We start from the raw sequence: 57,671 nt of genomic DNA on the forward strand, positions 1-57,671 counted from the left end.
TAATGTGAAAAAGTCGATATATCTAATTTCATATTCATTTTGTGTTAGCTCAAGACGCAGTTTTGTTCCAGTAAGAAAGCTAACCAATTCATCAGACAATTTATATTTTCTCAGCTCAAACTTCTTATTCTCGATATCATGAAATTCAGCCGGCTCTAACGATTTCAAAAAGTCAGCCAAAGCTGTATTCTTATTGCTCACAGCAATGGTGTAAGGGCGATCGCCATCTTTTTCCGCCAAGGTAACGTCTGCGCCACGTTCAATCAAATATTGTACCATCGCTTGATTACCCATTCTTGTGGCAACCGTTAACGGAGTGGCTTGATAAGGATAGACCATATCGGAATTGTTGTAATTAATGTCCACCCCATGATCCAATAAATAAGCAACGGTCTTAAGGTCGTGATCTGACACCGCTTTGCGTAATACAGCCCCACCATGCTGCTTAATATCTAATCCTAGCTCATGTATGAGCGGGATATTGTTTTTGTTGCCATAGTAGGCCTGCGAATATGCACCTGACTTGACCTGATTAAGCTTGTCCAGTTTGGCCCCTTGTGCTGCAATATAGCGGACGATATCTTCTTTGCAATAGCGAACCGCGAGCAAAAAAGCCGGATTATTCTTCACATTCAGATTTACCCCGTGCTGTACCAGCAGCTTTATGACATCCATTCTCTCTGATATAAGCGCCAAATCTAACGGGGTTAACGTGGTATATTTGCTAAGGACGATGCCCTCTTCAATATCCCAGCCTGCTCTAATGGCAGCCTCTAATTCCGGAATATTTCCTTTGTAAATATGCATGGCCATTTGCGGCAGTTCCTCGAACTTCCCTATATCCTTCAGACGGATCATCTATTATCCACTCCTACTTCAAGTATTATGAAGAGTATAGAGAACCGTATAGTAAAAAACAATCCAAACTAAGGATGTTGTTCCAACAAGGAGGATTTATAATGTTCAGATCGGCAAGATTATTACTTCTATTTTTTATAATAAAAAGAAGCTCCGTAAATTCACGAAGCTCCTGTTTACGCAAATAATACTCTTTTACGTTCAATTCCCAATTACAAACACAGAAAGACGGTCTCAATTCCCTACAATATAGGACGAAAACCGCCTCCCGCGATCTCTGCAACATAAATTAGAAAAATGCTACTGCCTTTCCTGATCCACCAATTGCTGCTGTGCGAGACGAATCATTTCGCGGACCATCGATCCACCAATTTTACCGCCGATCTGGCCCACCGATTCTGTGCTCAAATGACCATTTTGACCGCGCTCCAAAGGGACACCCAGTTCTTTTGCAACTTCGTATTTCACATCATCAGGCCGCTCTGGATCTACATCATACCCCTCGCGCCGCATCACTTCCGCTTTAAAAATTTGCATTCCGCGGCTGGCTCCCGGCACTGCATATTTCCTGTTCCTTCTAGACATCCTTATCCCCTCCCAAACCTGTTTTAAATAACATGCCCGGAAAGCGGAACCTCCACCCTTATTGACTTGCCCCGATTATTTCCAAGCAGGGCGCCGTTGCAACGCGGCATTCGTAGCACGCAAGGTTAAAGCCCAAAATAAAATAGCCACAGCACTAACAGAAGCCCCGAGCCAACATACCCCGTTCCAGCCATAGTGAGAATATATTTGAGTGGAAGCAATCGATCCGGTAGCACTTCCAATGGAGTAAAAAACCATATACCCTGCGGTGAGCCGACTACGTGCCTCCATGCGCAAGGTAAGTATTATACTTTGATTGGTGACATGCACCGCCTGCACTGCCAAATCAAGCAGAACAATACCAATGACCAATGCCAACAGCGACTGCTCCGTAAAACTGATAAACCACCATGAAATCAACAATAGAAGTAAAGCTATGCCTGTCGTTCTCTGTCCATGACCCTGATCCGCTAGCTTTCCCGCCCGTGCAGCAGCTAATGCTCCCACAATTCCCGCCAGACCCAATGCCCCAATTGCAGTATGTGAAAGTGATAACGGCGGAGCACTAAGAGGCAAGACCACAGAAGTCCACAGAATACTGAAAGCAGTAAAAATCAGCAAAGCCAGAATAGCGCGGATACGCAATACTCTCTCTTGTACAAACAACATAAACACTGAGCTAAGCAGCTGAGCGTATGACAGTGTTTTTACCTCACGTTTCACATTTGGCAACACCCTAAATAATGTACACACCATACAAAGCATTAAAGCAGCAGAAAAAAGGTATACGGAACGCCAACCTGCAAGATCTGTAAGTATTCCTGAAATGGATCGCGCAAGAAGTATTCCAATCACAATTCCACTTGTGACCATGCCTACGACTCGCCCGCGTTCGGCAGGGGCAGCCATTGTCGCCGCGAACGCAACAAGCGTCTGCGTTACAACAGCGAGTAGTCCCACTGAGGCCATACCTACGAATAGTACCGTGCTGGAAGAGGCAGTACCCACGATAATCAAAGCCACCACAGATAATAACATCTGGCCGATAATCAGGCGGCGCTGATTCAGTAAATCTCCTAGTGGCACGAGTAGTAACAGCCCCACTGCATAAAAAATCTGCGTGATAGTAATAAGAATACCAATGGTTGAATAATCAATACCAAATTCTTTCGACAAATGATCAAGCAACGGTTGAGCAAAGTAGATGTTTGCAACCGACATCCCGCAGACAACGGCAAACAAAAGTGTCATATACCGAGGCATCGAGGAAGCATGAATAGAATCAGATGGCGTATGCGTCTCTTGTGACGAAAGCTTCTCTTTAGTCCCCTGCATTTTGGAAACACCCTTTCTCTGTTAAATTTAAATCGCAAACAAATTTCATACTGATCAGTATGTTATTATGCTCAGTAAATTTATCTTACAAAATGGTGTGTGTCAACATAAATATTTGATGCTACCGACTTTGATTTGACAATATAGACGACTAGTTCTAGTATTATAAAATACTGTTCGGTAATAAATCATTGAAATCAAATAAAACGAGGGGTGTTAATAATGGCTCGAACCCGCGAATTTGACGAGGATAAAGCATTAGAATCAGCTATGGAGCTATTTTGGGAGAAGGGATATGAGGCTACTTCATTAAGCGATTTAACTTTCAGAATGGGCATTCAACGCCCCAGTATATACTCAGCTTTTGGAGACAAAAAAGAATTATTCGAAGCTGCGCTACGTAAATACACGATGTCCCATGCTTCCCGTGTCCGAGCCCAACTTCAAAGCAATCCATCCGCGAAAAAAGCCTTTCGTAGTTTTTTTGAAGATGTGGTGGCGGAGGAGTATGCAGGCAGTGTGAACCGAGGATGTTTTTGCATCAATACAATGGTCGAGCTGGCACCTCATGATGAGAAGTTCGAGATTCTTACAAGAGAACACCAAATGTATCTATCGGTTATATTTCAAGAAACTATTGAACGCGGTATACAATCAGGTGAGCTTAAGGGTGGTGTAAATGCGAAGGCCTTGGCACAAGCACTAATCGTATCGCTAATAGGGCTTACTGTACTCTTGAAATCCCGCCCGGAGCGATCCTTTGTTGATAACGCAATAACAGTGATACTTACTTCGCTTGATTAAATTCAGAGTCTTGATTTAAGTCAATGCCCGACATAGTACTCCTAATTACAATGAAATAAAAGTCCTTTAGGAGGCTATCTTATGGCTATCTCAGAAAAAGACCTAACGAATCAGCGTAAGTCCGCTTTAACAGCTGGAATATCACTGATCGTCATGACCCTCGCCTCATTTTTTTCATATGGCTTTGTCCATGGGACTCTTGTTGTGCAAGGCGATGCCAGTGCCACATTTATTAACATCGTATCTTCCAACAACCTTTTCAAAGGGGAAATCTTGGGCTGGATCATCATTATGATTACTGACATTCTGGTCGCCTGGGCGTTTTATGTGTTTCTAGAACCCGTCAACCAAAATCTTTCATTACTCGGCGCATGGCTCCGTCTAACCTATTCCGCTATATTGGCAATCTCTATATTAACCTTGATATTTGTGCTGCTGCTCACGGGAAACACAAATGGCTTTTCCTCATTAACAATCGAACAAACTCAAGCATTTATGATGTTATTTCTGGATGCATTTCAATTCATTTGGTCTATGGGGCTGGTCGTTTTTGGCGCGCATTTGTTAATAGTGGGCTATGTGGCTTTAAAATCCGATGTCATTCCTGAAGTAATCAGCATCTTGCTGCTGCTTGCTTCAATAGGCTATATTATCATTCATCTAAGCAAAATGTTTCTCCCACAATATGAGGCGGTCATTACAACACTTAATTTTATTTTTACTATTCCTATGATTGTAGGAGAACTAGGCTTTGGGATATGGCTACTGCTTAGAGGTGGAAAAATCCCCAAAAGTGTATAACGATTTTGCTATTCATCACCGGAATGAACCCGCTTCTTAATTCTACTTAATGACTCTGGCGTAATCCCCAAATAACTGGCTAATTGATGTTGGGGGACACGGGTAAGTAAATGAGGTCTTTTTTGTAACAAGGCTTTGTAACGTTCTTCAGGATTGGAAGCAATAAAGAAAGTCAACTCATCCTGAACCTCACCCAAGTTTTCCTCTACCATTTTGCGTATCATGGTTTCCAGCTGAGCGTGTTTATGGAGCATATCCTGTTCCGCAATAAGATCACCAACCACCAATATGCTGTCTTCTAGGCAGGTTAAGGTGTACGCTGAGGGTCTACTCTCCTGATGCCGATTAAAAATCGAAACCGCTTGCTCTTCCGTATAAAAATTAGATGTGACTTCTTTGCCCGATTCATCTATCGAGGACTGCCTCACACATCCCTTTAACACAAAAAAAACATTTTGAGGGAACGTCTCCTTGTCTAAGGAGTACCGTTCCCTTCTTGTATTCCTCAATAGGAATACCTTCAACAATATCCTGCTGTTCCACTTCGTTAAGAGATGTAAATTTACTCATAAACTTATACAATATGCTTCTCATTTATCTCTCCAATCTCATTGCACAACCTCATATAAAGATACCTCTAACGGCTGAATAAAGTGTGACCACTCACCTGTTGTGTACAGCAGAAGCCGATGCATCGCACGCGTACAGGCTGTATAAAAAAGCTTGCGTTCGCTTTCCCGATCATACGTCTGTGTGGAAGCATCATAAATCAGTACGGCGTCGAATTCAACCCCTTTTGCGAGATAAGCGGGAATTACTAAAATGCCCTTCTCAAAAGTGAGCGTCTCCTTCGTAATGAGCCGCAGAGCTTCGCATCCTTGTGACTTTAATTCTTCATAGGCCGCACGGCTTTCAACTGCAGTCTTGGTAATCACGGCAATAGAGTCAAGCCCTTCAGCCATCAGCGCCGCGAGATCTTCTTTAATTCTTTTCGCCCGCTCTACATCGCTACTAGCGTTCACTAGGAACGGCTTCTTACCCTCTCTTTCAAAAGGTACGATCTCCTCATTAGGCAGCAACGCCTTCGTAAACTCCACAATCTGACGAGTTGAACGATAACTTCGAATTAGACGGATCAGGCTCGTTTCATCTTCACCATAAAGCCGGATCAAAGGTGAATCCACCTCGTGCAAATTCGTTGCTTGAGGGAAAATCGCTTGGCCGAAATCGCCGAGCACAGTCATGCGCGCGCGGGGAAACAGCTGTTTGAGAAACGCGTATTGAAACGGCGAATAATCCTGGCCTTCATCGATAAACAGATGCCGAACTTCTGTGTTCATACGAGTACCCTCGACAAGTTCTTTTAAATACAGGAATGGAGTGGCATCCTCGCAAAAGAGTTCATCGCGGCTCAGCTTTTCCTTCGTATGCTTACAGATTTCCTGCCACTGAGCAGGCACCTCAGTCTCGTTCGCCATTTGCCGATAACTGGCATCGGCACTAAACAACTGATCGTATAACCCAATCGTATCTATGAACTTAAACCGTTTGACATCGCGTCTCAGCGGTGTAAAGTGCTCCTTCACAATCATGCGGCGCAGCAGTTCTTCTTCCTGCAGACCAAAGTCAAAAACATTCTCTTCCCCTTGATCCTGATTAGGAAAATCCCCATAGTTCTCAAGATACTGAGTCGTAAAATCAAAGACGGCTTCCTCCCGCCGATACTTCTTAAGTATCTCACTGTAGGCTTCGGCATACTGATCGGTATCGAGGTAATCGAGTTCATCTTGAACCCAGAATGCCTCCTGTTCCTGACGCTCCAGCGAAGCCAACTGACGCAGTAGCCATTCACGCAATAAAACGATGCGGTTAGCCAAACGGATGGAGCTATCATAGCTGTAAAATTGCGATTTCATCTGCTCCGCAGTAATCAACTCGCGGTCCCGAAAACGGATACTATGAAACAACATCCCTTCCTTCCCTAACCACAACGCATAGTTTTGCAAAGCATGCAGAAATGCTTCTGAAGCTTTATACTGCATTCCAGTTAGCCGTGCTTCATACTCTGGAGAAGCTTTGGACGTCAGTACATATTCAATCTGCTCGAACGGGTCCTCTAGACGAAGCGTAGATCCAAGCCAATAATCAATATACTCCTGAAAGGTTGTTTGCTGCATATTCTCCTCGCCAAGCTCGGGAAGCACCGTAGATACATAACTATTAAACATCGGATTAGGCGAAAAAAGAACAATCTGATCCGCTTTGAGCCTATCGCGGTGTTTATATAGCAAATAGGCTACCCGTTGCAGCGCTGCGGATGTTTTTCCGCTGCCCGCCGCCCCCTGCACAATGAGCATACGGCTACTATCGTTGCGGATAATAGCGTTCTGTTCCTTCTGAATAGTCGCCACGATGCTCTTCATTTGTGAATCCGCACCCTTACCAAGCACCTGCTGAAGTAATTCATCACCGATCGTTAAGCTCGTATCGAACACGTTCTGAAGCTGACCCTGACGGATCTGGTATTGCCGCTTCAGCATCATCGTTCCTGAGATTTGTCCTCCCGGTGTATCGTAAGTGGCGGGGCCTGGCGAATGGTCATAATACATACTTGCAATAGGTGTCCGCCAGTCATATACCAGAAAGTTTACACCTTCTGCATCGATGAAAGACGCCACCCCGATATAGATTTGCTCACTGGAGTTCAACCCATCTTCTTGAAAGTCCATTCGTCCAAAATAGGGTGACGGCAGCAGCCGTTTCATGTTTTTATAACGCAGCAGCCGTTGGCGGTGGCTACGTTCCCGTTCAGACAACAACGCTTCTTGCTGTTTTATACTGTAAAAGGTCTCCTCGAAATCCTCATGTGTGCTCGTATTGACCGTAACTTCCTCCCAAAACTGCTTGCGGATGTCCGTCACCTGTTCACGTAATCCTGTCACTTCCGGTTCCAGCTCGCCAATCTTTGATTGCAATTCTTCCATGACCGAATCTAGCCGTTTCTGTTCTCCCTGCCAATCTTTTTCGTTTAACATTTTTACTAACACGCTCCTTTTCAAGGTTGTTATCAAGAAGCAAAAATACAAATTTGACAAACTGCCAATCCGCGTGGTATTATTAATGTATAAATAAGATGTAATAAATCTGTCTGAAATACGCAGATTAACAGTGGTCTTCTCATAATATCACGTTATTTCATTGCGCGCAAATTATATATTAAGAAGAACCGGCAGCTCATGCCGGTTCTTCTTTTTTATTCCTTTCTGCAAAGAGTAGCCGTTCTCCCTAAGTATCCATTTCCCTAGCAAAAGGGTTGCTGCCTTTTGTTTCTGGTCTGCCTAACGGACCGAGGTGACTTTATTTACTGATTTTCAGCCTTTAAAGCAGACTTTCGGACTCCAGTGCAGCTATTCTTTATCCTGAGCCTCATTCTAGGCGTGTTTTAGGCTAATAGCGACTGTGGAGTCCGTTAGTATTCCAAAAGTGCGATAAAGCTGCCATTAGGGTCAACTGTGTCCGATAGCGGGTTCAACCGCGGATGACCAATTAAACAGGGAGACCTAACAGCCATTTGATGACTGTTAGGTCTCCCTTATTCCGTAGCTTATTTGTTTGCCAAGAAAGCATCGATTTGAGTTTGCAGTTCGGTTTGGATTTTATCAATGCCCGCGGATTTCAGTTGCTTGTTCAGATCTTCAAGACCTTTGTCGATATCTTTGATTACGCCGTATTCGAGCGGAATCGCATAACGGAGCATTACGTTACCAACGTTGGCAATTTCCGTTTTCACTTTGCTGTTATCGAATACGAAGGTTTCAAGCGCGTAGTGATAGACATTTGCTTCCCAGCCTTTAGCCAGATCGTTTGCTTCTTGCGGGAATGCTTCATTGTCACGGTTAAGTGGCGAGTTGAAGTTCCAGTTAGAGAAGCCAGTATAGTTCGGATTCTTTTCAAGGGCTTTATATTTGTCATCGCCAACCGCTTCGTAATGTACACCGCTAAGGCCGTACATCATCAGGTCGTGCAGTTCTTTATCATTTTGCATCAGATCGAGGAACATCAAGGAACGTTCCACATTTCTGGAAGTAGCGTGGATCGAAGTACCGTTTTGTGTGGAAATCGCCACTGATTTCTTCTTGCCTTGGTTGATGTCAGCCAATGCTACTTCATAAGGGGAATTCTCTTGGCGCATCAAAGCCATAAGTGCTCCAAGTGTTCCGTTGTTGTGCGTAATCGATGCTGTTTTGCCTGCTTTAAAATCGGCCTGATGATCATTTTTACTGTTTAGAACGTTTTTCGACCATGCATTGTTATCAGCGAGATCTTTGTAATATACGAGTAGATCTTTAAACTCTTGCGTTTCATATACGTTAAATACTTGCCCTTTTTCATCCGTCAATTTGAAAGCAAACGGAAGGTCGAGATCAAACATATTCCATTCGTTTTGTTGCTTCAGCAATACACGGTCCAAATTATGATATTTCCAGTCTCCTGTTTCCGGGGTGAACGGTGTAATTCCTTTTTCGTTTTGTGCTATGGTTTTCAAGTAAGTGGCATACGCTTCTGGGCTGTTGATCTCCGGAAGATTGTATTTCTTACGCAAATCCTCGCGGTACAAAATCAGTTTTTCAACGGATTCCCCTCTGTTTTGCGGAACCATATACAGTTTGCCGTTTACCTTAGCTTGATCCCAGCTCACATCAGACATAGCTGCTAAAGTCTGCGGCATATATTGGGTAAGCAGCTCATCGGTCAATTCCAGGAATCCGCCTTTCAGCGCCTGGTCATTGTAACCAGCCCAGTTTGCCGAATAGATGAGGTCAAAATCCTCATTAGCTGCCAGCTTCAGCGGATATTTTTGCGCCCAGTCCGACCAATCCAGGAACTCGCCCTCTACAGTAGCATTGATTTTTTCTTTCAGCTTTTTATTAATCTCAGCAAAAACGCTATCATAGTCTATCGGTTTAGGGCCAACAAAAATCATTTTCAGCTTCACTTCTTTAGAGGTATCAAGGGTGTCTGAGGTAGTTGCAGGTTCTGAGGTGTTCGTAGTGTCGCTTCCTCCCTCTGACGCATTATTTGTAGCCTGTGCAGACGTATTAGCATTGTTATTGCCACCACCACATGCACTTAGAATCATTACGAAGGTTAAAACGAGCGCTAGCATCATCAATCTATTTCTCTTCAGCATCTCAAGCCTTCCCCCTTGTGTTTAATTATATTGATAAACCGAGTTTCCCCGGGTTCATCCTTTCACAGCACCAATCGTCAAACCTTGGACAAAATACCTCTGCACGAATGGATAAGCCAGCAAAATCGGGCCAGTGGCCACAACTGTCATCGCCATTTTCAAGCTCTCGGTTGGGATCGATGTCGTTACGACTGCCCCTGCACCCATCATCGCTTTGCGCATGCCATCCATATTGCCTAGCATTTTATACAAATAATATTGGAGCGGCATCAAGTTTTCATTCGATACAAACAGCAATGCATTGTACCAGTCATTCCAGTAGGCCAGCGCTAGAAACAAGCCAATGGTAGCTAACGCCGGCTTGGACAGCGGCAGGATTAGACGAGCATAGATCTTAAAGTCTCCTGCGCCGTCAATTTTTGCTGATTCTACAATCGCTTCCGGAATGCTGCCCATAAAAGACTTCATAACAATGATATAAAAGACATTGAGCATCATCGGAACCACTAAGGCCATCAGCGTATCCTTCATATGAAGGTAGTTGACCATAAGCAGATACCACGGAACCAAACCGCCGCTAAACAAAGTCGTAAAGAAAAAGAAAAATGAAAATTTATTGCGCCACTTAAAATCTTTTCGGGATAGCGCATAAGCAGTCATCGAAGTCAGAAACAAGCCAAGCACCGTGCCGAGTATAGTAACTCCTATTGTCACTATATAGGCTTGAATCATCTGTTCGGGATACTTAAACAAAATGCTGTAGGCCTCAGTTGAGAAGGCAGTCGGTATAAATTGATAACCATCCGTTAGGATTTTGGATTCTTCCGTAAAGGATGAAGATACGACAAGTATAAAAGGAAAAATACATAAAACTGAGAGAAAAATCAGGGATACATAACCAATACCTGAAAATATTTTACGATCAAGCTGCTTCATATCGTTACCTCCATTATGAAAGACTTAACTCCTGATACGATTAGAACAGAGCGCGGTCTTTGTCGTATTTACGGACAGCATAGTTCACTGACATGATCGTCGCGAAGCCAAGAACGGACTGGAAAACACCAGCTGCAGCTGACATGCCGATATCATTCGAAGTAATCAGTGACCTAAATACGAAAGTGTCGATAACGTCTGTCGAGGAGAACAACAAGCCGTTGTTGCCGATCATGTTATAGAACATCCCGAAATCACCACGGAAAATGTTCCCTACTGCCAGCAGCACCAGAATAATAATCGTTGGATACAAATTCGGAATGGTTACTTTCATAATTCGCTGAAAAATATTAGCCCCATCGATTTCGGCTGCTTCATACATTTCTGTATCTATCCCCGTAATCGCGGCCAAGTACATCACCGTTCCGTATCCAAGACTTTTCCAGGCAGAAACGAGAACCAGAATATACGGCCAATAGGAAGGTGTATTATAAATATCGACAGGCTGGAGTCCGATACCTCTGAGCAAAGCATTCACGGTGCCAATATCATAATTGAGCAGGTTATAAGCAATCGCTCCGACAACGACCCATGAGATAAAGTAAGGCAGGAACAACGCCGATTGTGTGATTTTGCGGAACCATTTACCACCGACCTCAAACAACATAATCGCTGCAAAAATTTGCAAACTGTTATTGACGACGATAAACGCAATGTTATATAGTGCTGTATTTCGTGTTACCCGCCAAGCATCACCTGATTCAAAGAAAAAGCGGAAGTTGTCGAGCCCGTTCCAGGCACTTCCAAAAATACCGCCCGCATAATCGTAATGCTTGAAGGCAATAATAATGCCCGCCATCGGGACATAGGCAAACAGAAGGAAAAAAGCAACCGCCGGAGCCAGCATCAGCAAGAGAACCCTATAATTCTTTAAATCGCTCCAAAATGTATGCCCTTTCATCTTTGCACCCCTCTCTTCTCTATATCTCTTATTATAAAAGGGCGAAGGCGCTTAGATAATTCAGCGAAACAACTAAACATAATACTAATTCAACGATTCGACAAAAAAAGGTTAGCCGGCAGACCAAAAACACCCGGCAGCGATTCTCCAATAAACGAAAAATCATCGCCGGGTTTTCATTTTCACCGCTTTTTTGTTAGATTTTATTTTTCTTCCGGTACTCTCCGGGCGACATGCCCATGCATTGCTTGAACTGTCTGTTGAAATAAATAATATTTTTATATCCGGCTTGTTCCGCAATCTCATACACTTTCTTAGTCGGATCTTCGAGCAGCTCACATACCCGTTTCATCCGTAATTCACTTAAAAAATCGCTGAATAAACTGTTGGTTTCAACCTTGAATAAATGACCGAGATAGTTAGGCGTAAAATCGAAATGGGCGGCCACTTCGTTCAGCGTTATTTTTTGATCTAATCTTTCTTTCACATATTCCGTGATTTCATCAATTAACTTCCGCTTTTGCCTTTGCCGTTTCAAATAAAGCAGCTCCGACAACTCAAAAAATCTTCTTCTCAGCCAAGAGAGAATATCATGCACCGTTTCAAACTGAAACAACACAAAGGGATGATGTGAATCCCAATTCAAAATCTCGTATAGATGCTCGTTCATTTGCTGCAGATCGGCATGAAGCTTGGAGGTAATTCGAATAATGATATCGTAGATGTCATTTTTCTGGGAGAGCGGACTGTCCCCGGCAAACAGCTGCAGCAAACAATCATCAATGGTGGTAAGGTCGTAATCAAGCATCGCTTTAAGCATCCGGTCCACTATAACCTCTAAATCTGAGGCGATCTTTTCCTTCGGGCTCCATTCCGAGGCATCTTGGATGATTCTATTTTTCCCAACAATCCATTTAATACTTAAAGCAGCCTGAGCCTGCCGATAGGAATCATGCAGCTTACCCAGTTCTGTTGTGTACATCCCTCTTCCAATCGTAATTGAACAGGAAAACTCCTGATAGAATGACCGAATGAGCTCTTCCATCAAAGCGGTAAAATATTGTTCCTGAACCGCAGCAAGGATCACAAAATGATAGTCATAGGTTGTGATGACCATGCCTAAATTTTGATCTTGCGCGAACTTCCGGATAAAATGATTGGCTGTGCTGCTCCATAAACTCCGCTCTTCTTCCGTCCAAGTTTGGATTTTCCGTGCCATATCGTCAATCTCGACGATGGCAACCGCCGACGCGCCTTGTAAGTAAGACGTAAGAACGTTGTGAATATGCGTCTCCACCTGCCCCGGGGCAGTCTCATTAAACCAGCGCAGCAGCAGCTCCTGATTCACAAGCGTCAGTGTTTCCGATAAGGAAATATGCTGCTTCCTCTCCTTCTCAATCTTGGCGCAGAGTTCAGTCAGTGTCTTATTTAACTCTTCATCATCGACGGGTTTAAGCAAATAACCGGAGGCATTTAATTGAATGGCCTCTTTGGCATAGTTGAAATCCTGATGTCCGCTAATAAAAAGCAGATGGACCTCAGGGTTAATCTCCTTCGCTTTCCGGGCAAATTCCACGCCCGACATAATCGGCATGCGGATATCGGAGAGAATGATGTCAATGCGGTGCTGCTCCATCATTTTTAAAGCGGAAAAACCGCTAGTTGCCGTTCTCACGCTATGCAAAGGCAAATGATCACTGCCCGCCACCCGCCGTCTCAGCCATTCCAAATCGATCACTTCATCATCCACCAGCAGAACGTTGATCTCCATCGCCATACTATTTACTCCCCCATAACTTCCCGGATTTCCGCATTATCCACCGGTAAGATAATTTGAACGGTCGTTCCTGCCCCAAAGTAACTGCCGATATGAATACCGAAATCATGGCCGTATCTCAGCTTGATTCGTTCCTCCACGTTTCTCAGTCCATAGCTGCTCGAATGGAATGAGCTCGAACGCATATTTCGCAGTGTCTCCGCCCGCATACCAATTCCGTTATCGATGACCTTGAGCTCGATGCGTTCACCCAGCCGTTTTCCGGTAATCCGGATCGCAATCGTCTCCCCAAACCAAGCATGCTTGAATATATTTTCTACAAATGGCTGCAAAATCAGCTTGATGATGGGAACCTGTAAAATATCAGGATCAATATCATAATAAACCTCAAACGCATCGGCATACTTTACCCTCTGAATTTCAAGGTACATCCTTACCTGCTCCAGCTCTTTTTCAAGAGAGATATAGACATGTCCTTCATTCAAGGTGAGGCGATAGAATTTAGAAAGACCTTGTACCATCTGTGTAACCTTCTCAACTTCGCCCAAATTGGCCAAGCTGCCAATGGTCGACAATGTATTGTACAAAAAATGCGGACTGATCTGAGCTTGAAGCACATCCAGTTCTGCTTGCTTTTTCTGAATCCCTTGCTCATAGACGTTCTGGATCAGGTCCTGGATACTAGTCGCCATCTGATTAAAACTATTAGCAATGTAGACAAATTCATCATTCCCGGCAAACCCAATTCTTTTATAAAAATTCCCTTCCTGAAAGGACCGGACCAAATATACGATCCGTTTAATTTTTTTGCCTGATATGCGGGCAACGAGGAAGCCGATCACCGCCATGACTAAAAAGCTGATCAGACAAACGGTGGTGATCACCTTCTGCATTCGGCTAGCATCTTTATTCAAGTAGGCATGCGGCACCCGTACCTCGATAGCATAGTCAGACAACGGAATATCTTCACTAATGATCAGATAAGCATCTTGCTTCGCATGTTGATCGACAATACCTTGTTCATAAAGCGTTAATCCACTAACCCGATCCACTAGACGAAGGTCTATACCCTGTTCAATCGGAAAGGTATCGAAATTGCCAAAAAGCTCGTCAATTCTCGCCGTGACGCGAATATAACCAATAATCGATGGGCCTCCCGTAGAAGAAACCAGCTTGCGGAAATACGAAATATTGCTTAGTTCACTGTCGCTGTCCGCCTGAAGCCACAAGCTGTCTTTGTTATTGGCAACAATCGACTTGAACCATTCCTTATCTTCAATAACCTGATCAGAAAGAATATAATAATCGCTTCTACCGATAGGTACAGACATATCATCACCGGGGATTTCAAGCATCGTCTCATTCGCGGTATAGAGCACAAGTCTCAAATTGTTCCCATACAATTGCAGAGGGGCTTTCATATAAGGAACGATATCATCCCTCATTTTGAGCATGTTTTCCAATGCATCTCCCCTAAACTGCAGAGCATTCTGAAAATTCGTATTGAGAAACAGCGAGTTAGTCATTCGTTTGATTTCATCTGTCTGATATTCGATATTGTTCCTCGTCTGCTTCAAAGCTGTCCGGACATTCGTTTCCGCCATTTCCGTTCTGGACTCTACGAGCATCGTATAAGCTATATAACCCACCAATACATCTGTCAGCAATACTAGAATGAGGTACGGTATCATCATCTTATAGGTGAACGGAATATACTTTTTACTGAATAAAAACCTCTCCATACCCATGCTCCCTTGTATCCGAGTTAATGCTAACGTTGTTTTCATCCATTCTACAACGGAATGAAAGCGGTTACTAGATATTGTATTTGGAAAATGGGCTTTAGAGCAACACCCTGTTTTCCAATATATTTTTTAGACTGATATGAGATTTTGAAGGTCCAAACTTTATAAGGTTGTCTTGGAATTCAGCTAACTCCTCAATCGACGCGGTTTGCACCTTTATGAGGTAATTATATTCTCCGCTAATCCGATATAAATCGGTAACTTCCATAGCATATTTGCAAAAATCCGTAATCTCTTGGCAATGTTCTGTTTTTAATAGAATAAACGTAGTTGTGCCCCGATCCAGATCTCGTAGATTAAAAGCTGTATGATACCCAGAAATGATATTCCTTTCCTCCAACTTGATCATTCGTTCTTTAACAGAGGGTTGTGACATCGAAACCTCTTTACTGATTTGTGAAATGGACATTCGGGCATTGTACTGAAGTAATTGCATAATCTTTTTATCAATCTCATCCACAAGTTGTTCCATAGCAAGCGCCTCCTAAACCCATTTTATAAAATAAACTTATTCCACTAAAATACCTTAAATTTAATAACCATATTACTACAAAACACTTATCTTATATATATATCTCATATTTTAATACAACTATAATAAGTATATATTAAAGTTGGGAGCGATTATAAATGAGTGTAAAAGGCCTTGCACATGTAGCGATTCAAGCTAAAGACTATAAAGCAACTATTTCATTCTATATTGACGTTTTAGGATTCAAGCTAGGTCATCATTGGAGTCTGCCATCCTTTCAGATCAAAGAAGCCTCCATGCTGATTTCGCCTGACCGCAGAACCTGTATTGAGATTTTTGATAATGATGCAGTCATCGCCGCTCAAGGAAAAAAAGCCTTGTCTGATGAAGATATAGCGCACGGAGCGTTATTACACCTTGCCTTCTATGTAGATAATGTAGAGGAGATGTATCAAAAAGCCCTTGCACATGGGGCAAAGGCTTTTATAGCACCGGACTCTCTGTCTCTGGGCGAACCGCCTCTTCTAATAAAAAACGCGATCATTCATAGTCCCAATGGAGAAGTTATTGAATTTCTTGAAGAGGTTGATTTTGATATGTCCAGCAAAGTTCATGTAGAATAAACGCTAGGGAGGGTTATAAATTATAAAACATACCATTCTCAGTAAAAAGTCGCTTTTCCTCTTAATTTTTTTGATATTTCTTATAGGAACCTACTTTTTATTCTTTGGACTTCCGTGGAAGTCTCGGGCTTTAAAAAAGCAATTTGAAGTCTATTTAGAAGATAAATATCAACTCGATTTCCAGCTGGGTAAGATGGACTTTGATTTTATACATCGCACTTATCTTTCTTATGCCCATCCAGCAAATGATCCCACTCTGATTTTTTATGTAGGTCAAGATATTGAAAGCAAGGAAATTCAGGATCTTTATCCATATGAAGTTAATAAACGAAATGCTGGGAGAAAGTAAGAGAATTTGAAGCCAACTTCTAGCAGATGAAGAAGGAATGGTAGTATTGATCGTGATTCAAGCCATCGCTTGGCTCATCGCCTTCGCAGCCTTGTTATCCATGGTGTCGATTGTGCTGGTGAGCTGGAGAAACGGGATATCGCCGATGCCTACGTCAAAATCTGTACGCTCGGCTGTTGCCGTTGAGGTGAATCGGATTCCGGGATATAGCAGCATTGTGGAGGCGGGATCGGGTTGGGGAACACTTGGCATGGATGTTATTCGCCAATGTCCAGGCAAAAGGCTGACAGGCATTGAAAATTCCAGTATTCCCTTGTGGACATCCCAGCTGCTTGCTAGGTTCGGCACACGTATGCTGCGAGCAGACGAAAGCCAGAATCTGCTCCGCGGAAGGCTTCGTTATGTACGTGGGGATATTTATAGCAGCTCTTACGAGCATGCGGATATTGTTCTTTGTTACTTATTTCCCGGAGCGATGAAACGGCTGGGGGACAAGTTCAAGCGTGAGCTACTGCCGGGCGCGGTGGTCATTAGCATTTGTTTTGCCCTTCCAGGCATGCAGCCTGTCCGTACCATAACATGCACGGACACACTGCGTACCAAGGTATATGTATACACTTTTTAATTCAGGATTACCCCACTACTTCTCTTCTGATAAGGTGGTAATTCCTGAATTTATTTCAGTTTATCCACTTGAAGTCCCCCCCTTTCTATTAACCTCTCCATCTTTGCCAAAAACAATGAATTGCACGGACTTTATACTACTACCGAGGTAAGTGATTTGTGCAGGAGAATGAATTTTATCCTAAATATAACTTTTTGGATGTCTTCTCCATCTAATTATACAGAGGGCCCTCAAGGAGGAAAAATCATTTGCTGGAAAACGAACTGGATATCAAAAAAGCGCAGAAAGGCGACCACGAGGCGTTTACCCGTCTTTTCAGGCAACTGGAATCCCAGTTGTACAGATTAGCCAAAACCATTCTGCTAAAAGATGAAGATTGCGCGGATGCTCTTCAGGAAACAACACTGAAGGTGTATAAAGGGTTGGCCAACCTTAAACAGCCTAAGTTTTTTAAAACCTGGGTTATACGCATCCTGATTAATGAATGCAATCAGTTACTTCGTATGCGAGAACGAACTATAGCTGTGGCGGAAATTCCCGAGGAACCGGTCGTTTCCTATGTGCATTTTGAAGATTCAGGCAACGTAGACCTGCAAAGCTTCATTAATCAGTTGGACGAATCCCTGCGGCTTGCTATCGTGCTTTTTTATTATGACGATTTATCCATTAAGCAGATTGCAGATGTGCTCGACATCTCCGAGGGAGCGGTCAGGGCACGACTTCATCGCGCACGGAGATTGTTGTCCAAACAGATACATCCTGTGCGGGAGGAGGGTCTTGCTAATGAATAATAACAATTTAGAAAAGCAGATCAGGGAGCTAGGGAAAGCTAATATACAGGAGCTTCCTCCTTTACTACGATCACGGCAGGATTCGATTTATGCATCGCTGGCCACCATTGTCCAGGATCCTGTGGAAAAGGAAAAGAAAAAGCGGATATATCCAAAAATCACAGCTGCTGTGACTGCGGCGATATTGTTAAGTGTTATGCTAACGGCTATCTATCCGCCTACGTTGGCCAATGCGCTCAAGCAGCTTCCCTTGATAGGCGGTATTTTTGAACGGGCAGATGATATAGGGTTACAAGCGGCCCAGCGTCTGGGACTGACTTCCCGTCTAAACAGCAGTGATACCCATGAAGGGATCACCTTGTCTGCCGAAGAGGCTGTATTTGATGGCAGCCGGTTGGCATTCTCGGTGAAGCGTGAGGGAGAAAAACTGGAAGGTAAGCTAGCCGGAGTAACGATTGGAGCGGATGGGAAGCCTTTTTTAGCGAAAGGTGCAATAACCTCTGCAGAAGTATTGATCGACGGCGCTTCCCTGGAGCAATTTTCTGATGGTCTCTGGAAAGCTATGCCGTTTCTAAGCTGGATAGAAGGTGCGGAAAGCAACACAGCTATTTTTAGACTAGTGGATTCCTCGAATTCCGGAATCTCCAACAAACCTTTTCCTGATCGATTTGTATTGACCGTAACTCTTGGCTTAAACGGTATGGATGAACCGTTTGTTCTCCAAATTCCTGCGCGGAAGGCTACGATTAATAAAATTTCTACACCTGATATACGCGCACAAGTTGGAGGATGGAGTTTGATCCTGAAAAAGCTGGAATATAGTCCATTAACGACACGCCTGTCGCTCATGCTGGAACAGGATACAAACGAAGACCATGCAGCATTGAGTTTAGTGGGCTTTGAAGTAAAGGATCAACAAGGACAGGTGCTGAAAGATATTTCACAGAAAGTCCTCTCGACTTCCAATAGGTCACTTAATGTCGATTTGCTTACTGAGCCATTTGAGAAACACCCTAATATGCTCACAATCCGTGGCTATCTTTATGAGTTTGAGAACCCACAAAGTAAGAATGGAGCATTTAAAACAGACAGTTCTGGAAACCCAGTGAAGCATTATATTGACGGTCTAGAGATAAACGTGCTAGTTAAATAAAAATTAAGGAGCTTGATAATATCATGAAAAAAATGACTAAGAAGATGTCTGTAATTTTAAGTGCTGCTGTATGCCTAGGAGCGTTGGGAATGCCAGCTTTAACCCAAGCATCCAGTGCTCAACCCGCTGTTGAAGCTTCCCTGAATACAACAAAAATGGCCGATTCACACGATCAGCTTACTTTAAAGGGCAGTGCGCAGTTTGATGGTAACTATATTAAGATCGACCTGAGCCGTGAGGGATCGTTATTTTCAGGAATGCTCGCAGGAGTAACTTTAAATGATAAAGGTGAGCCCTATCTTGCAGAAGGTACTATTGTGGGAATAGACGCCAAGCTCACTCAACCAGGAGGCATGGATTTAAAAACACCTCGCTGGATCAGTGACGGTGATGCCAACAAGGCGGTTGTTGTATTGCAGACCGGATGGCTAACTGAGCAACAAAAGGCAAACCTGGCTTCCTCTGAATTGAGTATCCATGTGAAGCTTAACGGAATCGATGAACCGTATGTACTTAAATTTTCTCTCAAGCAAGCAGCATTAGTGCGTAACATTCAGCTGCCTGCTATAAAGAAAGACAACCAATTTGAAATCAAAACCACCCGTGTTGCTGCGGGAGAGACTTCTGTGCGTATCGCTTTAGCGATTAAGGGGGTTGCCACCCAAGCGCAGGCTTTAGGATATGACATTTATGATAATCTGGGAAATGAATTAGAATTTATTGCAAGGGATTCTGTTGCAGCAACTCAAAATACGGTTTCTGAAGATTTATTGTTCGAAGCACCTAGCTCAGCGGCAGAATATCTGATTATCAGACCGTATCAAGCCGTATTTGAAAAAGGCAACACCGGGGCTTATAAAGTAGATGCCAAAGGCAATGTAGTTAAAAATTATAACAAGCAACTGGAGATCAAAATCCCTCTAAAATAATCGTTAGCGCAGCAAACATAAACATATTTATCTAGGAAAAGGGGATTACCTCTCCGGCCGAAGGCTTGAGGTAATCCCCTTCTTTCAACGGAAAGAATGTTCCGTTTTACTGGTCATTTATAGATAAAAAGCGGATAGTAGCTGTTGTCCCCTTACCTTCAGAACTACTATAGTAAATTTCCCCGCCGTACTTTTCTACGATATTAAAGCAAATCATTAATCCTAAACCTGTTCCATTACTTTTTAATGAATAAAAAGGAGTCCCTAGCGACTTAACCTCAGCTTCCGACATCCCGCTTCCTTCATCGATGATTGTTATCTCAATAAAATTATTGTTCCTATTCGCCATAATAGAGACAGATCTACCAACATCCGAAGCCTCTAAAGCATTTTTTATTATATTAATAAGCAGCTGCTTAAATTCAATTTTATTAATAGAGATCTTGCAGTCTTCTTCTACATAGGTAACAATTTGATTATCAGATAACATTGCGTAGGAATGGAGCAATCCTGTGACACTCTCAATAACATCCTTCACATCTACTTTTTCTAGTTTTTGTTCTCCATTTGGCTTTGAAAGGGTTAGAAATTGCGAGATAATCTGTTCTACTGTGTTCAATTCATCAATCATTAATTTAAATTTTCTTTTCATAGGATCATCAAATGAAGGATCCTCATCAAAAAACTGTAAAAAACCTCTAACCACTGTCACTGGATTTCTAATTTCATGCGCAACGGCAGCTGTCAATTGTCCAACCATCTTTAAGCGCTCAGATTGCTGTAATTGTTCATAATAAAGCTGCTGTTTTTTCATCCGTTTAAATGATATTTGAAAAATGAAAAATAATAACACTTGAACCGCTATTATATTAATGAAATTCCCTAGAATATCATAATGTAAATATGTATATAGATCCCCTCTATCAATCAAGAGGATATAGCCAAATGTAATTACCATCAGTATTCCATTTATAATGAAGGAAAAATAGAACAATTTTAAATCAAAAAATAGAATAGAGAGTGCAGGAATAAGACAAATGAGGATATAGGTAGTCCAAGTTTGAGGATATAAAAAGAATAGCGTATAAAAATACGCAAATCCAAATAGAATGATAATCTTTCTAAAAGTATGTGTCTCATGCTTAGGGTAAATCCATAAACAAACCGTTAGAAACGCCACACATAAAAAATGAATGATATAACCAAAATCAATTCCATCTAACTCTAGAGTAGATAGTATTAATCCAGACATCATAAGAACGATGATCATTAACATTAATATGTAATAGGTTTTTCGATTCACCCGACTGTAGAACTCTCTCATGAATTCACCACTTTTAAATTGATTGTCGAAATAAGAATTATATCAGCTGAAATAGTAATAAACAATAACTGAAAAAAACTGTAAACTCAATACCCCATTTAATTTCTGAAACTAGTAATTATTGCTATAATTATTGTATTCACTTTAGTTCTGATATCTAAAGCATTAGGATGGTGTACCCTATGGTATTTGCATTTTTATTTATATTCGCTATGTACGCGGCAACTAACTATTACATTGCGAGAAAGATTTTTAAATGGTTACAACATATATTTTCACATATAAACGGGATCATATATGGAGTCATCTACAGCTTATGTGCGTTAACCATCATTATTAATTTACTATTGTCTTCTTCAGCTATGACGACCGATTCAAATATTGTTAATTTTATTGGTCAATTCGGGGACTATTGGATGGGTATCTACTTCTATTTGTTCTTGCTTTTGATCCTTTCAGATGTAATCTTACTAATTAGTAAATGGATCAAGGTCCTCCCTTCTCCTATACCAGCACGTGTTATTTTTCATACAAGGTCCATAGTATTAATTCTAGTCATAGGATTGGTGTCCTATGGGATTTATAATGCAAATCATTTAAAAGAAGTCACCTATCCGCTCCAAATACATAAAAACACTTCATTAGATCAGTTAAATATCGTCCTGATCAGCGACTTACATTTAGGCTACGTAAATGATGTAAAGTTTATTGAAGACGTTGTTGATCGTATTAATGGACTACAGCCGGATATGGTGTTGATGACAGGAGATATATTTAATGGTAACTACTATGCGCTCTCTAACCCTTCCAAAGGAATAGAGTTATTAAGTACTATTCAGTCAACCTATGGAGTTTATGCTTGTTTAGGTAACCATGATGCAGGACGCTCATACGATGAGATCGTGAACTTTATAGATAAGAGTAATATCAAACTTCTAAATGATGAGCATGTCGTTATTGATAATCAATTCGTTGTTGTTGGCAGAAGGGATTCATCACCGATTGGTAATCAAGGGAACCCCAGAGCAATGACTTCAGAAGTGATGAGTGACATTGATACAAATATGCCCGTTATCGTAATGGATCATCAACCAACCAATAGGATTGAATACGCAGATGACGTTGATTTGATACTTAGCGGACATACGCATCAAGGACAAGTATTCCCTGCAAATCTGATCACCAATGCTATGTTTACAGTAGATTATGGCCACTATCAGAAGAATCCTAACAGCCCTCACGTCATCGTTACATCTGGTGCAGGGACTTGGGGACCGCCATTACGAATTGGCACGAATAGTGAGATAGCACAAATCAAAGTTGATTTTAAATAGAGGATAATTTTAGACTGATTAAAAAACATGGAAGAATATCCCGATAGCATACATAAGTTCGAAAAAGAGCATCGACCTCATTAATGAGAAAATCCACCACCGTATACGGTGGTGGATTTCTATGTCTGCCTATCCAACTGTAATATCACCAAGCATCCTCACCGACTAATCATGCCGAATCTCCGTGTTAGTCCGAATACCTTCGAGACGTGCTCTTGGATCAGGCGTTATTCTTTCCCTCTTTCTTCTATTTATCGAATACAAAACAAATAATAATATAAACCATAGAGGCGTCAACAATAAGGCCGGACGAGTTTCATCAGCAAATAGCATAATTATGAGTATGATTGCAAACAAAGCTAGAACAACATAATTCACAAAGGGTGTAAACGGTGCTTTGAATTTTGATTTGGCCTGCAATTCCGGCTTCGTCTTTTTATATCGCAAATGGCAAATTAGAACGACGCCCCAAACCCAGATGAAACAAATGGCACTAATTGTTGTCACGATGCCAAAAGCCGTCTCCGGAATCAGCTTACTCAACAAAGCGCCTACAGATAAGACAAGTGTGGATATGAATAAAGCATTACTTGGTACATGATTTTTATTAAGCTTTGCAAAGTTGGCTGGAGCCTGGTCATTTCTGCTTAGATTGTATAGAATCCGGCTTGTTGAGAACATCCCGCTATTACAAGCGGACGCAGCTGAAGTTAATACAACGAAGTTAATAACCCCCGCGGCAATCGGAATCCCCACTAAACTAAATGTTTTAACAAAAGGGCTTTCTGCCGGGTTTAGTTCTGTCCAAGCGTTGATGCATAATAAGGCAATAATAGCACCCACGTAGAAAAATAGAATTCGCAAAGGTATTTTATTAATCGCCGATGGGATAGTTTTTTCTGGATTGGAGGTCTCTGCTGCCGATACGCCCACCAATTCCACACCCACAAAAGCAAACACAACCATTTGAAATGAAAGCAGGAACCCTGAAATGCCGTTTGGAAATACTCCCCCATGTGCCCAAATATTACTGAGCGCAACGGTTCCGGTAGTTGTTTTGAATCCAATCACCAGTAAGACTACCCCGATAGCAATCAAAGCGAGAATAGTGATTACTTTAATTAAAGCAAACCAAAATTCCAATTCGCCAAAGCTTTTTACCGTTAATAAATTGAGTCCTAATAAAATAATTAAACAAATGACTGCGGGTATCCATTGCGGGATATCAAACCAATATTGTACATAGACCCCAACAGCTATAATATCGGCCATAGCCGTCATGATCCAACAAAACCAATAGGTCCATCCGGTTACAAACGCCGCCCGCGGTCCAAGATAGTCTTCGGCAATGTCTGTAAAAGATTGATAACCTGCTTTAGACAACAGAAGTTCTCCTAATGCCCTCATCACAAAAAAAATAGCGATACCCACGATTAAATAAGCAAAAATGATGGATGGTCCTGCCAGCTGTATAGCTTTACCTGATCCTAAAAATAATCCGGTACCGATGGTTCCACCAATCGCAATGAGCTGAACATGCCGATTCTCTAAATCTCTCTTTAATTCTTGTGCTGCCATTTCAAACTCCCCCTTATGTGAAAAAATATACAAGTGAAAATGATAACAAAAAAGAGATTGGATACGCTCCAATCTCTTAGGTCTAAGAATAATAAATAAAATACATTCCTTTATTCTGACGATGATCAGAATAACAAATGAATTATCTAGTACTCTTCTGTCCTTTTGCCTGAGATTGTGAACCCTTCGGCGCCGGGGGAATCCCCCACGGTCTCTCCAGAAGCTGCTCCTGCTATAGTGTGATCCATAGCAATCATAGCTTGCGAATTATTTAATTGTTATGCCGCTAACTTCATTTTTAATATTTTTCAATACTAATCATTGTCAAATATTTTGTCAATAACATTAATTACCGCTGGATTTAAACACATAATACGGATTTTTAATAAAAATGCGAGAAATTAATAGCCTAAACGAGGGTAAAATGCTCGTTTTTAAAAGCTTCTCCTCTAATTGCGATTTACTTTAAGACCCAAAAGATTACTATTTGGAGTACGTATTTCATTTAGATTTTGAAAGCGTTTTATTAGAGGAGTACAGGTAGCTTGTTATGCATGGCAACTAAGTGAGGGGGAATTTATTTGAGACAAAAAACAAGCAATAGGTTTATGAGCGCACTCAAAAAAGACGGGCTTCTTTATATGATGGCACTGCCCGGCATATTAGCGCTGTTGGCCTTTTCCTACTTGCCAATGGCAGGGTCGATTTTAGTGTTTAAGGAATATCGCTTTGACGGAGGTATTTTTAACAGCCCATGGGCAGATCCCATCTTTAAAAACTTTCAATTTTTCTTTAACAATTTTGATACTGCAATGCGGGCGACATTTAATACGATAATGTTCAATATTTTATTTTTTGTATTTGGCACCATCTTCGCGGTAGCGATTGCTATTATGCTCAATGAAATTTCTAGTCGCCGATTCGTCAAAGTTAATCAAAGCATTATGTTTTTTCCGTTTTTTATGTCTTGGATGGTTATTGGCTCCATTCTAAATGCAATTTTGAATAATGAAACAGGCTTTCTAAATCAGATTATTAAAAGCATCACCGGTTCAACTTATGATTTTTATGCTACGCCGTGGATTTGGATTCCGATTCTGGTCATTGTGGTGATTTGGCAAAGTACAGGTTATAACTCCATTATTTATTTTGGTGTGTTGACTGGCTTTGATTCCTCCATGTATGAAGCCGCCGAGGTAGATGGCGCCAGTAAACTTCAGCAAATTTTTAAAATTACAATTCCTATGCTTAAACCGACCATCATTATTTTGTTTCTATTATCGGTCGGCAATATGCTGCGCGGTAACCTAAATATGATTATCGGCTTGACGAATATGAACCCGATTTTGTTACCCTTCACGGATCTGATCGATGTATTTGTTTATCGCAGCGGCGTAAGAAATGGTGAGATGGCGTTTGCGTCGGCGATTTCGTTATATCAATCTGTTTTTGGCTTCTTCCTTGTTATTATCGCTAACAAGATTACAAGCTGGTACGACAAAGATTCCACATTATTTTAAGGGGGTGTCTATTTGAAACGATCAAATGCTGATAAGTTAACTAATATAGCCTTTTATGTCTGCTCAGCAATATTTGCACTATTCTGCTTGTTCCCGATTGTTTTAGCGATTTCCGGTTCACTGTCTGATGAAATGGCGATCACTATGCAAGGTTTTTCGATTATTCCACGTCATTTCTCATTGGATACTTACCGTTATGTATTTTCCAATCTTGATTTTATGATCTTAAAAGCCTACAAGATAACATTGTTTACGACAATATTTGGCACACTACTATCGGTGTCGATAACAGCATGCTTTGCCTACGTCATTTCCGTAAAAGATTTTAAGCACCGTAATAAACTGGCGTTCTTCGCTTACTTTACTCTGCTGTTTAACAGCGGTATGTTGCCGTGGTATTTAGTGACCACACAATTTTTCGGCCTGAAGGATTCGTTGGCAGCATTGATTTTGCCTTATTCAATAAATGTATTCAATATGTATCTGCTACGTAATTTCTTCAAGTCCATCCCACAAGAATTGCTGGAAAGTGCACAAATTGACGGCGCTGGTCATGGGCGGATTTTTATGCAAATGATGCTGCCGTTAGCCAAACCGGGGCTTGTTACGATCTCATTATTTTATGCACTGCAATATTGGAATGACTTCTATTTACCATTAATGCTCAATAATAACCCCGAGCTATATACGATGCAATACATCTTGTACAAAATGATGGCCAATATTCAATACCTTGCAGCCAATCCAAGTGGCACCATGGCAGGCCATGTTATTCTGCCCTCGCAAACGATTAAGATGGCAATTACCTGTATTGCGATTGGTCCGATTATCTTGCTGTATCCCTTTGTACAAAAGTACTTTGTTAAGGGCGTTACTGTTGGCGCTGTAAAAGGATAATAAGAAAAAACAATAGTAGTTAGGCCTATTTGAATTTTAGTAGGCTAAATATAAATTTGGGAGAGTGTTCTTATGGGCAAATCGAGAAAAGGGTTCACCTTACTGCTTGCATCTTTACTGCTGGCGGGACTTTTAAGCGGATGCGGCGGCAAGTCGCAAGGGGACGAAGCTGGTAGCAACAATAACAATAATGGCAGTGGCGATCAGCCGACCAAAGCAACGTTAGTGCTTTACGGGGAGCAGTCAAAACGTATGGCTGATTTTGCGAAAAATGAGTTTCATGACAAGGTTCTGCAAGCGATTAACGTCGATGTAAGTATTCAATATTTACCATGGACCGAGTATGCAACTGGTAAAACCGAGCTAATGCTATCATCCGGCGAAAAATTCGCCACATATACCGATACTGCATTTATGGCAAAATCCGTTGCCAAGGGCTATTACGCTGATTTGACTGAAGCTGCTGAAAAATATGCTGGCGATTTAAAAAAGAATACGGGCGGCGATGAAGCGTTTGACATCTGGAAGGTCAACGGAAAGCAATATGCATTACCTTTCGGCAATAAACCAAATGCTGGAGAAAATTATGTGATTATTGCACGAGAGGATCTGCTGCAAGAAGTCGGTATGACCGATTTGAAAACCGTTGAGGATGTTGAGCAATTTTACAAATTGGCAAAGCAAAAATATCCTGATATGATTGGCTCAGGACGCGGCTGGAGCTTGAATATCTTCAATGGCTCGATTAATTCGAACATTAATATTTATCAGCCGTATAGCTTTATTATGACCGATGGCAACAAGCCGGAAGATCCGACTGTCTACAGCTTTTATGAATCGGATGAATACAAACAAATGGCGGATATCGCCCGCAGATGGAATAAAGAAGGTCTTATCCCAAGCTACGCCTTGTCAAATCCTGCACAAGCAGATTCATCGTTTTTTGCAGGCAAAGCATTATTCGGCATGGGTGCAAGCTATCGCGTATTTGAGTATATGGATGCCATACGCAAAGCTAACCCTAATGCGGTGTTCAAAAACTACTATTTAGGTGATCCTGCGAAAAAACCACTAATGTCACGCGGCACATATTCTACAGCGTTTGCAGTTGGGGCTAATGTAAAGGGTGCTGAACTCGAGGGTTACGTGAAGTTAATTAACTTACTGCAAAGCAGTCAAGAATGGACAGACTTTATTCTGTATGGCGTTGAAGGCAAAGATTATAACCTAACTGCTGATGGACAGATTGAGTTTATTAATCAAGATACATTGTTCGACACTTGGTTGCCTGATAACATTCATTTCACAAGATTTAGAGATTATATTACTGAAGAACAAATCAGTACGTATCAAAATTGGAACGAAGGCTCGATACTACAAAAAGATATTGGCTTCTCCTTCAACATGGAGCCCGTAAAAACGGAATACGCTCAAATGCAAGCCGTAGAACAAGAATATATACAACCCATATCACAAGGTTTTAAAGACTATGACTCCAATATTGACACTGCCTTGAAAAAGCTGCGTGATGCCGGTTTAGAAAAATTTATTGCTGAATATCAAAAACAATTTAGTGAGTTCATTTCCAGCAAAAAAGCAACTAATTAAGCTTATATGACTATCGGAATAGCCTGATTCATCAACTCACAATTAGGCTATTCCTTCATAATTTCATATAAGGAGGGAATGAAGCTATTGAAGCTGTTGAATCCAGGCAAACAATTTGTAAGTAAATATGCCAATAGATGGCGCAAAAGCTTTAAGTTCAAAGTCTATATGAACTTTTTATCCATTTCTATTATTACTGTAATTATTATCAATGTTGCGGCCTTCCAATATTTTAATGTATATATGAAAAATCAAATTAACGACATGTTGCGAAATAAGCTGGAAAATATCAGTACCGTATACAACAGCAAACTAGATCAATACCGTCGCCTGACAGAGCTTATTAATAAAATGCCCAAATCTATTTCTTACATTTATGACTATGAAAACACCAGCGTATTGGACGCGATAGAGATAAGCAATAACTTACACCCGATTTTGAATGCGAACGAATCCGTCAACTCCATTTTCTTTTTTAATCAGGATGACATTATTTATGAACTGGATGACTACTATCTTAATCGAAATGAAAAACAAAATATTTTAAAGCAAGTACTGCAATCTAAGACGGATCGTTATCCTATTCCGATTACATTAGCAGATGGCAGCCAGCGACTCGTATTTTTTCAAACCTCGCGCACAGCCTTATACGGCACTAGTCAAAGTGGTATTATCATAGTCTCCAATACGGAAACATTACGTAAGAGCATTCTTTCCAGCTATGAAGATCAGTCTGACAGTATATTAATCGTAGATAATCAAACAAGCCAAATTATAACTGAACAAAACAATAATTATCCCATAGCACCAACTACACTAAATGAAATAGCGCATGCCACAGATGGCTATAACAGCTATTCATCAAAAAATAAGGGTAAAGATGAAGATATAGTAATTTCCTATGTAAATAATGGGCGTGAAGGATACAGTATCGTTTCCGTCATGGATTATCAAAGCAGTATTGAACAATTACTTAAGGCTAGAAATGCGATTATTATCTTTTCCATCTTCATTATTTTCATTGCGCTATTATTAAGTTATGTGTTCACTAATAAAGTTTACAAGCCAGTTAATCATATGCTGCTCAATATTTACACAGCCTTCAGAAACTCGGAGCAGGATGATGAAGAGGAGCAAGAACATGGAAACCATTATGATGAGATACAAACAGCATCACTGACAATCTCGAAAGCGCTTTCTAAAATGAGTGCCTTGGAATCACGGCACAGCAGCAATGAATTTATAGATTTTCTTCAAAAGCGTAACTATAGTCAACAAAATGCAGACCCGCAACTGCCGCGAGAACTGAAAAGCCTGCAAGAAAAGCTAGGAGATCAAGGACATTATCGCGTTATCAGTGTAGAAGTTACTGCACCTTCTGCTCTAGATCTCGATTATAATCTCTTACTTCTTTTGCAAAATGTCGGGCAACAAATATGGAGCCAGGAAATAGATTATAAAGCCTATCCTATAAGCAGCAATCAGTTCATTCTAATTGTCAGCGAAGGGAGGTCGGGTATTTTACTAAACGATCTGCAAGTTGTGGCGCAATACGCTGAACAAATGATTCATAAGCTTGCCGAGAACTATAAAGTTCATATCACTATAGGCATTTCACAAATAGCATATAACTTGCAGCAATTACCGGATTCCTATGAACAAGCCCAACATTTGATAAGAAATAAATTGTTTTGCTACAAGCAGACGTACTTTATCTTTGACACCTTTACACCAAGTAGTCTATCCAAAGGGCAAGCGAATGAGTTGACACAGAAGATTTTGGAGCTAATTAAAAGCAACCAATTGCAAACGATCCCTCTTGAAAATATAGAAGCTTTACTTGAGCTTGTGAAAAATATTGAGTATGAAGCAGGTTTAAGTTATTTAGCCAATTTGCTTGCTGATGCTGCTATGCTAGCGCATAACTCCATAGTAGAAAATAAGGAATACCGTAGCATCTATCTGGATGTCTATGTGAAGCTGCAAAGCTGCAATAATATTGATGAGCTTAGTACCCTGCTAAAAACAATGCTCGACAGTGCTTGTTTAGAGTTAAAAACTTCCCGTTCATTAACGGTGCAAAACAACATTATGAAGGCGATCGAGTATATCCATGAGCATATTAACGATAATACGCTATCCATTGATGCCCTTGCTGAAAAATACAATATGAGCTCATCGTACTTTAGCAAACTGTTCAACAGCTATACGCAGAAGACCTTTCCAGATTATATAAATCAATTAAGACTGCAAAGAGCCGCAGCTCTACTGGTGGAGAAGAAAGATTTCAATATTAACGACATTGCCAGCGAAGTTGGCTTTAATAGTAGTTCTTATTTTGCTGCTGCCTTTAAGAAGAAATATGGGCTGTCACCGTCGCAATACAGGATCAATTATCTTGATGTTACTGCAGAATCAGCTGGAGAATGACACATAGAACACATGGCGGCGAACCATCTCCAAAAAAACCTAAAAAGGCACCCGAAGGGGCGCCTTTTAGGTTTGGAATACACGTTGTATTAGTGGCTTGTCAGCCAAGCCGCCAACTCTTCTGTCTGACTCAGAATAGCTATCGGGTCCCAGTAGCCGGAGCGATCGCTTGTCCAAAGAAATACGTGATCATTTTTGACTGCTGGCAGTGCGCCCCAGATCGGGTCGGCTTTAAGTTCATCCAGCTTTTTCGAGTCGGAGGTAAGAATAATATAGTCACCGGCATACTTTGGTAAGACCTCAGCAGAGAATGAAGCCCAGCCCGGATCGGCCATTTCGGCGGCGATATCCGCAGGAGGCTTAAATCCCAATCCATTATAGATTGGTTGTCCACCTTTGCCGAAGTCTGTTCCGACGGCCATCAAGCTGTTTTCAGACCATTCAATAATGGAAAATGTGCTATCTGCTGGCACAACCTTCAATACGCTCTCCTTGGCATTGGCCATACGGCTGTCATAGTCTGCAAGCCAGGTTTTGGCCTTATCTTCTTCACTAAGCAGCTCACCGAAATAAGCCACTTCCTCATGTACCGTTTTTAAGGAAGCGTATGGAATAACGACCGTAGGTGCGATTTTTGACATCTGCTCATTTAGCTCAGGATAGAAATCATCCATAATAATCAAATCGGGATTAAGCGACAGAATTTTCTCTACATTTCCATTTCCGTCCCCTATATTCTCAACGTCTTTCAAATACTCCTGAAAATATGGATTTTTAATATGATGTTCGGAGGTTCCGATGGGTGTAATGCCCAGCGCAATTAAGCTGCCGAGATATTCACCTGCAACAATTCTTTTGGGATGAAGGGGGATCTCCACCTCACCGTTAACCGTTTTAACGATTTTGGTCTTCGGCTGCTGTGAGGCAGCATTCTCCGTAGCACCGTTTGTACCACATGCGCTCAGTACCAAAATGAAACTTAACAGCAATACCGATGCCAGCGTAGGCCTTGAATGTTTAAACATGAATGAATCTCCCTCTTGATCAAAATGATACTGATAATCGTTATCAATATAATCAGTATAGTCAAATGATTCAAGGGCAACAATGGAGGATTCTATGTTTGTGGCAGGACTATCTTCTAGTTTGTTCTTTCTGGAATGCAATTCTCTATAGCTAATCGGGGAAACACCCTTATACTTTTTGAACAGCCTGCCCAAATAACTAGGATCTTGATAACCGACGCCCACTGCAATTTCTTTCAGCGTAGCATCTGTTTCCAGCAGAAGTGCCACCGCTTTTTCGATGCGCACCTTAATTAAGTAATCAATCGGGCTAAGTCCAGTACGGATTTTGAAGTAGGAAGATAAATGGGGGACGCTATAGTTCAGGCTTTCCGATAATGATTCCAGCGTAATGTTATCCGTATAATGTTCATGGATAATGTCGGCGATCCGGGCGGCCAGATCACGCTTAGTCGTATTAACACCGTGCACCGACATTTGATGGAGTAGCTCATACACAAACTGATGAAGTAAAGTGCGAACATGCAACCGCGCAAGCGGCTGCGGCTTCCCCCACTCCTTAAACATCTCGCTCACTATGCGATACAGCGCTACCGAATTGTCAGGCGTCATGCTGTACGAATGATCAAAGGATTTAGCGCCCTCGTATAGCGTAGCAATCTCTAAGGGTAGTGAGGGATGCATACTCACTTTATAATAAATGCTATAGTAATCCAGCCCCTCGCTGCCTGCGTCAATGTTGAGCACAGTTCCTTTGCCTACATGAAGCACTGTAAAGCGCTGTAAACGGTGAACTTGGCTTCCCAGGTTAACTGTAGCATTACCGTGAATCGACATAAGAAACAACCTTGAGGGGACGTAATAGGAAGGTATAGATTCGCCAGGTCTAAGGGTCATCCGACGAATATCAACTACTTTGCAATTCGCGTGATTCCATACAGCAATAAGGTCATTGATGTCCATGATTGACTAACACCTTACATGTTTTCGTTTGAAGCCGAGCTGCGATTTATCAACTGCCTTTTGAATATTAATTGAAGCATTCAAAATCTTGCTTTTTGCACTACCGGTATGGACTTCCACCGGGCCAACGTCCTTTGCAATCTCAACCGCTTTATCATGAAGCGGCAGATAGGATACGCCCACAGTGTAGATGAAATTGTTCATTGCGTATTTCGTTCGCTCAGGAGCATCATGAATCGTATTTTTAGCAAGCTCCAACATAGCGGCCAATTTTTCTGCGGAAAATTCACTGTCCGGGCGATTTCCGAGCAGCCAGCAGTAACAGTTCCAGCCCGCCGACATTTTCAGCTCTATCTCACTTGCAATCCATTTATCAGAAACCTCTTGCGCAATATCCGTCTCCGCCAACGTTACTGCCACCACAAAGTCCGATAGCATATAGAAATAAGCGCCAGCAATCCACCGCTCAAAATCCGACTCTGACATTGCTTTAGGCTCCGCGATCACCCCGGCAAAATACATAGCGTCGTAATTTCCCGTAGCATAAAGCTGCTCGGCCAAGGGTTGATTATGTTTTATTTTTCTGAAGATGGGCTTCATCTGGCCTGTGGCCACACCAAAAAGCGGTTCGTGCGCGCCATTGGATAGATATATTTTCTTGGTGCGTTCCTTGCCGAGAGCTTCAAGCTCTTGCATGACCGTTTCTAAATCCATTGTTCGCACTTCCTTTTTAGATTATTGGCTAGGGACTCAAACTTTACTTGAATATATCATAAAAGCCCTTATAAATACCTTCTTTTATACATCAAGGTAATTTGCCCCGCTATGTATTCAGCGCTATATTGGTTGCCATCCTTAATCCACCACATAATAATCCCCAGTAGTGAGGCTGCAATAATATCAACGGAGACTACCTCCTTAGTAAGGTCAATGTTCCTCGCGTTTCTTCGTTTTTCGACAGTACCTTTTAACAGGTTGGTCAAGTGTTTTTTGAAGCCTTTATGCTCAATCAATACAGCAAAAACTTTCCGGTATTCAAAAAAATAATTTAAAAAGGTGACCAGCTGCTCCTGTTCGTTGTTACTCTTCATTTGTAATAGCGGTTCAACCTTCATGGACAGGTCATCGAAGATTTCATGTACGATCTGGCGCAATAAATCGTTAATATCCTCATAATGCAAATAAAACGTTGCACGATTTAGTTCCGCGCGGTTGGCGATTTTTTGGACGGTCAATTGCGAAATCTCCACATTGTCGGCCAATAATGAAAAAACGGCGTTCTTAAGCATCTTTTTTGAGCGAATAGCTCGTGGGTCAACTCTTTTATGTTCAGTCATTTCATCCCTCTATTATCGTTTAAATGGCATTTCATCAACTAATTTGCCTATTCTGTCGATTAGTCGACATTTTCAATAAAATTGCAAATAGGAATACTATTTAAATCCTGATATGATTTATTTTATTGACACTATGTCGAAAAAGCAATGAAGAGAGGACTGCAACATGCAAGAAGACATTAAGAAAATAAATAAAGGGATCTTACTAACCATCTTAATCTTTGGTTGTTTCTTATCCACACTCAATCAGACGCTTTTAAATGTCGCCTTAAGTAGTCTGATGGATGTATTTGATGTAACGGCAACAACCGTACAATGGATTTCAACAGGATTTATGCTGATCAACGGGATTTTGATTCCGATTACGGCCTATTTAATGAAACGTTTTACAACACGGCAATTATTTATAAGTGCCATGTCATTTTTATTAATCGGTTCTATAATTTGTGCAGCAGCGCCGAGCTTTAGTCTACTCTTAATCGGACGAATGATCCAAGCTGCCGGTGCTGGCATTATAATGCCGCTCATGATGAGTGTTGTGCTGGCGATCTTCCCCGTTGAAAAACGTGGCAGCGCTATGGGACTGCTTGGACTGGCGATGATATTCGCTCCTGCTATTGGGCCAACGCTCGCGGGTTTTGTTGTCGAATACCACTCTTGGCGCTGGTTATTTATCGGGCTTATTCCACTTGTCCTCATTGTTATAGCGTTGGCACTCAAGTATTTAGTGAATGTATCTGAGACGTCTAAGTCGAAGCTTGATGTCATAAGTGTTCTTTTATCAACCGTCGGATTTGGCTTAATTTTATACGGCTTCAGTAGTGCAGGCAGTAAAGGCTGGGATGATGTAATCGTGATCCTGACCTTAGGGATTGGGGTCGTGGTAACAGCCGTATTCTGTCTTCGACAAATCAAATCGGATGATCCGCTGCTAAACCTGTCGGTCTTCAAAAATAAGGTTTTTACGATGACATCTCTTATTAACGTATTAATCACGATGATGATGTACGCAGATATGATCTTATTGCCTATTTATCTGCAGAATGGCCGCGGGTTTACAGCATTTGATGCAGGACTACTATTGTTGCCGGGCGCACTCGTAAATGCGTTCATGTCACCCGTCACCGGTAAATTATACGACCGTTTCGGTGCGAAGCCGCTGTTCATCATTGGTCTATTGTTTATTATTCCATCTATGTGGGCGGTAACAGATTTATCTGAATCAACTACGTATACGTATCTAATGATTCGTACTATTGGCCTGCGAATTGGATTAAGCTTCATTACTATGCCACTCAATACAGCCGGACTAAATGCGTTGCCCAAACAACTTGGCACTCATGGTACAGCTGTGAACAATACCGTTCGCCAAATTGCCGGGGCCATTGGTACTGCTGTCGTAATTACAATTTATACAGTGCAGGCAACAAGTCATGCAACTACAGTGATGCTGAACAATCCCTCCACTACTCCTGAGATTCTTAAATCCCTTACATCAATTCTTGGGGCAAGTGACGCCTACTACTTCATGATGATTTTATCCATTGCCGCATTTGTTATAACCTTATTTATGCCCACGAAAAACAAGCTCATGATTGAAAAGAAAGCAAACCTAGTTAGCAAAGAAGAACCTCAGTTGTAACTAGTAATTGCAGAGTAAATGAAGAAAAGCCATTCCTTAGCGGAGTGGCTTTTGTTATGAATGGCTTGCTTTGGATCATTGGAGCACGTATTCCTACGAGTATCAATATTTTCTTATCCATATCAGTATCCCCCTCTCCATATCAAATGTGTAGACTCTATTATAAAAACGGAAAAATATTTAAACTTTACACATAAGTTAATATATGGTATTTTAATAGTGTTATTAAAAGGAATATTAATCCATAATAAGGAGCTGATTCCATTCATGAAATTATCTTTAAAAAAGAGATTGATGCTTGTTGGAACCTTTGTTTCAGTCTTTCTTTTTTCTTTTGTTTCCCAAGCATATGCGACTAATTTAATTGGCTACCCTACAGCTACACAAGCTAAGAATAATTGGTGCTGGGCTGCGACTAGCGTTACCATACTTCAATATTACGGAATCTCTGTAAGCCAATGTTCTTTTTATGATCATGTGAAGGGAACCTCCGGCTGTACAACAGACGAGAGTGAATCTTATGGAACTGTTCAAGAAGGCATTCATGATTATGGTGTCTCCAGTTGGAATCATACAGGAGCACTATCTTACAGCGATGTAAAAAACCAGATTGATAATGTTGGCAGTCCTATATATGTAAGCTGGAAATGGAATAGTGCTACCGGTGGCGGGCACGCAGTAGTTATCTATGGGTACGACACATATAGTGGAAATGATTGGATTCAACACATGAACCCGAGTGGGGGCACAAAAACCTCCATGTTATACACCAACGTTAAAGGTGGCTCCAGCTACGATAGAACCTGGAGATGGGGACTTCATGGCTTCAACAAATATATTTAAGGAGGGCTTCCCATTAAGAAAACGCTGCTGTTAACTGTAACTTCATTCGTTTTATTTCTGACTTTTTTCTCACCTGTATGGGCTCAGACCGTAACTGAAGATGTTGTTTCTTTTGCAAATACAGAAGGATTAACATTGATTAAAGAAGGACTATCTAAAGATCCTGAAGGGTATGGTTACAACAATGAAGCAGAGATTAGTGAAATTACCGTAGGTCAAGGAATGCAGATTCATTTTATTGATGGCGCTAAGCTTAGGGCGGCTTCCGATAGTCTGATTGAAACGGTCACACCCCAAGACAACTGGGAGTTTCTTATTTTATCGGGCGGAATACCCAAATCTAAAATGATCATTCAAAAGGATTCAAACGGGTCCTATCAAGTTACTGAGTTTGGAGGAAATCCTAATACTTTGGCCTATGCTATTCATTCACTAGAAGCTGAGGGTGAAGTGAGTGAGCCTACACTTATCCGTGAGCGGGACGAATATATAGCTGCCTTCAAGAAAGACAATCAGGAACTAATCATCGCCCCACAACAAGCCTCATCAGCAGAAACAAAAGGACTAAGCAATATTTCGGAGCCTCAAGCACCCGGGCATTTAATTGATGTGTTACAAACGATGCAGAACGATTCTTCCGATGACGAGCAGGATGGGTCGGGAACCATTGCTTCCGCATATTATGCGGACGATAATAATCATCTGACAAGGTCTATCACCATTAGCGCCATTATTGCTCTAGTAGCGGTATTTGTGTTCTGGGCCTATCTCAGAAGACGTAAACAACCTAAATAAATGTAAAAATAAGTAGGCCGCCCTCCTTCATTGGATTGCGGCCTACTTTGATAGATAGTACCTCTAAAAAGCCTCCCTCTCCCCATATGATTAGGACATAAAGGCTGCCAAAGACCTCGTTAGCATAACACCATTTGTAATGGTATCTTGCGGCTAAACATCTCGTCCAGTACCCATGCCCCTTTTATACATTTTTTCTGCTTCAATAGGACTTTCTTTTGCCGTGATATGATACGGAATTACCCGATAAACTTGAACCGGACCGCCAAATACAGCCGATCTATACTTTTCCACATGCTGCTTGGACAAGGGTCGATTATAATAACCCGGTACGTATTTATTGATCAATTCCTGAAGTACATGTGTGGCTTCATCCAAATCTGAAATCGGTTCTGCTTGTCCAAAAATCATTACGCTCATATAAGCTGTATCCGTTTTGGCTGGTACCGGATCTGTAATAGTTCCGTATTCCTCACATACCGTAAAACATACCTCCGGATTATCACGCATGACCTGATTACGTCTTCCATCTCCAGCCCCATGAATATACAGTTTCCCTTCAGTCCATACATAATTAAGTGGCACAACATAAGGGAGGTTCCCATCAACCAACCCCAGATAACCTAATCTCGTTTGGTGAAGGAACCTTTCAATCTTCTCTTGATCTAGGCATTCCCTGGTCTTGTAACGAACCGAATTCATATCGAATCTCTCCTTTTATTTAAATTGCGGATACCAGCGTTGTTACGGTAGTATATCAATGAATGGATTGCATTAAAATATCCATAATTCGCTGTTTAGAGCAATCCATAATCAGCTTTTTATGATTGGAGTTTCTATTTGGAGGTATGTACGATGATGAAAGTAATTCGTAATGATAAGCGACCGATCTGGCAGCAATTGCTTGATCAAGCGATCCATAATATTACTAGCGGAGTCTGGGCACCAGGAGAACTACTGATTCCTACCCGCGAACTTGCGCACATCGTAGGTGTCTCCCGCTCAACTATACAGATCGTCTATGAGGAATTGTTAAGTCGGGGTTATACAGTTACCTCCCGCCGGGGAGGGACGCGAGTTAGTACATGGAAGCAAGTCGCTATATCAACGAAGGAAATAGAAACAGAGGGCCCCACACCTCCTTCACTCTCCTTGCTAGACTCAGCTGTTGATCAATTACATGACTGGTTCAGAGGTAAAGAACCGCTAGAAGTGGATATTGATTTCAGTCCCCATGAACCCTATTTGGATGAACAATTTCAAAAAAACTGGCGGCAATCGCTGCTCCAGGCATCCTCTGAAATGGATTTATCAAGCTGGGCTTACGGTAACTGCTACGGGTACACACCATTACGTGAGCAAATACAGCGTTATTTATCACTTGAACGGGGCATACATGTCCAAACCAATCAGATTCTGTTGACCTCAGGAGCTCAGCATAGTATTGACTTAATCGCACAGTCACTTTTAGCTGATGGGGACACTGTCTCAGTAGAAGATCCAGGTTTCCCAGCTGCTTGGATGGCAATGAAATACCGCCGTATGAATGTGGTACCCGTTCCTGTTGATGAGTATGGTCTAGTGGTTGGGCATATTCACCCGCAATCCAAACTGGTCTTTGCCACCCCTTCCCACCAGTGCGCAGTAGGGGTCGTTATGTCGGAGCCCCGCCGGCAACAATTGCTGCATAAGGCCGTTCAAGAACGATTTTGGATCATTGAAGACGATTATGATAGTGAATTTCGATATCGCGGCGAGCCGCTGCCAACGCTGTTTAGTCAGGCATCTAATAATACTTTGTATCTCATGAGTTTCTCTAAAATGATTGCACCAGGCATTCGTATTTCGGCTATTGTTGGATCAGTTGAGGCAATTGCTCAACTAGCGAAGGTGCAGGAGCTGACTTACCGTCATCTTCCGATTATGGATCAGCTAACACTAACCCACTTCATTAAAAATGGTCATTTTATGCGCCATATGCGAAGAGTCAGAAACGTATACCGGCGAAGACACGAGGTCATGGCAAAAGCTATTATGGCTAGCGGTTTAGGGGAGCGCTTCACGCTCAGTGGAGTAGAAACTGGATTACATATGTTATTAGAAGCTGAGGAAACATTCGACGAAGAAGCTGTGACAAAGTTAGCCCTACAACATGGAATACGTGTGTACCCTCTTGGACCCTATTGTTTGGATAGCAAAAGAAAAGGATGGGTATTAGGGTTTGCAAAAGTAGATGAGGCAGCAATTGAGCAGGGCATTTATCGTCTTGCGGAGCTGATCCTATAAAATCATCTCCGCAGCACTCACAAAATTTGTTGAACAGTCCATAGACTATTTTAGATTTATGAAACCATTGCTTCCGCGTATTATCCGGACGATAATAATCACCTAACAAGGTCTATTACCATTAGCGCCATTATTGCTCTAGCAGCGGTATTTGTGATCTGGGCCTATCTCAGAAGACGTAAGCAACCTAAGTAAATGTAAAAAGAAATAGTCGCTCTTTTCATGAAGTGCGGCCTATTTTTCTCTCATCTACGGCTCCCGAGAAATATTCAAACACTGCACTCTAATACTATTAAAAACTTACCAAGAAACTACTAAAAGGCATGTTGATTACTACTTCCGGAGACTATTTTTTATATGAAGGAATCAATCCTGGATTGGCTCAAACAGACAATGTAGTATTTGAAATCCCAGAAGATATGACTGGCTTTCTTTTGAATGTCCAAACTGGGTTCTGGGGAACCGAACAAGGACAGATTGAATTGAAATAATACTATATGGATCGTAAACCACCAATGTAAGTTGGTGGTTTTTTGTTACTTTTTCGACGTAAAAATTCTACTTTATGATCAAAATAACCGTCAACGAAGTAACTGGTGCTTTAAAACGTAGTGGTTAAGATACTTGGCAGTTAACAACTGAATATTTAAAAATCAATGCAAAAGGCACTACCTTGAGGCAGTACCTTTTGCATTGTTAAGTGAAGAGATCTCCAATTTAGGGGGGGTTAATACTCCACACCGATTCAATCAGGTCGTATGTTACATAGCTTTTTCAGCCAGATCACTAACTAAATTTCTCATCCACTTACGGGAGTAAATCCGGGCGTAGCCGAAACCAAAGCGGACAACCTCCTCCAGCGAGATGACGAGATACACAAGGTAGACTGGTTGCTTCCAAATGTATGACAGCAACAGCCCGGATGGGACACCTATCAGCCACGTTGCGGTAGACTCCATGCCGAATACGAACTTGCTGTCTCCTCCGCTGTTTAGAATACCGCCGGCTATAATCATATTGGATACTTTGACCCAAAGAAATCCAGCAAACACGATAACGATATACATGCTCATTTGCTTAGCATCCTCGGAGATATTGAACGCAGAGACATACAGCTTCGAGCCTGCCGCAATGATAACCCCGACAATCAGAGAGATAATGATGCCTAGGCGAATGAACCTTTTCGCATGATCGAGTGCGATATCAGATTCATTCGCACCCAAACGGTTGCCAACCATTACCCCTGCTGCACTAGCCAGACCCGATAATAAACCGATGCAAAGACCCTGAAGTGGGAAGGTAATGGTCATTGCAGTCATTTCCATCGTCCCCATACGGCTATAAATGACCGCATATGCCGTTTCACCCAATACCCAAATCAATTCAGTCAGTAGCAGCGGATAGGTCGTTCCAAAAAACTTGCGAATGAGCGGTTTAGGAACGATGAATAAGTTCTTTAACCCGACAGCTCCCGGTAAACGATACCGGTACACGGCACCAATGATCAACAAGCATTCGAAGACCCTAGAGATAAGAGTAGCAATGGCAGCGCCCTTCAGACCAAGCGCAGGAGCACCGAAATGACCGTAAATAAGTACGTAATTCAGTATAATATTCAAGCCAACTGCAATTAGACTTACATACATCGGCCATTTGGCATGGCCAGTACTGCGTAAAATCGCGGAATACATCATCGTGAGCATGACAGGTACAAAACCGATCGACATTATCTGGAGAAAAATATAACCCTCATCTATTACATTCACGTCTGTAGTGAACAGGCTCAGAAAGAGCGGCGAATCGATGAAGACAGCCGCAGAGAACAGGAATGAGAACGCAAAGCCGGTGATCAGTCCGAGACCCAGTACTTGAGAGACGCTTTTGGAATCTTTATTTCCCCAAAACTGGGCTGCATATATGGATACACCCGTCGATAAACCGGCCAAGACAACCGCGATGATCCCGTATATTTTGGTCGACATCCCCACCGAGGCAATTGCCACATCTCCCAGCTGCCCAACCATCAATTGATCCGTCAAATTAAGCAATGCCATCAGCAAGCTTTGAAGCGTAACGGGCACAGCGATTTTATACACACTTTTGTAGAAATCTTCTTTCTCTGACATGTATCGTTCACAACCCCCATATTCTCGATTTTTCCAGAACTCATTGTCATTCGCAGTCTATGACTTAGTGTGAGGCTAGATCACCTTTTTGTAGCGCATGAGCGTGTAGTTATCTTTTGGTTGAATTTCTACAACCTTGAACTTTTTCGCAAAGCTCAATTGCTGATACCCGTCTCCATCCACTAAAGTAATGTTTGTGGAGCCGCCTATGATGATTGGAAGCTGCATTAGAATAATCTCATCGACGATATCCTGATTGAAAATATGCCAGTTTAAGAATCCGCCGCCTTCGACCAGCAGACTGGTAATCCCATAGTTCTCCTCCAACTGACGTTCAAGCTCCACAAAATCTACTTTATCCTCGCCGCAGATAAGGCACTCCTTTCCTCTTTGCCGGATCTGTTTGATTTTTTCTTCATCCCGTCCTTTCTCGGTCGTGACAATAATCGTCTTCCCTTGGTCCGAGAGTACATTGCAATCTAGCGGAATATCCAAGGTAGTTGTCGGAATGATACGAATTGGATTTTTATTTTCCTCATACCGATTAGTAAGGAAAGGATTGTCCGTCAAAATTGTATTTTTGCCGACCATAATTCCCTGCACCTTCCCCCGGAATAGATGAATAAATTCCATATCCTCACTGGAAAACAAAGAAAAAAGCTCTTTACTCGAATTACCAGCGCCCATAGTAAGCTTTCCATCAATAGAAATTTGGCTGAATATCGTTGTTTTCATTTGGCTCTCCCCATCTCTAATTAGCTTTTAAATGCGCCCCAAGAGGCTTGAATAGTCTGTTCTATTTTGTTCAATGCTTGTTCAGGATTGCTCAAGGGCAGCTCGATAAGACCCGCATTTAACGCCTCCCATACATGGATCATGAAGGGATAAGTCGGCATCGGCCGTGAATGATCTAGAAGCGATAAAATCATCTTTTTGTTAGGCGCAGCAGAGGCAGCTAGACGGTTCAGCACCTCTTCCTGAGCCGGAATCCGCTGTACACCCAGCGTCCACATCGATTGGCATTCGTCACTCAGCATAAAGCGCGTGAATGATAAAATATCTTCCCTCTCCTCGGACGTTAATGAATGATTAGGGTAGATCAGGCCGATAGAAGAAGACATGGATAACGATTGCCGCCCTTCGATGCTCGGAAGCTGGCAAACCGCAAGCCTATTGTTCATATGCTTATCTAGATGGTTATAAATCCACTCGCCACAAATAATGGCGCCGATCTTACCGTCAATGAACTGCTCAAGCAGTCCTGTGGAGCCGTCGAGACTAACGAGCACGCCTTGATCCATCTTGTCGCTAATAAACTGAAGCGCCTGCTTCATTTCAGAGGTGACGATATTCGGCTTTCCATTCTGTACAGGCCAGCCGCCGAAAGCTGTAAGGAACGGAATAAACCAATAGCCTTGCTGTAAGTCTGCTCCAATCGGTACGATACCTTGGGCGGATAACCTTTCTGCTGCCTCTTCGAACACGTCCCATGTCGTCGGCGCACTAGGGTAAATCGACGGGTTGTAATACACAACCAGATGATTGCCCCGCAATACCGGGATACCATACTGAACACCATTCATTTGCATCGTTGAAAGAGCACCCTCAGTCAGCGTATCGTCAAATAGCCCGCCCGGCACTTCGGAGTAAAGACCGTTCTCAACATAGGAGGACATGTCGGCAGGAACCATCGCCAGATGTGGACCTTGCTGGGTGTCCTTAATTTGGTTCAGGCGCGCAGTCAGCTCCTTAATATTCATGACTTGTGGCGTAATTTGTACCCCAAAGCGCTCAGTATACAGCTTACAAATTCCCTCCAGCACCTCAATCGAGGTATCTCCCGGACCATCAAACTCATGCCATACCACGACTTCCTTATTGTTCTTTTCCATTGCAGCCTCTCTCCCTTACCTAAATTGTCTATCATTGTTTACGAGCACTAAAGCCTGATTAGGCGCAAGCAGCAAGCAATCGAACGCCTGACCTACGCTGCTACCCGTTAAGGAACTATCCAGTGTTACCGTCATTGGGCATCGGCCAGGTACGGCAACCTTCAAATCAACTTGGCAGAAAGCAGCAGCACTCAAGTTAAAGCAGCACAGCAGCGTTTCATCTCCTTGCATATACCCATACAGAACAATACCTTCCGGGGATTGAGCCACGAAAAAGTTTTCCGGCTTCACTAGGTGGCGCCAATCTTTCTTGAGTTCACTTAGCTCTGCCAACAGCGGCAGCATCGGTGTAGGATTGGTCCAATTAATTTGCATAACGTTAAAAAAAGCTCGGGAAATCTCCTCTCCGTTCGTGTTATCTCCAAGACCACAGTTGAGCGGCTGCTCCTCATTCATTTCATACCCCGTCGTCACGTATGGAATTGCGTTCGGAAGAAATTGATTAAATACCGCGATCATCCGAGCAACCTCTACACCGCCACGGCTGGTGATCCGAGGAGTATCTGCTGTTTCTGCACAGGCAAACACATGTATATTCAACTCAGGCAGCTCTTCTAAGAATGAAACGAGATTCTCTTTAGTAATTTGTGTCATGACGTTCCACCCACTGCCAAGCATAATGTTATAGCCGGTGTTTGCCGCCTTCTTGTGGTTGCGATTGAACAAATCTTCGCTGATTAAGATCGCATTTGGATTCATCTCTTTAATCGTGTCAAAAATACGAGTCAACAACGGAATAGGAAGCACGTGTCCGATGTCGATGCGGAAGCCGTCAATCCCATATTTTTCGAGATTAACCCGTACTGCCTCCTCCAGAACATCCCACAGCTCCAGATTCGGCTGCTCTCCCGGGTAGTCATTACATTTAATCGTATCAAAAAGGACATATGGCGCCTGATCCGGACTTATAAGATGTCTCACTTGCGGAGAGAAATCCTTGTAGAGGCGTAAGAACGTAATGTCTGTCCAAATCGGCTGCACATCATTTATCCAATCCGAATGCGCTGGAGCAGTCGTTATCCCCATCTCTTGCTCCACCAAAGTTAATAGCTCATCTCCAGTTTTAGCAGCTTTCTCCTTTAAGTGCTGCCAAAGAATTGGATGGAGTTCATTGGGCGGTGGCGTGAACTTCCGCAGAAATACTGCTGTCTCCTGGCTGCGGTAGACCGTCTCCAATTTGTCCGGCGTACACTCCTCAAAAAATCCAAGCTGGGGAATCGCGGGCGGCGCAAAGCCTTCTAATTCGTCCATTTTGATCCAATACACCCATTCAGGATGCTCGGTAATGAACACACTGTTTTTCGCCGTCACACGGGGAATGAAATCAACAACAGTCTTAATATCAAGTAAATGACAAGCCTCTACCAAAGCGCTGAGCTCATCGTGGATCGTAAACTCCTCCATATCATCCAATAGGCTATCGTGCAGGTTCTCGTCCAAATGGAATAACGATTGCACTGCGTAAGGGGACCCAATATCCCCCTTCAGATTCAACTTGCTGTACTGGTTAACTGGAAGCATGTACAGAATATTGATGCCCATTTTCTTTAGCAGAGGCAGAAGAATAAAGAATCTTAAAAAAGTACCTGATTCAATTTTTCCGTCATGGTTGTAATCCCAAGCCGTAGAATAGCGAATAAGCGAAGAATAGATCGCGCTATCGTCCAGATTTATGCGTTCCTTAAGCAGATATCTCCACGAAAGCCTGTCCACATAATTCAAATGATCAGTCAAAAAATCATACGGGTGTACACAAATTTCACCCTCTTTTTCTAAGAGAACACGTTCATATTGGCACTCATTCCACACTGCGGGTATCCAAATTGGCTCTACCTCTTTGGCCTTTTGTGTAGACAAGTAATCTTGAATTAATCTGAATTTGCTATCATTGCTCATCAACAGTGCCACCTCTCATTGATTGTAGTCTTACGTTTAGGGAACAAAAACCGTCTTTACGGTTTCACTCCCAACCACCTTCAAAGAGTTCAATTCATAGCCGATTAACTCATCTATCGCTGCTTCATGCTGACTGAGCTTAACTTTTCTAGTTACTAGTTTCTCCATTTCAGGAGTTTCAGCGGCAAACCGCAAAGCTTCCTCGAACATGTAGCGGTATTCACCTGCTGCTATAATTTTTATTGCATGCTGCACGAATTTGGTAGGGGAAAAGGTGTAGCGATACTTCGCATTAATACCAAAAGGAACGATGCGGCCTCCACGTTCAATCCACTTTTCCGCCACTTCGAGTTGAGTGCCCACCGTATCGATAATCACATCAAACTTATGTCCCGCACAGATTTTGTCTACGGTAGCTTGATTTAATTGGGCAGGGGTTAGAGCAAAATCTGAGATCTCTTTGGCAAAAGCTAACCGATAGGGATTAACTTCAGTCGCTACCGTGAGCGCAGATTTCGACTTACTCACAATTTGGCTTAACAGTCCCATTGGACCCGATCCAAGAATGAGTACCTTGTCGTCTGCTGTGACATTAGCTTCTTTGAAATTGTGCAGTACACAGGCAAGCGGCTCAATCAAAACCCCCGTCTCCCAGCTCATATGATCGGGAAGACGGTGTGCAAACGTTTGTGCAGTTGAGTAAAAAAAAGTGAATGTCCCATTTCGATTCAAACCCGCAATAGGCATCCCATTTCCATCGATGCCCGTACAGAGGTGCGGCTGTTTCTTCAAGCAAAAATAGCATTCATCACAGCTTTGATTCGGATCGATAACTACGCGGTCGCCTACCTTAACACGGTCAACGTTGCTGCCGATTTGGATTACAGTCCCTACTGCCTCATGACCACGAATGACCCCTGGAACCCCCTCCTCTTTCCCAGTTATGACTGCTAAATCTGTTCCACATACACCTGTCATCTCAATCCGGATCTTGACTTCATCCGGTGCTGCAATCTGCGGCTCTTCCCATTCGCAGAGCTCCAGCTTATGATTGGATGTCCACACCAACGCTTCCATACTCATTCCCCTTTCTCTTTTTTTGTTATCCATATTCGCCCAGAATATATCATAACTACCATGTAAAAGTAAGGTGAATGTTGTCGAAAAATGTTAATAATTACATTTTTATATAAACGCTCACGAGTAAGCGCTTTAATTTTCTTTCGCTTATTATGCGGATTGCACTGTCTGAAACGGCAAGTTTAAGGGCCATCCCTTGTGGGATGACCCTTGAATACTATCGTGATCAATCGAGCACCGCACGGGAATAAATCCCGAATCAACGTCTCCTATTTTGCAGCTTCCGCTTCCAGCCGTGCAATGACCTCTGAGCCGGCTTGATCTGTGAAGCTAAGCACCCCGTTTTCCTGAACGATCAGTCCTTCCCGTATTCGGCCATCCAGCCAATCGCTGATCCAGCCGGGAGCATACCCGCCTTGGCCGAACTCGCCGCCAAAAGCAATCATTTCTTCATATACATCCAGATATTGTTGACGGCTCGTATTTGGATAAGAGCTTGTGTATAGCCAGAACTGCACATCATACATCAGAGTAGAAAGCTCATCCGCATGAAAGGAGAAGTGTCCCTTCTCTTCAACGATTCGGGTACATACTTTACGGATCTTATGCTCAAGCTGATCTACTTCAGACACATGGCTGCACAGCTTCGCAAGCAATGGTGAGAATTGGCCTACGGCTACTTTGCGCAAATCCTCCTCTTTATCTTCTTCAGAGGTGTCGTATTCTTCATCACTCACCAGGCCGCGTATAAACGTCTCGAAGTCTGGGGCCAGAAACGTAATCTCATAATTATCTTCCTGATCCACATGAATCACCTCGGGTTCACCGTCCTTCCCGCAATTCCGGTAATCCAACATCACGACATCATGACCTGCCGAAGGGCAATCGCAAATTACCACGCCAATGTCAGGGTATCCCCACTCCTCAATCATAAACGGACTGCCGAGATCGCCGCAGAGTGAATAGCTTTTCTCACGTCCGATGCCCATAATGCCCGTAATCGCGATATGATCCTCAGCCCATGAGGTCGCATCCTCCGTAGGAAAACAGGTATTATAAGGCACTCCCCCATTGTGCTGCCTCATCAGACTGATATAAGAGGCAGGAAGCTTGTAACCTAGTTCTTCTTCTACAGAAGCAATCAGCTCATCCGTAGGCGGGGCCGAAACATATTCTTTTAGCGCATAATCGCTATCTTTCCAAAACTCGGAGAGGTCCATCCCTTCAAAAGGAGTTGCAGTCGTCCCCGAATCATTATGTTGCTCTCTGATTGCCTGTCTGGCTGCGGCGTGTTGTTCTTTGCGTAGCTTGCGCTGGCTGAATTTCAGAAACATGGCCGTATTCTCATCATCCGGATCGAGGTCATGGGCAATACCCAGCACTCTCACCGCTTCCTCATATCGATTCAAATAATAGTAGGAATATCCTACACGAAAATGCCACAGATAATCATTCTGCCCTTGTTCCGCAATCTTCGCGAAGTGTTCAAGGGCTTCTTCATAACGTTCCAAATTGTTATACGCTCTTGCCAGACTGCTGACCATCTCGTAATCTCTGTCCGCTGGAGGAATCTCCATCAGAGTGTCTACAATCTTCTGGTGTTCATCATCTTCATGCCACTGTGTCAGCTGTGCGATTAGTTCTTTGTCCATGGTCTACCTCCCAAGCTTATAATCAAGTTACTAGAATATAGAGAAATATGGTTTTCCCTATTCTACCAGATGGGATGTAGGTATTGAAAATCGATAATAGAGCCTCACAAAGATTCTTAATTATGGGTACAGCCATATCCCTGAAACCGTCATCACCGCTGGCAGTGCAGCCTCGTCAACCGCTACATTGTCATACCAGCCGCCCACTGCAAGGTTCAGCACCAGATAAAATGATTCGTTAAAGGGCATAACCCCTGGCTCCAAGCAGCGCTCGGCAAAGCAATGTCCGTCTACCACCCATCGAATCGAACTGGCGGTCCATTCCAGTGCATAATCATGAAATTCATTAATGGTTCCGCTTTCAAAATGGTGTGAGAACTCCTCGACGATTTGATGTTCCCAATCCTTTCCGTAGTGCAGTGTTCCGGATATTTGCTGAGGCAAGCGGCCTTTGGCTTCCATGATATCAATCTCGCCGGAAGCTGGCCAAGGTCCGTAAGCCTGTTCCTGCGGAAGCAACCAGATGGCAGGCCAAACCCCTTGCCCCACCGGCAGCTTTGCACGCACAACTAACTTCCCATAGCAAAAGGAAAAATGGTCCTTTGTATCCAAACGAGCCGAGGTATATGCAAAATTGCGCCCATCCTTTCCAATGGATTCACTGCGTGCGCACAGATTTAAGCCAAATTCATCGATATACAGATTGCTGGAATGATCCGTGTAATACTGCTGCTCTCCGTTGCCCCAACCTGGGTCTATGGGATTACCTTCATTATCTAATAAGTCGTTGCCAAGGCGGATATTCCATAGCTTCAAATCGGCATTTCTATCTAAGAAATTCTGTTCCCATATAGGTTTATTCATCCTTTGCACACTCCCTTCATTTAATCACAGCATACTTAATTTTTGCGGCTGGTCAAACAAATCTAAAAAAATGGGATAGGGTCGATAATCATGGGCTTTTTTTCCTATGCGCTTTTTCATACGATGAAATAGAAAGGGGGCACGGAAAATGTTCCAATACAGAACGGAACAAATGAAAGCGCTTTTTAAGCAGTGGCAATTGCAAAGCATGGTTATCCCGGGAATCATCTGGATGTTTATCTTTTGTTATATCCCTATGTTTTGGCTCATTATTGCATTTATGGACTACAGCATCGCCAAACCCTTACTAGAATCACCGTTTGTCGGGCTGAAGCATTTTCAGGATTTTTTGACGGATGAGCGTTTTTGGCGTTCGATTCGCAATACTCTGGGGATGAGCAGCATCAAGCTGTTCCTGGGTTTTTCCATTCCTATCTTGTTTGCCTTGCTGCTGAATGAAATACGGAGTCTTCGATTTAAGCGAACGGTACAAACCATTTCGTACCTGCCGCACTTTATTGCCTGGACGATTTTTGGCGGCATTGCGCTCAATTGGCTGGGCGAGGGCGGTGTGATCAATCAGTTGATGATGGTGATCGGGCTCCAGGAACGCGAAATCCTGTTTAACAGCGACCCTAAGTACTTTTGGTGGATCACCTTTTTCACCGATACGTTAAAAGAAACCGGCTGGAGCGCCATTATCTACATAGCGGCAATATCCGGCATTGATCCGGGGCTGTACGAAGCGGCTGAGCTGGATGGCGCAAACCGGCGGCAGCGGATGTGGCATATCACCATTCAGAGCATACGCCCCACCATCGCTATTTTGTTCATCCTCGCTGTCAGCGGGATACTTGGCAGTAACTTTGAGCAGATCTTTATGTTGAAGAACAATATGAACATGAGGATGGCGGAAAGCCTAGACTTGTATATCTACAACATGGGGTTGGTCTCCGGGCGCCATTCCTTCTCAACAGCCGTCCTGTTCGCCCGCTCTATTGTGGCGCTAGGTTTGTTGTTTTTGGCCAATCACACATCCAAAAAACTAACCGGCGACAGCATTTTTTAGAAAGGAGAGGACAGAGGTATGGAAAGACGCAAAAGATTTCGGCAAATTGGAGTATTTGAGGTCTGCAACACCCTGCTGATGCTGGCGGTTTGCTTTTTAACACTGTACCCGATGTGGTTTGTATTCATTAACTCGCTTAATGCGCCGCAGCAGGCATCCCTGGGCACCGTCAACTGGTTTCCCAAAGAATTATCGCTGGCCAGCTATAGCGTTGTGTTCAATGATAAAACAATGATGAACGGTTTTTACATCACCACTCTGCGCACAGTGATCGGGACAGCAACGCATGTGTTGTTTACCGCCATTATTGCTTACGGAATGAGCAAGTCTAATCTAATCGGACGCAAGCTGTATCTTAAAATCGCATTGGTTACGATGCTGTTCTCAGGCGGGCTGATCCCTACATTTATTCTGATGACGAAGCTGGGATTATATGATAATTTTTGGATATTCATCATTCCCTCTATGTACACTTTTTTTAATATGGTCATTTTCATGAGCTTCTTCCGCACCATACCTGACAGCCTGGAGGAATCTGCGAAGGTAGACGGTGCTTCAGACTATGGTGTCCTGTTCAGAATCGTATTGCCCAATAGCATGGCTGTCATTGCGACTATATCGCTTTTTTCAGCCGTTTATCATTGGAATGATTATTACCAGGGGGTCATCTACATCCGTTCGCAGGAATTACTGCCACTACAGACCATGCTGTACAAAATCATTGCGGAGAATTCTATGTCCTTCATGCAACAGCAAGCTATGGCGCAATTCGGCGCAAGACTTCCCGGCAACTCTATTAAATTTGCATCCATGATGGTGGCCACACTGCCTATTCTGATAGTCTATCCTTTCATTCAACGCTATCTGGTCAAAGGTGTAATGATTGGCGCCATTAAGGGATAAGAGTGTGAGTGTCTAGAAACTGGTATACAAAAATTCAGAAGCAGCAAAGAAAGGATGATTATGTCATGAAACGCAATCTCATTAAGCCGGGGTTGACCCTCGTTCTGGCCGCAAGCCTGATGCTAGGCATAGCCGCGTGTTCCAATTCAGCGAATAGTGAAAATAAGCCAACACCACAGCCTACAGATAGTACACAGCCGCCGCAGAGTGAAGCAAAGCTCAATCCCGATGATCCGGCATGGAAGCTGGATACCAGCCCTGTTGATTTGACCTGGTTCGTAGGTGCTAACTGGTATGCCCACACTTGGGGAGACAGCTTGACCTCCAAGTACGTAACGGAAAAAACAGGCGTAAACATCAAGCTTGAGGTACCTTCCGGTGAAGCGAATGAGCATATTACCCTAATGATGACCTCGGGCAAGCTGCCAGACTTGATATCAATGGGTTCGTGGGAAACCGCTGTCAAAAAGCTGTGGGAAGGCGATCATGTCTACGCCTTAAATGAATTAGCTGACAAGTATGACCCTTACTTCTTCAAGGTGGCCGGGGACGGTACACTGAAGTGGTATCGTCAAGAAAATGGCAATACCTATGGCGTTCCGAATGATTCATATAGCCCCAACCTGATGCATGAAACTGGCATGACGGCCGCCAACCAGACTTTCCTGGTGCGAAAAGATTTGTATGAGGAGATGGGCAGCCCGGACCTTAGCACTCCAGAGGGCTTTCTGAACGCACTGCAACTGGTAAAGGATAAGTACTCCCAATATAAAGGCCAGCCCATCAGTCCCTTTTTTGCACAAGGGAACGTCCCTTACGGGATGACCGAATATCTGCAGAACCTACTGGCCGTACCGCATGAGAAAGACGGAAAAGTATACGACCGCATTACCGATCCCGATTATATTGCCTGGCTTAAAACCTTCCGTACGGCTTACGAGCGCGGGTTGATTAATGTGGATTTCCTGGTGGATTCCGATACTCAGGTAGAGGAAAAAACAAACAACGCCCGCTATTTCATGATGGTCCGCGAGTGGACCGGTATGTCGGCTGTCAATCCTATGCTGGCTGCTAGCGGCAACCCGGACTCTTACTACATCGCAGTCGATGGGCCAAAGAACAGCAAGGGCGATAACCCTAAGTTATTCCCTGGCAACATGGACGGCTGGATGGTGACGATGATTAGCAAATCAACCGAAAACCCTGAACGAGCCATCCGCTTTTTGACCTATCTGGCCAGCGAAGAAGGCCAGCGAGATTTGTTCCTTGGCAAGGAAGGCGAAACATGGGAGATGGTGGATGGCAAGCCGCAACTGAAGCCTGAAATGGTAAAATTACTCGACACTGATATTGAGAAGCTGGAGAAAGAATACGGCATCATGGATACCTATTGGATGATGCGAAACCCTGTAATCGTCAACCAGTGGAGACCGGAGAAATCTCCTGTCATTAAGCAAATGGAAGACTTCGCCAATAAGCAGGCCGATATTGATAGCGGTATCTATAAGGGCTTAGATCCACAGGGCGATTCTGATGTGTCGGTAGCCTGGTCCCGTATTTCGCAAAATTGGGAGGAAGTACTCCCTGAGCTAATTACGGCCAAGAATGAGGCTGAATTTGATAAAATCTTCGACAATTTCCTTGACCGCCGCGAGAATTACAACTTTGGCAAGGTGATGGAATACCGCCAGGCTGAACTGGATGTGCGAAAATCCAAAATGGCAGAGTAATAATGCCCGTATAAAGATTACTGCCGGCCACCGAAAGGTTGGCCGGTATTCCCTTTTTCGCTTCTTTTAACCATTTAACAAAACAGCCTAGTTACCTACCGGGCAGTTTGTAATATATGGTATATTACAAGGGTAGGAGGCTACTTAAATGAAGTATCTGCTGACTAAAATGAAGAAGCTGTACCGTAATTCCCGCATCTCCCAAAAATTGTTTTTGGCCTTTAGCATGATGATTGCCATCCCTGCGATTGTGGTATCCTTTTTATTTATCCGCACACAGGAAAGTCAGCTATACAAGGACGCTATGGCTACCGGCAGCAGCCATGTCTCAAGAATTAACGAACAGCTGCGCAGCAAAATGGGCATTATTGAGAACGCTTCCTCTACTGCGCTGAATCAAAAGGCATTTGTAGATTTCATTCACTCCAATATGCGCGGGGATGGCCTGCGTCTCGTAAAATTTAGACAAAATCAATTTGAGCAAATGCATAATATCATTCAAAGCTACGAGATGATCAGCGAGCTCAGTTTCTATATCGATAATCCAAACCTATTTGAGATTTGGCCTGAAATCTACCATTATGACAAGTTCTGGCCGAAGGACTATTGGGTGACACTTCGTGAGGAAGGCGGTGCGGCATACCGCTTATTTGCTTTTAAAGATGGGGAGCATACGCTATCCTATTACCGGCTGGTACGCCTTCAGGGGCAACAGCAGAAGCTCCCTACCATTATGGAAATCCGCGCCCAGCATAGCGTCTTTTTCAGTGACTTGCTTGAGGATAGCGGGGGGGATTTCTTTTCTGTAGTGATGGATGGAGCCGACTCTTCCCGATCGGTATACAATCCTGAGCATATTTTTTCTCAAAATGCCGGTGAAGAATTGGATAAAATTCTAGGCAGCATTCACCAGCGGTTGGATGTGCTGCAGCAGAGCAGCCCCATTAGGGTAAAGGTAGGCGACCATACTTACTACGCGTTATATCGCTACATCGCCCCACTGAACGCCTATGTAGTGGATATTGCCTCTCATCAAGCGCTGATGAAAGGCCCACGAAGCTGGTACTTGCTCGTAGTAGCGATCACATTGTGTGTATTGCTGCTGATGTTACTGCTCGTTTCACATACCACTCGGCGCATTTTTCGCCGGCTCGACAGGGTGCTGGTTTCTATGCGCAAGGTGCGGCAAGGCCAACTGGATGCGAAAATTGATACCGGCCTGGATAAAAACGAAACCGGTGACGAAATCGACGAGGTGGCCGTCAGCTACAATAATATGTTGGACGAAATCAAACATCTGATGACCCAAGTGGTAGATAAACAGCTGATCGCCAAAAATGCACAACTGCACTCGCTGCATTCGCAGATCAATTCACACTTTTTATATAACGCGCTGGAATCCATCCGTATGCTCGCGGAGGTTCAGCGCCAGCCGGCTATCGCCGAAGCGTTGGTGTCTTTAGGCTCACAACTGCGATACAGTATGCAATGGCGCAGCGATACGGTTGCGCTTAGCGAAGAACTTGCCAACATACACAGTTATGTCCGATTCATAAACTTTATGGAGGGTGGCAGCATTGAGTTGACGGCGGATCTCCCGCAGGAGGTACTGCGTTATACAATCCCTAAGATGTGCATGCAGCCCATCGTCGAAAATGCCGTTCATCATGCAGCGCCCTCGGGCGGCAGCGTACGTATCCATATTACCGTATCGGTAGAAAATGAAAGCCTTCTGCTAATTGAGATACGAGATGATGGCGGAGGTGTTGACCCGGAAATGCTGTCCAGTCTGCAGGCTGTGCTACGGGGCGACTCAGATTCACCGATTGTTACCAGCAAAAACGGACTGGGCTTGGAGAACGTGCATAAGCGCATACAGCTTCATTATGGTAAGGACTGCGGTCTTTGGATTGACAGTGTGCAGGGCGCCTATACTTGTGTAACCATACGTTTGCCTTGGGAAAATGTGAATCTTGGAGGATGGTAGGGCATGATCAATATTCTAATTGTGGACGATCAAAAGCACATTCGTGATGGGCTGCAGGCGATGCTGCGCCAATTTCCGCTGCAGCTGGACAATATTTACTGTGCAGTAAACGGAATTGAGGCCTTGGGTATATTGAGTCAGCACAATATCCAACTGGTGATTACTGATATCAGGATGCCCGATATGGATGGACTGACGCTGATGGCGCAGAGCAAACAGAAGCACATCGAGGTAGATTATCTGATTATTAGCGGCTATAGTGATTTTGCCTATGCTCAAAAGGCCATCGAACTTGGAGCAAAGGGCTACCTGCTCAAACCTGTGAAACGTGAAGATCTGCAAACCGCAGTAGAACATGTAGCAAATGAGATAAAAACACGGCAGACGCTCTCGCGTAATATGGAGCATATCTCCCGCCGCGCCCGGGAGACAGACCGCAAGGAACTGAGTATGTTCATGCAGGGTGCAATGATTGATGAGGCGTGGGTTATCCAGACCCAGCAACAGAATCCAGAGTTGTGGAGTAATTACCGCCTGTGTCTGCTGCGGGAGGAATTATGGATTAACCAACCGGGAGCCGACAGTAGCCACAGCATGGAATCCCTTGCCTACCGTGTGTATGGCAGACGAGGGTGTATATGCCTGCAACACCGCCCGTACCTGATTCTCGCGGTTGATGCGGCCGTAGATACGGGAGCCTTCCCGGCCGCCCTCAAAGCAGGACAGATAGATGCCATTACTGCCATGACCAGCCCGCAGCAAGGATTGAAGGAGTTGCCCCGCAGCTATACACAAGCGTTGGAGCTCTATCGCCACAGTTACCTGTTTCCAGAGAAGAGCTGCATCTTGCCAACACATATTGAGCGACTGGAGCAGCAGTGGGAGCTTCCCTATGAAGAGTTATATGTCCTGTTCCAGTTAATCGGCACCAAAAACAGCGGTACAATCACCCAAGGCATTTCTATGATATTTCACAAAGATACATTGCAACGCTATCACATCCAATACACACAGCAGCTATGCCGTGCCATTGTACAGATGCTGGAGGAATCTGTACGTGTGATCCGCCCGTACATGGGGGAAGAAGCGCTGGACATCGAATGTTTACGTAATCTATTCGATTATCCGGGTATTCGCGATTATATTCAGGCGCTGCAACAACAGCTGCTTCGGCTGAACCAATTTTATTATGAATATAAGTGCAGCTATCGCAACTCGCAAGATTTAAATGAAGCCATACGCTTTATACACGAAAGCTATCATAAACCCCTGGATCTCGCGATGGTATCGAATCACGTGTCGCTTAATTATGCCTACTTTTCTAACCTGTTCAAAAAAAATATCGGCAAAGGCTTTGCAGAATACTTGCGCGATGTGCGCCTGGATAAAGCCCGGCGGCTACTGGCCGAAACCGATCATAAAATTGTAGAGGTAGCCACCATGGTAGGGTATGAAAGCTACAAAAGTTTTACACGATCCTTTCGGGATGTCATGGATATGCAGCCCACAGAATATCGGCAAATGATGCGCCGGAAGCACGACAGCGGGGAAAAGTACCGTGACACAGCGCTATAAATAATCAAAAGCCAAAAAATTGGGTTAGAACAAAAATAATTGTACCTTTTAGCTGATTATTATATTCGATAGAATAGAGATGTCCCTAAATGTAAGCGGTTTCGTTTCTTCATTATTTTATTAAAGGAGGGCAAGTATGAAACGACTTTACAATACGGAGAGTGGTTTTAAGCAGAAGGTATTTAGTTTGTTCTTAGCAGTAGTACTGTTAGCTGGGGTTGGCCTATTGCCGACTTCAAAGGTGCAGGCAGCAGGAACCACAGTTACCTCTATGTCTTACTTTTCAGCAGCAGACGGTCCTGTCATCTCAAAATCAGGGGTTGGGCAAGCTAGCTATGGTTTCGTCATGCCTACATTTAATGGGGGCTCTGCCACCTGGAATGATGTTTCCGATGACGTCGGTGTAAAAGTAAAAGTTGCTGGAAACTGGGTGGATATTGACAATGCAGGCGGCTATACCTACAACCAAAACTGGGGACACTGGAGCGACGGTGGCTTGAATGGCTATTGGTTCACTCTCTCCGCAACAACGGAGATTCAGCTATTCTCCAAGGCTAATGGAGTTACACTTGATTACACCCTTGTATTTCAAAACATAAACAAAACGACCATTACTGCTATGGCCCCTACACAAGGGCCGCAGATTACAGCAGGATTTACAGGAAGTGCAGGCTTTACTTATCCTACCTTCAACAATGATCCGGCTGTTACCTATGAAGCCGTAGCTGAAGATCTGAAGGTATATGTAAAACCTGTAAGCAGCAGTACATGGATTGATATTGACAATAATGCAGCCAGCGGCTGGATCTACGATAACAACTTCGGACAATTCACCGAAGGCGGCGGCGGCTACTGGTTCACCGTAACAGAGTCTATCAACGTCAAGTTAGAATCGAAAACCTCAACGGCTAACGTCGTTTATACCCTCACCTTTAATAAACCTGTAAGAAATTCATATGTCTTAACTCCTTATGAGGGAACGACCTTTACCGCAGATGCAAAAGGTGTAATAGGTGTCCCGCTACCCAAAATTGATGGGGGCGCTCCAATAGGCACTGAGCTAGGAAATTACGTATACCAAATTAACATCAACGGACAATGGGTTGCTATGAGTGATTCCAGCCAGAGCGGATTTGTATACGCCGGCAATGGCTATAACAACATGTCTGATGCCAACCAGTGGGGCTATTGGGCTGACTACATCTATGGGCTTTGGTTCCAGCCCGTCCAAGAGGATGTGCAAATCCGTATTGGCTATCC

45 protein-coding genes, 1 pseudogene and 1 riboswitch (2 of these 47 only partly in view) are annotated in these 57,671 nt (G+C 43.1%); of the genes and pseudogenes, 22 read left to right on the forward strand and 24 right to left on the reverse strand.

All coding sequences use genetic code 11. The features are described 5' to 3' along the window. From NST40_RS30435 to NST40_RS30445, 3 genes are all read right to left on the reverse strand, one after another. On the reverse strand, positions 1–858 hold the 5' portion of the coding sequence (locus tag NST40_RS30435; protein WP_076124213.1) for an ankyrin repeat domain-containing protein. Its footprint begins 219 nt before the window's first position; 858 of the gene's 1,077 nt are visible here — the first part of the coding sequence; the start codon lies at positions 856–858; its stop codon lies off the left edge, out of view. 300 nt (positions 859–1,158) lie between these two features. Further along, positions 1,159–1,443, reverse strand: a complete 285-nt coding sequence (locus tag NST40_RS30440) for an alpha/beta-type small acid-soluble spore protein (RefSeq protein ID WP_076179251.1) — start codon at positions 1,441–1,443, stop codon at positions 1,159–1,161. Positions 1,444–1,518: 75 nt separating this feature from the next. Beyond that, entirely contained in the window at positions 1,519–2,706 is a 1,188-nt protein-coding gene (locus tag NST40_RS30445) for an MFS transporter (RefSeq protein ID WP_076276341.1), read from the reverse strand. A 294-nt stretch (positions 2,707–3,000) separates the two neighbouring features. Here NST40_RS30445 and NST40_RS30450 point away from each other — a divergent pair, with 294 nt between their 5' ends. Together NST40_RS30450 and NST40_RS30455 are read left to right on the forward strand one after the other, a co-directional pair. Next, positions 3,001–3,582, forward strand: a complete 582-nt coding sequence (locus NST40_RS30450) for a TetR/AcrR family transcriptional regulator (protein WP_076276298.1) — start codon at positions 3,001–3,003, stop codon at positions 3,580–3,582. A gap of 81 nt (positions 3,583–3,663) precedes the next feature. Next, on the forward strand, positions 3,664–4,383 hold the full coding sequence (locus NST40_RS30455; RefSeq protein ID WP_076276299.1) for a DUF4386 domain-containing protein: 720 nt from the start codon (positions 3,664–3,666) through the stop codon (positions 4,381–4,383). Between the two features lie 8 nt (positions 4,384–4,391). Here NST40_RS30455 and NST40_RS30460 read toward each other — a convergent pair. The 8 genes and pseudogenes from NST40_RS30460 to NST40_RS30495 form a co-directional block, all read right to left on the reverse strand. Then, positions 4,392–4,977: pseudogene (locus tag NST40_RS30460) on the reverse strand (Crp/Fnr family transcriptional regulator). A gap of 14 nt (positions 4,978–4,991) precedes the next feature. Next, on the reverse strand, positions 4,992–7,418 hold the full coding sequence (gene helD / locus NST40_RS30465) for an RNA polymerase recycling motor HelD (RefSeq protein ID WP_076276300.1): 2,427 nt from the start codon (positions 7,416–7,418) through the stop codon (positions 4,992–4,994). 569 nt (positions 7,419–7,987) lie between these two features. Next, positions 7,988–9,574 (reverse strand): ABC transporter substrate-binding protein, encoded by a 1,587-nt coding sequence (locus NST40_RS30470; RefSeq protein WP_076276301.1) that lies wholly within the window; start codon positions 9,572–9,574, stop codon positions 7,988–7,990. A gap of 54 nt (positions 9,575–9,628) precedes the next feature. Then, positions 9,629–10,510 carry a carbohydrate ABC transporter permease gene (locus tag NST40_RS30475; protein ID WP_076124225.1) on the reverse strand — a complete coding sequence of 294 codons (882 nt, stop codon included), beginning with the start codon at positions 10,508–10,510 and terminating at the stop codon, positions 9,629–9,631. Positions 10,511–10,550: 40 nt separating this feature from the next. Next, a complete protein-coding gene (locus NST40_RS30480; RefSeq protein ID WP_076132837.1) occupies positions 10,551–11,471 on the reverse strand; it encodes an ABC transporter permease subunit in 921 nt (306 codons plus the stop codon). A gap of 196 nt (positions 11,472–11,667) precedes the next feature. Continuing rightward, positions 11,668–13,248 carry a response regulator gene (locus NST40_RS30485; RefSeq protein ID WP_305954098.1) on the reverse strand — a complete coding sequence of 527 codons (1,581 nt, stop codon included), beginning with the start codon at positions 13,246–13,248 and terminating at the stop codon, positions 11,668–11,670. A gap of 5 nt (positions 13,249–13,253) precedes the next feature. Then, entirely contained in the window at positions 13,254–14,990 is a 1,737-nt protein-coding gene (locus tag NST40_RS30490; RefSeq protein ID WP_076276302.1) for a histidine kinase, read from the reverse strand. A gap of 100 nt (positions 14,991–15,090) precedes the next feature. Further along, the gene (locus NST40_RS30495) at positions 15,091–15,525 is read right to left on the reverse strand and encodes an Lrp/AsnC family transcriptional regulator (RefSeq protein ID WP_076276303.1); all 435 of its coding nucleotides are present in this window, start codon (positions 15,523–15,525) and stop codon (positions 15,091–15,093) included. A gap of 158 nt (positions 15,526–15,683) precedes the next feature. Between NST40_RS30495 and NST40_RS30500 the strand changes: the two genes are divergently transcribed. The 5 genes from NST40_RS30500 (at position 15,684) to NST40_RS30520 (ending at position 19,995) form a co-directional block, all read left to right on the forward strand. Further along, positions 15,684–16,148, forward strand: a complete 465-nt coding sequence (locus NST40_RS30500) for a VOC family protein (RefSeq protein ID WP_036682343.1) — start codon at positions 15,684–15,686, stop codon at positions 16,146–16,148. 386 nt (positions 16,149–16,534) lie between these two features. Beyond that, a complete protein-coding gene (locus NST40_RS30505) occupies positions 16,535–17,122 on the forward strand; it encodes a class I SAM-dependent methyltransferase (RefSeq protein WP_076276305.1) in 588 nt (195 codons plus the stop codon). Between the two features lie 248 nt (positions 17,123–17,370). Continuing rightward, a complete protein-coding gene (locus tag NST40_RS30510; protein WP_232061486.1) occupies positions 17,371–17,913 on the forward strand; it encodes a sigma-70 family RNA polymerase sigma factor in 543 nt (180 codons plus the stop codon). Then, on the forward strand, positions 17,906–19,066 hold the full coding sequence (locus NST40_RS30515) for a DUF4179 domain-containing protein (protein WP_076276306.1): 1,161 nt from the start codon (positions 17,906–17,908) through the stop codon (positions 19,064–19,066). Before NST40_RS30510 ends, NST40_RS30515 begins: the two co-directional genes overlap by 8 nt. Positions 19,067–19,089: 23 nt before the next feature. After that, entirely contained in the window at positions 19,090–19,995 is a 906-nt protein-coding gene (locus NST40_RS30520) for a DUF5643 domain-containing protein (protein ID WP_076276307.1), read from the forward strand. A gap of 106 nt (positions 19,996–20,101) precedes the next feature. Here NST40_RS30520 and NST40_RS30525 read toward each other — a convergent pair whose 3' ends face one another. Then, on the reverse strand, positions 20,102–21,319 hold the full coding sequence (locus tag NST40_RS30525) for a HAMP domain-containing sensor histidine kinase (RefSeq protein WP_076276308.1): 1,218 nt from the start codon (positions 21,317–21,319) through the stop codon (positions 20,102–20,104). A gap of 182 nt (positions 21,320–21,501) precedes the next feature. On the opposite strand from NST40_RS30525, the gene NST40_RS30530 reads away from it, so the two are divergent. Next, entirely contained in the window at positions 21,502–22,653 is a 1,152-nt protein-coding gene (locus tag NST40_RS30530; RefSeq protein WP_076218855.1) for a metallophosphoesterase, read from the forward strand. Positions 22,654–22,818: 165 nt separating this feature from the next. Here NST40_RS30530 and NST40_RS30535 read toward each other — a convergent pair whose 3' ends face one another. Further along, positions 22,819–24,231 (reverse strand): amino acid permease, encoded by a 1,413-nt coding sequence (locus NST40_RS30535; protein ID WP_076191542.1) that lies wholly within the window; start codon positions 24,229–24,231, stop codon positions 22,819–22,821. Between the two features lie 147 nt (positions 24,232–24,378). Next, positions 24,379–24,461, reverse strand: a riboswitch (glycine riboswitch). Between the two features lie 351 nt (positions 24,462–24,812). Between NST40_RS30535 and NST40_RS30540 the strand changes: the two genes are divergently transcribed. From NST40_RS30540 to NST40_RS30555, 4 genes are all read left to right on the forward strand, one after another. Beyond that, positions 24,813–25,751: an ABC transporter permease subunit gene (locus tag NST40_RS30540; protein ID WP_139331004.1), complete on the forward strand. Its 939-nt coding sequence runs from the start codon at positions 24,813–24,815 to the stop codon at positions 25,749–25,751. A 12-nt stretch (positions 25,752–25,763) separates the two neighbouring features. Then, positions 25,764–26,648 (forward strand): carbohydrate ABC transporter permease, encoded by an 885-nt coding sequence (locus NST40_RS30545; protein WP_076218853.1) that lies wholly within the window; start codon positions 25,764–25,766, stop codon positions 26,646–26,648. A 72-nt stretch (positions 26,649–26,720) separates the two neighbouring features. Continuing rightward, positions 26,721–28,256 carry a DUF3502 domain-containing protein gene (locus tag NST40_RS30550; protein WP_076276309.1) on the forward strand — a complete coding sequence of 512 codons (1,536 nt, stop codon included), beginning with the start codon at positions 26,721–26,723 and terminating at the stop codon, positions 28,254–28,256. 78 nt (positions 28,257–28,334) lie between these two features. After that, positions 28,335–30,686, forward strand: a complete 2,352-nt coding sequence (locus tag NST40_RS30555; protein ID WP_076276310.1) for a helix-turn-helix domain-containing protein — start codon at positions 28,335–28,337, stop codon at positions 30,684–30,686. An 89-nt stretch (positions 30,687–30,775) separates the two neighbouring features. Here NST40_RS30555 and NST40_RS30560 read toward each other — a convergent pair whose 3' ends face one another. The 3 genes from NST40_RS30560 to NST40_RS30570 form a co-directional block, all read right to left on the reverse strand. Next, the gene (locus tag NST40_RS30560) at positions 30,776–32,674 is read right to left on the reverse strand and encodes an ABC transporter substrate-binding protein (RefSeq protein WP_076276311.1); all 1,899 of its coding nucleotides are present in this window, start codon (positions 32,672–32,674) and stop codon (positions 30,776–30,778) included. Between the two features lie 6 nt (positions 32,675–32,680). Then, positions 32,681–33,388 (reverse strand): DNA alkylation repair protein, encoded by a 708-nt coding sequence (locus NST40_RS30565; RefSeq protein WP_076220608.1) that lies wholly within the window; start codon positions 33,386–33,388, stop codon positions 32,681–32,683. Positions 33,389–33,456: 68 nt separating this feature from the next. Next, a complete protein-coding gene (locus NST40_RS30570; RefSeq protein ID WP_076220609.1) occupies positions 33,457–34,011 on the reverse strand; it encodes a TetR-like C-terminal domain-containing protein in 555 nt (184 codons plus the stop codon). Between the two features lie 166 nt (positions 34,012–34,177). On the opposite strand from NST40_RS30570, the gene NST40_RS30575 reads away from it, so the two are divergent. The 3 genes from NST40_RS30575 (at position 34,178) to NST40_RS30585 (ending at position 37,291) form a co-directional block, all read left to right on the forward strand. Continuing rightward, positions 34,178–35,653 (forward strand): DHA2 family efflux MFS transporter permease subunit, encoded by a 1,476-nt coding sequence (locus tag NST40_RS30575; protein WP_076276312.1) that lies wholly within the window; start codon positions 34,178–34,180, stop codon positions 35,651–35,653. A gap of 267 nt (positions 35,654–35,920) precedes the next feature. Then, positions 35,921–36,496 (forward strand): C39 family peptidase, encoded by a 576-nt coding sequence (locus tag NST40_RS30580; protein ID WP_076124249.1) that lies wholly within the window; start codon positions 35,921–35,923, stop codon positions 36,494–36,496. Between the two features lie 135 nt (positions 36,497–36,631). Continuing rightward, complete coding sequence (locus tag NST40_RS30585; protein WP_076124251.1) at positions 36,632–37,291, forward strand: hypothetical protein; 660 nt, start codon at positions 36,632–36,634, stop codon at positions 37,289–37,291. Positions 37,292–37,444: 153 nt separating this feature from the next. Here the strand turns inward: NST40_RS30585 and NST40_RS30590 are convergent, their stop codons facing one another. Then, a complete protein-coding gene (locus tag NST40_RS30590) occupies positions 37,445–37,993 on the reverse strand; it encodes a pyridoxamine 5'-phosphate oxidase family protein (RefSeq protein WP_036682364.1) in 549 nt (182 codons plus the stop codon). A gap of 153 nt (positions 37,994–38,146) precedes the next feature. Here NST40_RS30590 and NST40_RS30595 point away from each other — a divergent pair, with 153 nt between their 5' ends. Continuing rightward, positions 38,147–39,577 (forward strand): PLP-dependent aminotransferase family protein, encoded by a 1,431-nt coding sequence (locus NST40_RS30595; RefSeq protein WP_076276313.1) that lies wholly within the window; start codon positions 38,147–38,149, stop codon positions 39,575–39,577. 761 nt (positions 39,578–40,338) lie between these two features. On the opposite strand, the gene NST40_RS30600 is transcribed toward NST40_RS30595, so the two are convergent. The 7 genes from NST40_RS30600 to NST40_RS30630 form a co-directional block, all read right to left on the reverse strand. Next, positions 40,339–41,703 carry an MATE family efflux transporter gene (locus tag NST40_RS30600; protein ID WP_076132870.1) on the reverse strand — a complete coding sequence of 455 codons (1,365 nt, stop codon included), beginning with the start codon at positions 41,701–41,703 and terminating at the stop codon, positions 40,339–40,341. 75 nt (positions 41,704–41,778) lie between these two features. Next, a complete protein-coding gene (locus NST40_RS30605) occupies positions 41,779–42,438 on the reverse strand; it encodes a dihydrofolate reductase family protein (protein ID WP_076220834.1) in 660 nt (219 codons plus the stop codon). A 20-nt stretch (positions 42,439–42,458) separates the two neighbouring features. After that, positions 42,459–43,595 carry an extracellular solute-binding protein gene (locus NST40_RS30610; RefSeq protein ID WP_076276314.1) on the reverse strand — a complete coding sequence of 379 codons (1,137 nt, stop codon included), beginning with the start codon at positions 43,593–43,595 and terminating at the stop codon, positions 42,459–42,461. A gap of 15 nt (positions 43,596–43,610) precedes the next feature. After that, the gene (locus tag NST40_RS30615) at positions 43,611–45,551 is read right to left on the reverse strand and encodes an alpha-amylase (protein ID WP_081387429.1); all 1,941 of its coding nucleotides are present in this window, start codon (positions 45,549–45,551) and stop codon (positions 43,611–43,613) included. Positions 45,552–45,587: 36 nt separating this feature from the next. Further along, positions 45,588–46,634, reverse strand: coding sequence for an alcohol dehydrogenase catalytic domain-containing protein (locus NST40_RS30620; protein WP_256718957.1), 1,047 nt, complete (start codon positions 46,632–46,634; stop codon positions 45,588–45,590). A gap of 266 nt (positions 46,635–46,900) precedes the next feature. Then, a complete protein-coding gene (locus tag NST40_RS30625) occupies positions 46,901–48,283 on the reverse strand; it encodes an SMI1/KNR4 family protein (protein WP_076276315.1) in 1,383 nt (460 codons plus the stop codon). A 120-nt stretch (positions 48,284–48,403) separates the two neighbouring features. Continuing rightward, positions 48,404–49,147 (reverse strand): glycoside hydrolase family 16 protein, encoded by a 744-nt coding sequence (locus NST40_RS30630; protein WP_076220285.1) that lies wholly within the window; start codon positions 49,145–49,147, stop codon positions 48,404–48,406. Between the two features lie 148 nt (positions 49,148–49,295). Between NST40_RS30630 and NST40_RS30635 the strand changes: the two genes are divergently transcribed. The 6 genes from NST40_RS30635 to NST40_RS30660 form a co-directional block, all read left to right on the forward strand. Next, entirely contained in the window at positions 49,296–50,216 is a 921-nt protein-coding gene (locus NST40_RS30635) for an ABC transporter permease subunit (protein ID WP_076276316.1), read from the forward strand. A gap of 18 nt (positions 50,217–50,234) precedes the next feature. Further along, positions 50,235–51,119: a carbohydrate ABC transporter permease gene (locus tag NST40_RS30640; protein ID WP_038573901.1), complete on the forward strand. Its 885-nt coding sequence runs from the start codon at positions 50,235–50,237 to the stop codon at positions 51,117–51,119. A 65-nt stretch (positions 51,120–51,184) separates the two neighbouring features. Further along, on the forward strand, positions 51,185–52,849 hold the full coding sequence (locus NST40_RS30645) for an extracellular solute-binding protein (RefSeq protein WP_076220283.1): 1,665 nt from the start codon (positions 51,185–51,187) through the stop codon (positions 52,847–52,849). A 148-nt stretch (positions 52,850–52,997) separates the two neighbouring features. After that, the gene (locus NST40_RS30650) at positions 52,998–54,836 is read left to right on the forward strand and encodes a histidine kinase (protein WP_342410288.1); all 1,839 of its coding nucleotides are present in this window, start codon (positions 52,998–53,000) and stop codon (positions 54,834–54,836) included. 3 nt (positions 54,837–54,839) lie between these two features. After that, positions 54,840–56,411 (forward strand): response regulator, encoded by a 1,572-nt coding sequence (locus NST40_RS30655; protein WP_076220732.1) that lies wholly within the window; start codon positions 54,840–54,842, stop codon positions 56,409–56,411. A 136-nt stretch (positions 56,412–56,547) separates the two neighbouring features. Next, positions 56,548–57,671: the start of a family 16 glycosylhydrolase gene (locus NST40_RS30660; protein WP_076276318.1), read on the forward strand. It continues 1,498 nt past the right edge of the window; 1,124 of the gene's 2,622 nt are visible here — the first part of the coding sequence; its start codon is at positions 56,548–56,550; the stop codon falls past the right edge of the window.

Source organism: Paenibacillus sp. FSL R10-2778 (assembly GCF_038593035.1).
Classification (GTDB): Bacteria; Bacillota; Bacilli; order Paenibacillales; family Paenibacillaceae; genus Paenibacillus_AQ; species Paenibacillus_AQ odorifer.

Excerpts from the sequence above, each read along its gene's own strand:
- helD (WP_076276300.1), bottom strand. The coding sequence starts at position 7,418 with ATGTTAAACGAAAAAGATTGGCAGGGAGAACAGAAACGGCTAGATTCG.
- NST40_RS30565 (WP_076220608.1), bottom strand. The coding sequence starts at position 33,388 with ATGGATTTAGAAACGGTCATGCAAGAGCTTGAAGCTCTCGGCAAGGAA.
- NST40_RS30555 (WP_076276310.1), top strand. The coding sequence starts at position 28,335 with ATGAAGCTATTGAAGCTGTTGAATCCAGGCAAACAATTTGTAAGTAAA.
- NST40_RS30615 (WP_081387429.1), bottom strand. The coding sequence starts at position 45,551 with ATGAGCAATGATAGCAAATTCAGATTAATTCAAGATTACTTGTCTACA.
- NST40_RS30595 (WP_076276313.1), top strand. The coding sequence starts at position 38,147 with ATGATGAAAGTAATTCGTAATGATAAGCGACCGATCTGGCAGCAATTG.
- NST40_RS30485 (WP_305954098.1), bottom strand. The coding sequence starts at position 13,248 with ATGGCGATGGAGATCAACGTTCTGCTGGTGGATGATGAAGTGATCGAT.
- NST40_RS30470 (WP_076276301.1), bottom strand. The coding sequence starts at position 9,574 with ATGCTGAAGAGAAATAGATTGATGATGCTAGCGCTCGTTTTAACCTTC.
- NST40_RS30580 (WP_076124249.1), top strand. The coding sequence starts at position 35,921 with ATGAAATTATCTTTAAAAAAGAGATTGATGCTTGTTGGAACCTTTGTT.
- NST40_RS30520 (WP_076276307.1), top strand. The coding sequence starts at position 19,090 with ATGAAAAAAATGACTAAGAAGATGTCTGTAATTTTAAGTGCTGCTGTA.
- NST40_RS30600 (WP_076132870.1), bottom strand. The coding sequence starts at position 41,703 with ATGTCAGAGAAAGAAGATTTCTACAAAAGTGTGTATAAAATCGCTGTG.
- NST40_RS30645 (WP_076220283.1), top strand. The coding sequence starts at position 51,185 with ATGAAACGCAATCTCATTAAGCCGGGGTTGACCCTCGTTCTGGCCGCA.
- NST40_RS30440 (WP_076179251.1), bottom strand. The coding sequence starts at position 1,443 with ATGTCTAGAAGGAACAGGAAATATGCAGTGCCGGGAGCCAGCCGCGGA.
- NST40_RS30560 (WP_076276311.1), bottom strand. The coding sequence starts at position 32,674 with ATGGACATCAATGACCTTATTGCTGTATGGAATCACGCGAATTGCAAA.
- NST40_RS30655 (WP_076220732.1), top strand. The coding sequence starts at position 54,840 with ATGATCAATATTCTAATTGTGGACGATCAAAAGCACATTCGTGATGGG.
- NST40_RS30605 (WP_076220834.1), bottom strand. The coding sequence starts at position 42,438 with ATGAAAACAACGATATTCAGCCAAATTTCTATTGATGGAAAGCTTACT.
- NST40_RS30570 (WP_076220609.1), bottom strand. The coding sequence starts at position 34,011 with ATGACTGAACATAAAAGAGTTGACCCACGAGCTATTCGCTCAAAAAAG.
- NST40_RS30445 (WP_076276341.1), bottom strand. The coding sequence starts at position 2,706 with ATGCCTCGGTATATGACACTTTTGTTTGCCGTTGTCTGCGGGATGTCG.
- NST40_RS30650 (WP_342410288.1), top strand. The coding sequence starts at position 52,998 with ATGAAGTATCTGCTGACTAAAATGAAGAAGCTGTACCGTAATTCCCGC.
- NST40_RS30480 (WP_076132837.1), bottom strand. The coding sequence starts at position 11,471 with ATGAAAGGGCATACATTTTGGAGCGATTTAAAGAATTATAGGGTTCTC.
- NST40_RS30505 (WP_076276305.1), top strand. The coding sequence starts at position 16,535 with ATGGTAGTATTGATCGTGATTCAAGCCATCGCTTGGCTCATCGCCTTC.
- NST40_RS30630 (WP_076220285.1), bottom strand. The coding sequence starts at position 49,147 with ATGAATAAACCTATATGGGAACAGAATTTCTTAGATAGAAATGCCGAT.
- NST40_RS30590 (WP_036682364.1), bottom strand. The coding sequence starts at position 37,993 with ATGAATTCGGTTCGTTACAAGACCAGGGAATGCCTAGATCAAGAGAAG.
- NST40_RS30535 (WP_076191542.1), bottom strand. The coding sequence starts at position 24,231 with ATGGCAGCACAAGAATTAAAGAGAGATTTAGAGAATCGGCATGTTCAG.
- NST40_RS30495 (WP_076276303.1), bottom strand. The coding sequence starts at position 15,525 with ATGGAACAACTTGTGGATGAGATTGATAAAAAGATTATGCAATTACTT.
- NST40_RS30515 (WP_076276306.1), top strand. The coding sequence starts at position 17,906 with ATGAATAATAACAATTTAGAAAAGCAGATCAGGGAGCTAGGGAAAGCT.
- NST40_RS30620 (WP_256718957.1), bottom strand. The coding sequence starts at position 46,634 with ATGAGTATGGAAGCGTTGGTGTGGACATCCAATCATAAGCTGGAGCTC.
- NST40_RS30455 (WP_076276299.1), top strand. The coding sequence starts at position 3,664 with ATGGCTATCTCAGAAAAAGACCTAACGAATCAGCGTAAGTCCGCTTTA.
- NST40_RS30475 (WP_076124225.1), bottom strand. The coding sequence starts at position 10,510 with ATGAAGCAGCTTGATCGTAAAATATTTTCAGGTATTGGTTATGTATCC.
- NST40_RS30530 (WP_076218855.1), top strand. The coding sequence starts at position 21,502 with ATGGTATTTGCATTTTTATTTATATTCGCTATGTACGCGGCAACTAAC.
- NST40_RS30610 (WP_076276314.1), bottom strand. The coding sequence starts at position 43,595 with ATGGAAAAGAACAATAAGGAAGTCGTGGTATGGCATGAGTTTGATGGT.
- NST40_RS30575 (WP_076276312.1), top strand. The coding sequence starts at position 34,178 with ATGCAAGAAGACATTAAGAAAATAAATAAAGGGATCTTACTAACCATC.
- NST40_RS30500 (WP_036682343.1), top strand. The coding sequence starts at position 15,684 with ATGAGTGTAAAAGGCCTTGCACATGTAGCGATTCAAGCTAAAGACTAT.
- NST40_RS30640 (WP_038573901.1), top strand. The coding sequence starts at position 50,235 with ATGGAAAGACGCAAAAGATTTCGGCAAATTGGAGTATTTGAGGTCTGC.
- NST40_RS30525 (WP_076276308.1), bottom strand. The coding sequence starts at position 21,319 with ATGAGAGAGTTCTACAGTCGGGTGAATCGAAAAACCTATTACATATTA.
- NST40_RS30450 (WP_076276298.1), top strand. The coding sequence starts at position 3,001 with ATGGCTCGAACCCGCGAATTTGACGAGGATAAAGCATTAGAATCAGCT.
- NST40_RS30490 (WP_076276302.1), bottom strand. The coding sequence starts at position 14,990 with ATGGAGAGGTTTTTATTCAGTAAAAAGTATATTCCGTTCACCTATAAG.
- NST40_RS30635 (WP_076276316.1), top strand. The coding sequence starts at position 49,296 with ATGTTCCAATACAGAACGGAACAAATGAAAGCGCTTTTTAAGCAGTGG.
- NST40_RS30625 (WP_076276315.1), bottom strand. The coding sequence starts at position 48,283 with ATGGACAAAGAACTAATCGCACAGCTGACACAGTGGCATGAAGATGAT.
- NST40_RS30550 (WP_076276309.1), top strand. The coding sequence starts at position 26,721 with ATGGGCAAATCGAGAAAAGGGTTCACCTTACTGCTTGCATCTTTACTG.